At 68.3% G+C, this 55,975-nt stretch carries 52 protein-coding genes and 1 tRNA gene (2 of these 53 running past the window's edge); 18 read left to right on the top strand and 35 right to left on the bottom strand.

The window, feature by feature from the left end; translation table 11 throughout:
* The 3 genes from AC1RSK_RS05335 to AC1RSK_RS05325 all read right to left on the bottom strand — a co-directional run.
* Positions 1–271, bottom strand: partial view of a DUF3052 domain-containing protein gene (locus AC1RSK_RS05335; RefSeq protein WP_492906208.1) — the 5' portion only. The gene continues 323 nt to the left of window position 1, outside the view; only the first 271 of its 594 coding nucleotides appear in the window; its start codon is at positions 269–271; its stop codon lies off the left edge, out of view.
* Entirely contained in the window at positions 272–673 is a 402-nt protein-coding gene (locus AC1RSK_RS05330; RefSeq protein WP_492906206.1) for a hypothetical protein, read from the bottom strand.
* 129 nt (positions 674–802) lie between these two features.
* Positions 803–1,600: a crotonase/enoyl-CoA hydratase family protein gene (locus tag AC1RSK_RS05325; protein ID WP_492906204.1), complete on the bottom strand. Its 798-nt coding sequence runs from the start codon at positions 1,598–1,600 to the stop codon at positions 803–805.
* A 157-nt stretch (positions 1,601–1,757) separates the two neighbouring features.
* Between AC1RSK_RS05325 and glk the strand changes: the two genes are divergently transcribed.
* Positions 1,758–2,705 (top strand): glucokinase, encoded by a 948-nt coding sequence (glk, locus tag AC1RSK_RS05320; protein WP_492906202.1) that lies wholly within the window; start codon positions 1,758–1,760, stop codon positions 2,703–2,705.
* Positions 2,706–2,842: 137 nt separating this feature from the next.
* Here glk and AC1RSK_RS05315 read toward each other — a convergent pair.
* Positions 2,843–2,917: transfer RNA gene (locus tag AC1RSK_RS05315), tRNA-Lys, on the bottom strand.
* A gap of 103 nt (positions 2,918–3,020) precedes the next feature.
* Here AC1RSK_RS05315 and AC1RSK_RS05310 point away from each other — a divergent pair.
* The gene (locus tag AC1RSK_RS05310; protein ID WP_492906201.1) at positions 3,021–3,623 is read left to right on the top strand and encodes a hypothetical protein; all 603 of its coding nucleotides are present in this window, start codon (positions 3,021–3,023) and stop codon (positions 3,621–3,623) included.
* Positions 3,624–3,777: 154 nt separating this feature from the next.
* On the opposite strand, the gene tgt is transcribed toward AC1RSK_RS05310, so the two are convergent.
* Both tgt and queA read right to left on the bottom strand, forming a co-directional pair.
* The gene (gene tgt / locus AC1RSK_RS05305) at positions 3,778–4,893 is read right to left on the bottom strand and encodes a tRNA guanosine(34) transglycosylase Tgt (RefSeq protein WP_492906468.1); all 1,116 of its coding nucleotides are present in this window, start codon (positions 4,891–4,893) and stop codon (positions 3,778–3,780) included.
* Positions 4,890–5,981: a tRNA preQ1(34) S-adenosylmethionine ribosyltransferase-isomerase QueA gene (gene queA / locus AC1RSK_RS05300; protein WP_492906467.1), complete on the bottom strand. Its 1,092-nt coding sequence runs from the start codon at positions 5,979–5,981 to the stop codon at positions 4,890–4,892. Before queA ends, tgt begins: the two co-directional genes overlap by 4 nt.
* Positions 5,982–6,101: 120 nt before the next feature.
* Here queA and AC1RSK_RS05295 point away from each other — a divergent pair, with 120 nt between their 5' ends.
* From AC1RSK_RS05295 to AC1RSK_RS05285, 3 genes are read left to right on the top strand one after another with little or no spacing between them, the layout of a single operon-like run.
* Positions 6,102–6,716: a hypothetical protein gene (locus AC1RSK_RS05295; RefSeq protein ID WP_492906199.1), complete on the top strand. Its 615-nt coding sequence runs from the start codon at positions 6,102–6,104 to the stop codon at positions 6,714–6,716.
* A gap of 25 nt (positions 6,717–6,741) precedes the next feature.
* A complete protein-coding gene (locus AC1RSK_RS05290; RefSeq protein ID WP_492906197.1) occupies positions 6,742–7,404 on the top strand; it encodes a beta/gamma crystallin-related protein in 663 nt (220 codons plus the stop codon).
* Between the two features lie 36 nt (positions 7,405–7,440).
* Positions 7,441–8,424 carry an endonuclease/exonuclease/phosphatase family protein gene (locus AC1RSK_RS05285; RefSeq protein WP_492906195.1) on the top strand — a complete coding sequence of 328 codons (984 nt, stop codon included), beginning with the start codon at positions 7,441–7,443 and terminating at the stop codon, positions 8,422–8,424.
* Here AC1RSK_RS05285 and AC1RSK_RS05280 read toward each other — a convergent pair.
* The 3 genes from AC1RSK_RS05280 to AC1RSK_RS05270 form a co-directional block, all read right to left on the bottom strand.
* The gene (locus AC1RSK_RS05280; protein ID WP_492906193.1) at positions 8,421–8,981 is read right to left on the bottom strand and encodes an HD domain-containing protein; all 561 of its coding nucleotides are present in this window, start codon (positions 8,979–8,981) and stop codon (positions 8,421–8,423) included. The genes AC1RSK_RS05285 and AC1RSK_RS05280 overlap by 4 nt on opposite strands.
* Position 8,982: 1 nt before the next feature.
* Positions 8,983–9,450 carry a peptidylprolyl isomerase gene (locus tag AC1RSK_RS05275; RefSeq protein ID WP_492906191.1) on the bottom strand — a complete coding sequence of 156 codons (468 nt, stop codon included), beginning with the start codon at positions 9,448–9,450 and terminating at the stop codon, positions 8,983–8,985.
* Positions 9,451–9,541: 91 nt separating this feature from the next.
* Positions 9,542–9,850: an NIPSNAP family protein gene (locus AC1RSK_RS05270; RefSeq protein ID WP_492906189.1), complete on the bottom strand. Its 309-nt coding sequence runs from the start codon at positions 9,848–9,850 to the stop codon at positions 9,542–9,544.
* Positions 9,851–10,085: 235 nt separating this feature from the next.
* Here AC1RSK_RS05270 and AC1RSK_RS05265 point away from each other — a divergent pair, with 235 nt between their 5' ends.
* Positions 10,086–10,772 carry an ArsR/SmtB family transcription factor gene (locus AC1RSK_RS05265; protein ID WP_492906187.1) on the top strand — a complete coding sequence of 229 codons (687 nt, stop codon included), beginning with the start codon at positions 10,086–10,088 and terminating at the stop codon, positions 10,770–10,772.
* 32 nt (positions 10,773–10,804) lie between these two features.
* On the opposite strand, the gene AC1RSK_RS05260 is transcribed toward AC1RSK_RS05265, so the two are convergent.
* From AC1RSK_RS05260 to gyrA, 4 genes are all read right to left on the bottom strand, one after another.
* The gene (locus tag AC1RSK_RS05260; protein WP_492906186.1) at positions 10,805–11,653 is read right to left on the bottom strand and encodes a peptidylprolyl isomerase; all 849 of its coding nucleotides are present in this window, start codon (positions 11,651–11,653) and stop codon (positions 10,805–10,807) included.
* Positions 11,654–11,676: 23 nt separating this feature from the next.
* Positions 11,677–12,534: a peptidylprolyl isomerase gene (locus AC1RSK_RS05255; protein ID WP_492906185.1), complete on the bottom strand. Its 858-nt coding sequence runs from the start codon at positions 12,532–12,534 to the stop codon at positions 11,677–11,679.
* A gap of 424 nt (positions 12,535–12,958) precedes the next feature.
* On the bottom strand, positions 12,959–13,453 hold the full coding sequence (gene coaD / locus AC1RSK_RS05250) for a pantetheine-phosphate adenylyltransferase (RefSeq protein ID WP_492906183.1): 495 nt from the start codon (positions 13,451–13,453) through the stop codon (positions 12,959–12,961).
* Positions 13,454–13,512: 59 nt separating this feature from the next.
* On the bottom strand, positions 13,513–16,296 hold the full coding sequence (gene gyrA / locus AC1RSK_RS05245; RefSeq protein WP_492906181.1) for a DNA gyrase subunit A: 2,784 nt from the start codon (positions 16,294–16,296) through the stop codon (positions 13,513–13,515).
* Between the two features lie 124 nt (positions 16,297–16,420).
* Between gyrA and AC1RSK_RS05240 the strand changes: the two genes are divergently transcribed.
* Positions 16,421–16,942: a superoxide dismutase family protein gene (locus AC1RSK_RS05240; protein WP_492906180.1), complete on the top strand. Its 522-nt coding sequence runs from the start codon at positions 16,421–16,423 to the stop codon at positions 16,940–16,942.
* 53 nt (positions 16,943–16,995) lie between these two features.
* On the opposite strand, the gene AC1RSK_RS05235 is transcribed toward AC1RSK_RS05240, so the two are convergent.
* On the bottom strand, positions 16,996–17,898 hold the full coding sequence (locus tag AC1RSK_RS05235; RefSeq protein ID WP_492906178.1) for a DMT family transporter: 903 nt from the start codon (positions 17,896–17,898) through the stop codon (positions 16,996–16,998).
* A 47-nt stretch (positions 17,899–17,945) separates the two neighbouring features.
* Here AC1RSK_RS05235 and AC1RSK_RS05230 point away from each other — a divergent pair, with 47 nt between their 5' ends.
* Together AC1RSK_RS05230 and AC1RSK_RS05225 are read left to right on the top strand one after the other, a co-directional pair.
* A complete protein-coding gene (locus tag AC1RSK_RS05230; protein WP_492906176.1) occupies positions 17,946–18,221 on the top strand; it encodes a type II toxin-antitoxin system Phd/YefM family antitoxin in 276 nt (91 codons plus the stop codon).
* Between the two features lie 3 nt (positions 18,222–18,224).
* On the top strand, positions 18,225–18,599 hold the full coding sequence (locus AC1RSK_RS05225; protein ID WP_492906174.1) for a type II toxin-antitoxin system VapC family toxin: 375 nt from the start codon (positions 18,225–18,227) through the stop codon (positions 18,597–18,599).
* 4 nt (positions 18,600–18,603) lie between these two features.
* Here AC1RSK_RS05225 and AC1RSK_RS05220 read toward each other — a convergent pair whose 3' ends face one another.
* The 7 genes from AC1RSK_RS05220 to AC1RSK_RS05190 all read right to left on the bottom strand — a co-directional run bounded on the left by AC1RSK_RS05220 (position 18,604) and on the right by AC1RSK_RS05190 (position 26,815).
* On the bottom strand, positions 18,604–18,726 hold the full coding sequence (locus AC1RSK_RS05220; protein ID WP_492906172.1) for a DUF4253 domain-containing protein: 123 nt from the start codon (positions 18,724–18,726) through the stop codon (positions 18,604–18,606).
* Positions 18,727–18,885: 159 nt separating this feature from the next.
* Positions 18,886–19,395 carry a single-stranded DNA-binding protein gene (gene ssb, locus AC1RSK_RS05215; protein WP_492906170.1) on the bottom strand — a complete coding sequence of 170 codons (510 nt, stop codon included), beginning with the start codon at positions 19,393–19,395 and terminating at the stop codon, positions 18,886–18,888.
* 157 nt (positions 19,396–19,552) lie between these two features.
* On the bottom strand, positions 19,553–19,894 hold the full coding sequence (locus AC1RSK_RS05210) for a hypothetical protein (RefSeq protein ID WP_492906169.1): 342 nt from the start codon (positions 19,892–19,894) through the stop codon (positions 19,553–19,555).
* Positions 19,895–20,000: 106 nt separating this feature from the next.
* On the bottom strand, positions 20,001–20,684 hold the full coding sequence (locus AC1RSK_RS05205; protein WP_492906167.1) for a hypothetical protein: 684 nt from the start codon (positions 20,682–20,684) through the stop codon (positions 20,001–20,003).
* Between the two features lie 56 nt (positions 20,685–20,740).
* Positions 20,741–23,476: a hypothetical protein gene (locus tag AC1RSK_RS05200; RefSeq protein ID WP_492906165.1), complete on the bottom strand. Its 2,736-nt coding sequence runs from the start codon at positions 23,474–23,476 to the stop codon at positions 20,741–20,743.
* Positions 23,477–23,551: 75 nt separating this feature from the next.
* The gene (locus AC1RSK_RS05195) at positions 23,552–24,040 is read right to left on the bottom strand and encodes a RidA family protein (RefSeq protein WP_492906163.1); all 489 of its coding nucleotides are present in this window, start codon (positions 24,038–24,040) and stop codon (positions 23,552–23,554) included.
* Between the two features lie 153 nt (positions 24,041–24,193).
* A complete protein-coding gene (locus AC1RSK_RS05190; protein ID WP_492906161.1) occupies positions 24,194–26,815 on the bottom strand; it encodes a TonB-dependent receptor plug domain-containing protein in 2,622 nt (873 codons plus the stop codon).
* A 631-nt stretch (positions 26,816–27,446) separates the two neighbouring features.
* On the opposite strand from AC1RSK_RS05190, the gene AC1RSK_RS05185 reads away from it, so the two are divergent.
* Positions 27,447–29,036, top strand: coding sequence for a flavin monoamine oxidase family protein (locus tag AC1RSK_RS05185; protein ID WP_492906159.1), 1,590 nt, complete (start codon positions 27,447–27,449; stop codon positions 29,034–29,036).
* On the opposite strand, the gene AC1RSK_RS05180 is transcribed toward AC1RSK_RS05185, so the two are convergent.
* From AC1RSK_RS05180 to AC1RSK_RS05135, 10 genes are all read right to left on the bottom strand, one after another.
* A complete protein-coding gene (locus AC1RSK_RS05180) occupies positions 29,033–29,587 on the bottom strand; it encodes a GNAT family N-acetyltransferase (protein WP_492906157.1) in 555 nt (184 codons plus the stop codon). The two genes, AC1RSK_RS05185 and AC1RSK_RS05180, sit on opposite strands and share 4 nt — an antisense overlap.
* A 20-nt stretch (positions 29,588–29,607) precedes the next feature.
* Positions 29,608–30,444, bottom strand: a complete 837-nt coding sequence (locus AC1RSK_RS05175; RefSeq protein WP_492906155.1) for a flagellin — start codon at positions 30,442–30,444, stop codon at positions 29,608–29,610.
* A gap of 187 nt (positions 30,445–30,631) precedes the next feature.
* Entirely contained in the window at positions 30,632–30,916 is a 285-nt protein-coding gene (locus tag AC1RSK_RS05170) for a flagellar protein FlaG (protein WP_492906154.1), read from the bottom strand.
* Positions 30,917–31,041: 125 nt separating this feature from the next.
* Entirely contained in the window at positions 31,042–31,872 is an 831-nt protein-coding gene (locus AC1RSK_RS05165; RefSeq protein ID WP_492906153.1) for a flagellin, read from the bottom strand.
* Between the two features lie 235 nt (positions 31,873–32,107).
* Positions 32,108–33,298, bottom strand: a complete 1,191-nt coding sequence (locus AC1RSK_RS05160) for a VWA domain-containing protein (protein ID WP_492906152.1) — start codon at positions 33,296–33,298, stop codon at positions 32,108–32,110.
* Positions 33,291–35,525 carry a DUF5682 family protein gene (locus tag AC1RSK_RS05155; protein WP_492906151.1) on the bottom strand — a complete coding sequence of 745 codons (2,235 nt, stop codon included), beginning with the start codon at positions 35,523–35,525 and terminating at the stop codon, positions 33,291–33,293. Before AC1RSK_RS05155 ends, AC1RSK_RS05160 begins: the two co-directional genes overlap by 8 nt.
* Positions 35,526–35,528: 3 nt before the next feature.
* On the bottom strand, positions 35,529–36,608 hold the full coding sequence (locus AC1RSK_RS05150) for an ATP-binding protein (protein ID WP_492906149.1): 1,080 nt from the start codon (positions 36,606–36,608) through the stop codon (positions 35,529–35,531).
* Entirely contained in the window at positions 36,605–38,038 is a 1,434-nt protein-coding gene (locus AC1RSK_RS05145; protein WP_492906147.1) for a DUF5691 domain-containing protein, read from the bottom strand. The genes AC1RSK_RS05150 and AC1RSK_RS05145 overlap by 4 nt, the downstream gene beginning before the upstream one ends.
* Positions 38,031–39,404: an SWIM zinc finger family protein gene (locus tag AC1RSK_RS05140; protein ID WP_492906146.1), complete on the bottom strand. Its 1,374-nt coding sequence runs from the start codon at positions 39,402–39,404 to the stop codon at positions 38,031–38,033. Before AC1RSK_RS05140 ends, AC1RSK_RS05145 begins: the two co-directional genes overlap by 8 nt.
* Positions 39,405–39,512: 108 nt before the next feature.
* Positions 39,513–41,894, bottom strand: coding sequence for a TonB-dependent receptor (locus AC1RSK_RS05135; RefSeq protein ID WP_492906145.1), 2,382 nt, complete (start codon positions 41,892–41,894; stop codon positions 39,513–39,515).
* Positions 41,895–42,060: 166 nt separating this feature from the next.
* Between AC1RSK_RS05135 and AC1RSK_RS05130 the strand changes: the two genes are divergently transcribed.
* Entirely contained in the window at positions 42,061–43,773 is a 1,713-nt protein-coding gene (locus AC1RSK_RS05130; RefSeq protein WP_492906143.1) for an arylsulfatase, read from the top strand.
* A 53-nt stretch (positions 43,774–43,826) separates the two neighbouring features.
* Here AC1RSK_RS05130 and AC1RSK_RS05125 read toward each other — a convergent pair whose 3' ends face one another.
* The 4 genes from AC1RSK_RS05125 to AC1RSK_RS05110 all read right to left on the bottom strand — a co-directional run bounded on the left by AC1RSK_RS05125 (position 43,827) and on the right by AC1RSK_RS05110 (position 47,031).
* Positions 43,827–44,657 (bottom strand): flagellin, encoded by an 831-nt coding sequence (locus tag AC1RSK_RS05125; RefSeq protein ID WP_492906465.1) that lies wholly within the window; start codon positions 44,655–44,657, stop codon positions 43,827–43,829.
* A gap of 305 nt (positions 44,658–44,962) precedes the next feature.
* Complete coding sequence (locus AC1RSK_RS05120) at positions 44,963–45,379, bottom strand: NUDIX hydrolase (protein ID WP_492906141.1); 417 nt, start codon at positions 45,377–45,379, stop codon at positions 44,963–44,965.
* A complete protein-coding gene (locus tag AC1RSK_RS05115) occupies positions 45,376–46,377 on the bottom strand; it encodes an inorganic phosphate transporter (RefSeq protein WP_492906139.1) in 1,002 nt (333 codons plus the stop codon). The genes AC1RSK_RS05120 and AC1RSK_RS05115 overlap by 4 nt, the downstream gene beginning before the upstream one ends.
* 3 nt (positions 46,378–46,380) lie before the next feature.
* Positions 46,381–47,031 carry a DUF47 domain-containing protein gene (locus tag AC1RSK_RS05110; RefSeq protein ID WP_492906137.1) on the bottom strand — a complete coding sequence of 217 codons (651 nt, stop codon included), beginning with the start codon at positions 47,029–47,031 and terminating at the stop codon, positions 46,381–46,383.
* Between the two features lie 246 nt (positions 47,032–47,277).
* Between AC1RSK_RS05110 and yghU the strand changes: the two genes are divergently transcribed.
* The 7 genes from yghU to AC1RSK_RS05075 form a co-directional block, all read left to right on the top strand.
* Positions 47,278–48,195, top strand: coding sequence for a glutathione-dependent disulfide-bond oxidoreductase (gene yghU / locus AC1RSK_RS05105; protein ID WP_492906136.1), 918 nt, complete (start codon positions 47,278–47,280; stop codon positions 48,193–48,195).
* Positions 48,196–48,335: 140 nt separating this feature from the next.
* Positions 48,336–48,557 carry a type II toxin-antitoxin system VapB family antitoxin gene (vapB, locus tag AC1RSK_RS05100; RefSeq protein ID WP_492906134.1) on the top strand — a complete coding sequence of 74 codons (222 nt, stop codon included), beginning with the start codon at positions 48,336–48,338 and terminating at the stop codon, positions 48,555–48,557.
* The gene (gene vapC / locus AC1RSK_RS05095) at positions 48,557–48,967 is read left to right on the top strand and encodes a type II toxin-antitoxin system tRNA(fMet)-specific endonuclease VapC (protein ID WP_492906132.1); all 411 of its coding nucleotides are present in this window, start codon (positions 48,557–48,559) and stop codon (positions 48,965–48,967) included. The genes vapB and vapC overlap by 1 nt, the downstream gene beginning before the upstream one ends.
* A 400-nt stretch (positions 48,968–49,367) precedes the next feature.
* On the top strand, positions 49,368–50,954 hold the full coding sequence (locus tag AC1RSK_RS05090; RefSeq protein WP_492906130.1) for a type I restriction-modification system subunit M: 1,587 nt from the start codon (positions 49,368–49,370) through the stop codon (positions 50,952–50,954).
* Positions 50,951–52,165 (top strand): restriction endonuclease subunit S, encoded by a 1,215-nt coding sequence (locus AC1RSK_RS05085; RefSeq protein ID WP_492906129.1) that lies wholly within the window; start codon positions 50,951–50,953, stop codon positions 52,163–52,165. The genes AC1RSK_RS05090 and AC1RSK_RS05085 overlap by 4 nt, the downstream gene beginning before the upstream one ends.
* A complete protein-coding gene (locus AC1RSK_RS05080; protein WP_492906127.1) occupies positions 52,162–55,380 on the top strand; it encodes a type I restriction endonuclease subunit R in 3,219 nt (1,072 codons plus the stop codon). Before AC1RSK_RS05085 ends, AC1RSK_RS05080 begins: the two co-directional genes overlap by 4 nt.
* Positions 55,381–55,585: 205 nt before the next feature.
* Positions 55,586–55,975 carry the 5' portion of a terminase small subunit gene (locus AC1RSK_RS05075; protein WP_492906125.1) on the top strand. The gene runs 441 nt beyond the window's last position, so the window shows 390 of its 831 coding nt (coding positions 1–390); it begins with the start codon at positions 55,586–55,588; its stop codon lies beyond the right edge, outside the window.

Here is a 55,975-nt window from a genome sequence, read left to right as displayed (position 1 = left end):
TCCCCAGTTTGACGCCCAGCTTGTCGAGCCGTCCCGGCGGGTTGGTGATGGCCTGCGCCCAGCGGCCGGCGAAGGGTTCGCCCAGCGTGAACCGGCTGCCGTCGCTGAGCACCAGATCGCCGCCCTCGGCGCGAAGGCCGGCCAGGGCCGGGCCCTCGAACACCCGGCGAGACGCGCCCCGGAAGATCAGCCTGGGCGCTTCCCATTGCAGGCGGCCGGTGTCGGGGCCTTCCGGGAAGCGCGCGGCGATGTCCTGGACATCCTTGCCCATCTATTGGCTCACGTTGGAGGCGCAATACATCATCACGTCGCGAACCACGTCGTTGGCCTCCATCCAGAAGGGCTCCGGGTCGTCCGGCGGACCGATTTTCACCTGCAGGTTGGGGCGCTCGTCGGCGATCTGGAAGAACGGCGTCAGCAGGGTGACATCGGCGGCCCAACCGTCCTGCGTGACCTGGGTCCGACCTCGCGCGAAAGCGGCGACGGGACCGTTGCCCTCGCGCACCGCGATTTCCAGGAAGGCCGGCGCCTCGGCCGCCGGGACAGGATCGGCATAGATCAGAAGAGTCATGCGGTCGTCCCGGCAGGCGACCCGGTACTGGAGGTTGTCGGATTCCGAAGGCGAGTAGACCGCCGCCAACCCATCCTTGCTCAAATCCATGCGCCAGCGCATGTGCGGCCTCTCCGACGCGGAGGCTGGCCTAGCCTCAACGACCGCCGGCTCGGCCACGGCCGGCGCAGCCGGCTTGTCGCAGGCAGTCAGCGCCATCAGCGCCGCCAAGGGCAGGAAAAACCGCAACGCCTACTGGCCCTTGAACACCGCCGGCCGCTTTTCGAGCAGGGCGGTGACGCCTTCCATGTGGTCCTCGGTCAGGTGGCTGATGGCCTGGGCGGCGGCGCTCATCTCCATCAGGGTGTCATAGCTGGTCGACTGGCCGTGCTTCAGCAGGGACTTGCCGAGGCGCAGGGAATGCGGCGGCTGCTGGGCGATCTTCTCGGCCATGGCGATGGCCTCATCGAGCACCGTCTCGGCCGGCACGACGCGGCTGACCAGGCCCCAGCGCTCGGCGGTGGCGGCGTCGATGACGTCGCCGGTGAACAGCAGTTCGGCGGCCCGGCTCATGCCGATGGTGCGCGGCAGCAGCCAGGCGCCGCCGTCGCCGGGGATCAGACCGAGCTTCAGGAAGGTGACGCCGAACTTGGCGGTGTCGGCGGCGATGCGGATGTCGGTCATGCAGGCGACGTCGCAGCCCAGGCCGATGGCCGCCCCGTTGACGGCCGCGATCGAGGGCACTTCCAGGCCGTAGATCGAGCGGACGATGCGGTGGATGTTGTTGCGGTAGTTCTCGCGGATGGCCACGCCCGAGCCGCCGAACGCCCCTTCGCGGGACTTCATCGCCTTGACGTCGCCGCCGGCCGAGAAGGCCCGGCCCGCCCCGGTCAGCACCACGGCGCGGATGTTCTGGTCGGCGTTGATCGCCGCGCAGGCCGCCTGCACCTGATCGCCATCGCCGGCCGCGCCCAGCGCGTTCATCGAGTCCGGCCGGTTGAGGGTCAGGATGGCGATGTGGCCGCGCTTCTCGGTGGTGATCATGCTCATGGCGTTTTCCTTGCGGTGTATTTCTTGGGCGTTTCGCCTTCCATAGCGGCCATGCCGCGCGCCGTCACGCCACCCCTCTCGCCTTCGCCGGCCAATGCTCCTAAACGTCCCCGCAACCTGCCCGGCGTTGCGAGGCGGGAGCTGAGAGAGGATTTCCATGACCCTGCGCCTGGTGGGCGACGTCGGCGGCACCAACTGCCGCTTCGCCGTGGTCGATACTGCTCAAGAGGACGCGGATATCCTCGAGCCCAAGGCCTTCAAGGTCGCCGACTATCCGACCCTCGAGGCCGCCATCGACCACTACCTGCAGGGCGAGCGGCCGGAGCAGGCGGTGATCGCCGTGGCCGGGCCGGTGATCGACGGCAAGGCGGACCTGACCAACGCCAGCTGGGAAATGTCCAACGCCGGCCTGGTCAGCCACGGCTTCAAGGCCGCCCGGCTGATCAACGATTATGAGGCCCTGGCCCTGGCCGTGAAGCGGCTGAAGGACCGGGACCTGGCCGACATCGGCGAGGTCGCCGCCACACACCCGAACGGCACCGTGGCCATCATCGGGGCGGGCACGGGCCTGGGCGTCTCGGCCCTGGTGCGCGACGGCGTCGGCGAGGCGGTGGCGGTCACCGAGGGCGGCCACTCGGCCTTCGCCCCCACCGACCTGGTCGAGATCGAGATTCTGCGGTTCCTGACCCTGCGCCACGGCCGGGTCTCCCTGGAGCGGGTGCTGTCGGGACCTGGCCTGGCCGCCATCTACGAGGCGCTGGCCCACATCCATGGTCTGACGGTCCCCCCCCTCAAGCCGGAGGAGATCGAGGACCGCGCCGACAAGGGCGACGCCCTGGCCGCCGAGGCCCTGCAACGATTCTGCCGCATCTACGGGGCGACGGCCGGCGACTTCGCCCTGTCGTTCGGGGCGGTGGGCGGCGTCTACCTGGGCGGCGGCATCGGGCCAAAGATCCTGGACGCCCTGCGGGCCGGCGGCTTCCGCGAGGCCTTCAAGGACAAGGGCCGGTTCGAGGGCTACTGCGCGGCCATCCCGACCAAGGTCATCCTGCACCCCTACGCCGCCCTGCTGGGCGCGGCGGCGGCGCCTTTGGCGTCGCACTGAGGGTCAGGGAAAGTTGGGCGGTCCCTGACCGCCCTTCTTCGCCAAGGCTACGAAGGGCATCCTGCTTCGCTTCCGCGCGTGAAATTTCAGGACTTGTCCTGCGAAGCTCGTGCGCAACGCGCATGAGCGAAGCAGGATGGTAGGCCGGGTGGGGGTCGAACCCACGACCATTCGATTAAAAGTCGAATGCTCTACCACTGAGCTACCGGCCCGCTTGAAGACCTTAGGGGGTCCGAAGCGGCGCGGACCATAGTGGCGCCCGCCGCAGGGAGCAAGCGCTTGCGGGCGGGTTTCATCGCGATATGAAATGGCGCCATGCGCGCCCTTCTCACCCTGCCCCTGATCGCCCTCTTGGCCGCCTGCGCCACCGCCCCGCCGCCGGCCCCCGGACGGGTGCGAACCACCGACCAGGTCAACAAGGGCAGCCTGGTCGGGGCGGCCTCCTCGCCGCTGCGCGACATCAACATGCTGCGCACCAAGATCCCGCAGGTGCTGCTCGATTCGCTGGCCGATCCCTACGCCAAGCCCTACCCGATGAGCTGCAAGGAGATCGCCGCCGTCATCGCCCCGCTCGACGAGGCCCTGGGCCCCGACATGGACCAGCCCAAGCCGAGCAAGGCCGACCAGGGGCTGATCGCAGACAGCCGCGACTTCGTCGGCGAGGAAGCAATGAAGGAGATCGTCGGCGCGGCGCAGGACATCATCCCCTACCGCGGCTGGGTGCGGCGGCTGACCGGGGCGGAGCGGCACGACAAGCTGGTCCGCTCGGCGATCACCGCCGGCGGCATCCGGCGCGGCTATCTGAAGGGCATCGGCCTGGCCAAGGGCTGCAAGCCGCCGGCCGCGCCGACGCCCTACAACGGTCCGCCGATCAAGCTCCTCGATCCCTCAACGCCGAAGTATCCGATCAGGCGGTAGTGGGGACTGGATCGCCGCGCAGGGTTGGCGGTCAGGGAGAACAGACGCCTGGGGCGGCGTTCCTGTCCCCGATCGGCGCTGATCGGGGACAGGAACGCCGCTTCAGGCGTAGGGGCGCAGTCGTCACCGCCCCTGCGCGGCGATCCGGTCCCCCCTACCTCTGCGATTGCCGGGCGGCGAAGTCGCGGCGGAACTGGTCCAGGCGGCCTTCGGCGATGGCGGCGCGCAGGGCGTCGGTCAGGGTCTGGAAGAAGGCGATGTTGTGCCAGCTCAGCAGTACCTGGCCGAGAATCTCGTTGGCCTTCACCAGGTGGTGCAGATAGGCCCGCGAATAGGAGGTCCCGGCCGGGCCGGCGATGTCCGGATCGATGGGGTTGTCGTCCTCGGCGAAGCGGGCGTTCTTCAGGTTGATGGGGCCGTCCCAGGTCCAGGCCTGGCCGTGGCGGCCCGAGCGGGTCGGCAGGACGCAGTCGAACATGTCCACCCCGCGCGCCACCGCCTCGACGATGTCGATCGGCTTGCCGACGCCCATCAGGTAGCGCGGCCGGTCGGCGGGCAGCAGGCCGGGCGCGTAGTCGAGCACCTCGCACATGGCGGCATGGCCCTCGCCGACCGCCAGGCCGCCGATGGCGTAGCCGTCGAAGCCAGTCTCGATCAGCCGCTCGGAGGATTCGCGGCGCAGGGCCTCGAAGGTCGAGCCCTGCTGGATGCCGAACAGGGCCTGGGCATCACGGGTACCGAAGGCGGCCTTGCTGCGCTGGCCCCAGCGGGCGGACAGCTGCATGGCGGCGCGGGCGCGATCCTCCTCGGCCGGCCAGCTGACGCATTCGTCCAGCTGCATGACGATGTCCGAGCCAAGCAGGTCGGCCTGGATCTCGATGGAGCGCTCCGGCGACAGGACGTGCTTGGAGCCGTCGATGTGGCTGGCGAAGGTGACGGCGTCCTCCTTCACCTTGGCGATGTTGGAGAGGCTCATCACCTGGAAGCCGCCGCTGTCGGTGAGGATGGGTTTGTCCCAGCGCATGAATTTGTGCAGGCCGCCCAGCCGCCGCACCCGCTCCGCCGTCGGCCGCAGCATCAGGTGGTAGGTGTTGCCGAGGATGATGTCGGCGCCCGACTCCTTCACCTGGTCGACGGTCAGGGCCTTGACCGTGGCGGCGGTGCCGACCGGCATGAAGGCGGGGGTGCGGATATCGCCGCGCGGGGTCTTGAGCACGCCGGTGCGGGCCGCGCCGTCGGTGGCGCTGATCTCGAAGGGGAAGGTCATCAGGCGGCGCGCATTAGCAGGGATGAGTCGCCGTAGGAATAGAAGCGGTAACCGGTCTCGATGGCGTGGGCGTAGGCGGCCTTCATCGTCTCCTGGCCGGCAAAGGCGCTGACCAGCATGAACAGGGTCGATCTGGGCAGGTGGAAGTTGGTCATCAGCACGTCAGCGGCGCGGAAGCGGTAGCCGGGGGTGATGAAGATGGCGGTCTCGTCGGCGAAGGGGTGCAACACGCCGTCCTCGGTCGCGGCGCTTTCCAGCAGGCGCAGGCTGGTCGTGCCGACGCAGACGATGCGGCCGCCGGCCGCTCGGACGGCATTGAGGGCGGCGGCGACCTCGGCGGGCACGACGCCGAACTCCGGATGCATGCGGTGCTCGGCCACCACCTCGGTCTTGACCGGCAGGAAGGTGCCGGCCCCGACGTGCAGGGTGACGAAGTGGCTGGAGACGCCGCGGGCGGTGATGGCGGCCATCAGCTCGGGGGTGAAGTGCAGGCCCGCCGTCGGGGCGGCGACGGAGCCGTCCTCGCGGGCGTAGACGGTCTGGTAGTCGCGGCGGTCCTGCTCGTCCTCGGGGCGTTTGGCGGCGATGTAGGGCGGCAGTGGCATCTCGCCGACGCCGGCCACGGCGAGGTCCAGATCAACGCCGCTGAGCTCAAAGTCCAGGGTCAGTTCGCCGCCCTCGCCCTTCTCGACGACGTCGGCGGCCAGGGTAGTCAGGGCGCACGCCCGGTCATGCTTCTCGCCGAACAGGATGCGGTCGCCGACCTTCAGCCGCTTGCCGGGGCGGGCGAAGGCGGTCCAGCGATCGGGGGCGAGGCGGCGGTGCAGGATGGCCTCGACGCGGACCTCGGTCTCGTCGCGGCGGCGGACGCCGAAAAGCCGGGCCGGGATCACCCGGGTGTCGTTGAACACCAGGGCGTCGCCCGGCTGCAGCAAGAACGGCAGGTCGCCGACGGTGAGGTCTTCCAGGCCGCCGGCCCTTTCTTGTCGATTGGGCCGGACGACCAGCAGCCTGGCCGATTCGCGCGGGCTGGCCGGCCGCAGGGCGATGCGGTCTTCCGGCAGGTCGAAGTCGAAGTCGCTGACGAGCATGGCGCGGCGGATGCGGCTTTGGGCTTCCCGCGTCAAGTCTCGCCGATGGGGATCGCGGTGGACACCGCCGGGTTCGCCAGCGCATGATCCCTTATCGGGCTGGGCTTTGCGAGAGTATCGATGCGCATCATCACTCTGGCGCTGTGCGCCGCGTCGGCCGCCCTGGTCCTGAGCGGCTGCAACCGCCAGGACAGCAAGCCGGCTCCCGCGCCGGCCCCGGTCCCCGCGCCAGCCCCCGCCCCCTCACCGGCCGCCAGCACGGCCAAGCCGCCGGTCACCGGCTTTGCCCACACCGGCAATTTCGACAACGCCGGCTACTACATGCCGACCCGCGACATCCGGGTGGGGCCCTGGCAGCTGAAGACCATCGGCGTCGGGGCGATCAGCGACTTCTCGGCCTGGGAACAGGGCGACCGCACCTCGACCTTCGGGCCCATCCTGCTGGAGTTCGACGACACCACCAGCCCGCTGAAGCCCAACGAGATGGGCGGCGAGGCCCGGGAGGTCAGCGTCCGGGTGCTGCCCAGCGGCTATTCCACCGACGGCAAGACCCTGCGCTTTGCCGGGGTCGATCCCAAGCTCGGGCCGGTGACCTTCGAGGGCGCCTTCGATACCGCCGCCATGGCCGAGGCCAAGGCCCAGGGGGCCAGCGACGCGGCCGTCCTGAAGGGCACGCTGCAAGTCGGCGACACGACGATCCAGAACGCCAGCTTCACCTTCTTCGCCGGCGAATGACTTTCAACAGGGGAGCCACAGTCCAATGAAGATCACCCATGTTGCGGCGGCCGCCGCCCTGGTTCTCGGCCTCGGCGGGGCCGGCGCGTTCGCCCAGTCGGGAGGCGGCTGGAACGGCGGCGGCGGCGAGTTCGATCCGGTGCCGGACGGCAGCTACCAGCGCAGCTGCCGCGACATCACCGTGCAGTACGGCCGGCTCACTGCCCGCTGCCGCGACCGCTACCGCGGCTTCACCACCACCGAGATCGACGTGCGCAGCTGCGGCAACGGCCGGATCGAGAACGTCGACGGCCGCCTGCGCTGTAGCGGCTGGGGCGGCGGTGGCGGCGGTGGCCCTGGAGGTCCGGGCGGCGGCGGTGGCTGGCCAGGCGGTCCCGGCGGCGGTGGTGGTGGTGGTGGTGGCGGTGGCGGCGGCTGGAACGGCGGCGGCAATGGCCCGGTCGGCCTGATCGTCTTCGAGAACCCCGACTACAAGGGCTCCAGCCTGCAGATCCGCGGCTCCGTCCCGGACATGTACGGTTCGGGCCTCGACGACATGATCACCTCGGTCCGCGTCGTCTCCGGCCGTTGGGAACTGTGTTCGGCGCCGAATTTCGGCGGCGACTGCAAGGTGGTCACCGCCGATACGCCACGATTGAACATCTACAATCTCAATGACCGGGTCAGCTCGATCCGCAAACTGCGTTAATTCCGAAACAGGGGGCGCGATGCTATCGGCCAGACCATGACCGCACTGCTTCGCGCCCTCGCCTTCCTCGTTCGTCTGGCCGGCTTCGGCCTCGCCGCCGGCGCCGCCCTGGCTGTCGCCCTGGCGCAGGGCGGACGGTTCAGCGACCGGCTGGACATCCTCACCCATTTCGCGCCGATCTGGCTGATGCTGGGCATCGCCGGGCTGGTCGTCTGGGTGGTCGGCGGCGGGCGCAGCCTGCTGCGGCTGACCCCGCTCGCGGCGGCCGTGGCGGTGCTGGGCGCCGGTGCCCTGATGCTGCCGGAACTGACCCGCGCCAAGGGCGAGAAGGCCCCGGCCGAGGGCGAGACCCTCAAGCTGGTTCAGTTCAACCTATGGGAAAACAACAGTGATCCGGAGGGCTCGGCCCGCTGGGTGCTGCAGGAAGACCCGGACGTCATCACCATCGTCGAGGGCTATGAGATCACCGGCGGCGTCGCCCGCCTGCTGCGCGAACGCTACCCCTACGCCGTGACCTGCGCCGACCCGCAGCCCTGTTCGACGATGATCCTGTCGAAGAAGGCGCCGGTCTGGCGCCACGGCCTGAGCACGGCCGTCTCCCCGGCCCATCTGTCGGCGGCGCAGGCGCGGTTCGCTGGGGCCAAGGGGCCGTTCGACGTCATCGCCGTCCACTACACCTGGCCCATCCCGGCCGGGCCACAGCAGCAGCAGGGCAAGCGCCTCTTGAAGGTGCTGGAGCTCCTCGACCGCGACAACGCCATCATTGGCGGCGACTTCAACTCGACGCCCTGGTCGTTCAGCCTGCAGCGGCAGGACGCGGCCTTCGGCATGGAGCGCCGCACGCGCGGCCAGGCCACCTGGCCGGCGGCGGCGATCACCCGCTACCAGATCCGCCCGCCCTTCCCGCTGCTGGCCATCGACCATGTCTATGCCGGCAAGGCGTGGAAGACGGTCAGCGTCAAGCGCGGGCCGAGACTGGGCTCGGACCACTATCCGGTCGTCGTGGTCCTGAAGCGCTAGGCCTCGAGGCCGGCGATCTCGCGGGCGATGTTGGCGCGGGCCTTGGCTTCCAGGCGAGCGCGGAAAGCCGGCTCGGCGTAGAGCACCGGCGCCTCAAGGAAGTGGCGCATCACCCGGGCGCGGCCGGCCCGGAAGGCGGGCTCGGGCACATGGGCGTACTCATGGCGCACGCCGGCGGCGTAGGCGTCGTAGGCGGCGGGGTCGCCGCCCAGCACCGACAGGTCGATCGACACCATCAGGGCGCCCAGCCGGTCGCCGGGCTCGACGCTGTGGCCCTTGGTCAGCAGGACCAGGCGGGCGACCTCCTCGACCTCGTCCGGCGCGGCGCCGAGGGCGGGCAGGTCGCGGCGGGCCAGCTGCGCGCTGGCCTCCTCGTTGTCGGCGCGGGTCGGGTCGTAGATGGCGTCATGCCACCACAGGGCCCAGGTGAGCAGGCGGCGGTCGCGGTCGCTGAGGTCCGGGACCGCCGCCAGCTCGTTGAGACAGGCCTCGATATGGGCGCGGCTGTGATAGCGCCGGTGCGGCTCGGCGTAAGCCGCCTCGAGGGCCGGGGTCACTTTAGCCGTCGGCGCCGACGCGGGCGGTGACGATCTTGCCGGGCGTGCGCGGCGGCTCGCCCTTGGGCAGGGCGTCGACCGCGTCCATGCCGTCGATGACTTCACCCCAGACGGTGTACTGGCCGTCGAGGAAGGTGGCGTCGTCGAAGCAGATGAAGAACTGGCTGTTGGCCGAGTTGGGGTTGGAGGAGCGGGCCATCGAGCAGACGCCGCGCACGTGCGGGGCCTTGCTGAACTCGGCCTTCAGGTCGGGCTTCTCGGAGCCGCCCATGCCGGTGCCGGTCGGGTCGCCGCCCTGGGCCATGAAGCCGGGGATGACGCGGTGGAAGACGACGCCGTCGTAGAAGCCCTCGCCGGCCAGTTCCTTGATCCGTTCGACGTGGCCGGGGGCCAGGTCGGGCCGCAGGCGGATGGTCACCTTGCCGGTGTCGAGGGTCAGGACCAGGGTGTTTTCGGCGTCATCGGCCATCGGAGGCTCCTTCTGAGTTTGGGGCCTTCTAGAGCGTCAGGGCCGGCCCGGCTAGCCTTGCCGGCAACGGGTATTGGCGGGGGCGGTTCCGTCACGCCTCGACCTGGCGCAGGAAGGTGCGCTCCTCGGAGAGGATGAAGCGCTGGTCGAGCGCCGTCTGGAAGTTGGCGGCGCCGGCCGGATCGGTCTTGAGGCGGGCGCGGTAGGCCTCGTAGGACGCCAGACTGTCGAAGCGGATCAGGGCCAGGGCGATGCTGTTCGTGCCCTCGTGCGGCATGAAGTAGCCGATGAGGTCGCCGCCGCAGGCCGGAATGATCTCCAGCCAGTTTCGCGAATAGGCCTCGAAGGCGGAGGCCTGGAAGGGGTCGATGACGTAGCGGATGCAGCAGACGATGGACATTGAGCTTTCCTCTTTTCTTCCGCTCATCCCGGCGAAGGCCGGGATCCAGCCGCCTGAGCGCCAGCCTTGCTGATTGGCCGCCTTCAAGCTTCGAGGGCCCTGATCAGCGCCTTTCCGGAAACATCGAGATCACGCGGATGGGTCCCGGCCTTCGCCGGGATGAGCGGTAGTGGGGGTAGTGATCTGGCTTTCATACCCCGTTGATCCACCGCGACGTTACGATTACGGTCGAACTATGAAAGTCGGCCCCGACATCGCCCGCGTCGCCGCCCTGCTCGGCGATCCGGCCCGCGCCAACATGCTGACCGCCCTGCTGGCCGGGCCGGCGCTGACCGCCGGCGAGCTGGCGCGGCATGCCGGGGTGACGCCGCAGACGGCCAGTTCGCACCTGGCCAAGCTGCAGGAGGGCGGCCTGACCAAAACCCACAAACAGGGCCGCCACGGCTACCATGCCCTCTCCGGCCCCGACGTGGCCCAGGTGCTGGAGGGGCTGATGGGCCTGGCCAGCCGGGCCGGGCACCAGCGGATCCGCACCGGCCCCCGCGAGCCGGCCCTGCGGTCGGCGCGGGTCTGTTACGACCACCTGGCCGGCGACATGGGCGTGGCCATGCTGGAGGCGATGATCGCTGACGGCCGCATCGCCGAGGACGGCGACGACCTGGCCCTGACCTGGACCGGCGCCGGGTTCGCCGAGGACCTGGGCGTCGACCCGGCGGCGCTGAAGCCCGGCCGGCGACCGGTCTGCAAGGCCTGCCTGGACTGGAGCGTCCGGCGGCGGCACCTAGCCGGCGGGCTGGGGGCGGGACTGCTGGAGCGGTTCTATGCGCTGGGCTGGGCGCGGCGAGAGGACGACAGCCGGGTGGTGACGTTTACGGCCTCCGGGCTGGCGGGGTTTCGGGAGGCGTTTGGGATCTCCGTGTAGTTCCTTCTCCCGCTTGTCGGGAGAAGGGATCGTTAGTTCACTTCCACCGGCAGCTCGACGTCACAGACCGAGAAATCCGCCCCCTTCCGCTTGCGCATCCGCTTCACTTCGTCGGCAAACCAGCGGCCCCTGGGGTCGATGATCTTCACCTTCGGGCGTTCGGCTTCGGGGATGTCGGCCAGCACCCGGACCTTCTGCATGACGTCCTGCGGGGCCTCGACCGGCTCGCCCGCCTTGATGGCGCGGATGACGTCCAGGCCGCTGATCACCCGGCCGAAGGCGGTATAGCGCTTGTCCAGCGAGGGGTAGGCGTAGCGCATCATGAAGAACTGGCTGTTGGCGCTGTCGGGGTTCTCGTCGCGGGCCATGCCGACCACGCCCGGGCAGTAGGTGCCCCAGGCGGCGACCTTCTTGTCGCCGGTCATCGTGGTGTAGCTGATGTCCTGGCTGACCACCGGCAGGGACAGCAAAAAGCCGGTCTGCGTCCCCTGCGGCGCGTTGACGGCGACGAAGCCGCTGTCGGCGGCGCGGCGGTAGGTGAACTCGGCCTTGAGGTTGGCCAGGCCCTCGACCGAGCCCTCGCCGGTATTCAGGGGATCGCCGGTCTGGGCCATGAAGCGGTCGATGACCCGGAAGAAGGTGCGGCCGTCGTAGGTCCCCTTGCGGGCCAGCTCGGTCAGGCGGGCGACGTGGCCGGGGGCGACCTCGGGGACCAGCTCGACGACGACGCGGCCCTTGTTGGTGTCGATGACCAGCACATTCTGCGGATCCGGCGTGCGCCAGTCGGCGGCCTTGGGCTTGGACGCGGCGGCGGCAGCGGTGGCGGCCCCTGCAGCAAGAATGGCGGCAGCCACGGCGGTCAGAACGATCAGGCGGCGCATGGCCCCTCCCCCGGGTTTGTTTATCAGCCGACCTTAACCGGAATCTCGACGTCGCAAATGGTCAGCGGCGCCCCGCTGGCCGCCTTCTGGGCCTCGACCAGGGCCTTAAAGCCCGGCGAGCGGGTGTCGACGATCTGGATCTTCGGCCGGTCCTTCTCGGGCATGTCGGACAGCAGGCGGACGGTCTTCATGGTGTCGCGCGGCGGCGGCACCTGGCCCTCCTCCGCCCCTGCCTTGATCTTCAGCACCACGTCCTGGCCGCTGATCACCCGGCCCCAGGCGGTGTAGTTGCTGTTCAGGTCCGGATAGGTGGCGCGCATCAGGTAGAACTGGCTGTTGGCGCTGTCGGGGTCGCCGGCCCGGGCGGCGCCGACCGCGCCTTTGCAGAACAGGCCCCAGCCGGTGACCTTGCCGTCCTTGGAGGCGATCATCTGCAGGGCCGGCGCGGTGCGCACCGCCATGGCGCCGTAAAAGCCGACCTCGGTGACCCCCGTGCCGCCGCCGGCCGGCAGGCGTTCGTAGAGCACGAAGGGGTCTTTCGCCCCACGCCGGAACTCGAACTCGGCCTTCATGTCGGGCAGCTCCGAGCCGCCGGTGCCGTCGTTCTTGGGATCGCCGGTCTGGGCCATGAAGCCGTTGATGACGCGGAAGAACTCCAGGCCGTCGTAGAAGTGGCGGCGGGCCAGCTCACGCATCCGCTCGACGTGGCCGGGCGCCAGCTGCGGCGACATCTCAACGATGACCCGGCCCTGGCTGGTGTCGATGACCAGGATGTCGTCGGGATTGGGCGTGCGCCAGTCGGTGGGGGCGAGCGCCGGCGTCGCGGCGAGCGCGGCGGCGGGCGTCAGGGTCAGCAGGGCGGCGATCAGGGCTGATTTCATGGAACCGGCGGTAGCGGGGGGTTGAGGCAATCGCAAGGCGGAAATGACGCGCCTTATCGAAGCGGCCAACCATTGTAGCGCGGGGGCGGCGGGAGGTCCCGGGCGACAAAAAACGCGGCGTCGTTCTCAAGGGGAGGCGAAAACGCTGAAACTCCCGCAATCCGTGGGTTCTGGCGTGGGCCTGGCCTTCGCGATCGTGGCCCCGCGCGTGGGTCGGTCCGTTGGTCGGAACGCAGCGAATGTAGGTCTGCCGTGCCTGGCATCGACCTACGCTCATCTGGTCCGCGGGCATGTCGGCGGAAAATGGCCCCGAATATGTCTAGACATATTCGAAATCTGATTATTTTTCAGGAGGTTACGCCCCTCCAGTCATGAGGCAGCGCGTCGACAGGGCGAGGCGATCAGTCCCCGAGACCCGCCGCGATCAGCCCCGGCCGACCTTGGCCAGCAGTTCCTTCTCGATGCCGGGCGGCACGAAGTTCTTGATGTCGCCGCCGAGCTTGGCGATTTCCTTGACCAGGCGGCTGGCGACGGCCTGGTGGCGGGGGTCGGCCATCAGGAAGACGGTCTCGATCTCGCGGTCGAGCTGCTGGTTCATCGCCGTCATCTGGAATTCGTATTCGAAGTCGGCGACGGCGCGCAGGCCGCGAATGATGATGCCGGCCCCGACCTCGCGCGCGAAATGCATGAGCAGGCCCTCGAAGGGGCGAATCTCGATCTCGGCGAACTGTTTGAGGTGTTCGGTCTCGCGGCGGACGGTGGCGACCCGCTCCTCAAGCGTGAACATCGGCCCCTTGGAGAGGTTGATGGCGACGCCGATGACCAGCTTGTCCACCAACTTCACGGCCCGGCCCATGATGTCCAGATGACCGTTGGTCATCGGGTCGAAGGTTCCCGGATAGAGTCCGACTCTCGCCAACACCCACCCCCATCTTGCGCTAGTCCCTGGCCCTTGTTGAGCCAGGGTTTTAACGCTCTTTACTCGGCGACGGGGCCTTCGTCGCCCCCGATTTCACCATCTTCCAAATCTTCGTCGCCGCCGGCTTCCGCCAGCCGCTCGACGCCGACGACATGTTCGTCCTTGCCGGTGCGGAAGACGATGACGCCCTGGGTGTTGCGGGCGGCGATGCGGATCTGGGCGACCGGGCAGCGGATCAGCTGGCCCTGGTCGGTGACCAGCAGGATCTCGTCCGACTGCTCGACCGGGAAGGCGGCGACCAGGCGGCCGCCCTTGCGGGTCAGGTCCTGGGCCATCAGGCCCTGGCCGCCCCGGCCGGTGCGGCGGAAGTCGTAAGCGCTGGAGCGCTTGCCGATGCCTTCCGTCGACATGGTCAGGATGGTCTCCTCGGCCGCGCCGAGCTCAATGAAGCGCTCCTGCGACAGCTGGGTGTCGCCGGCGACCTCTTCCTCGTCGGCCGGCGCCTCGACCGCCTCATCGCCCTCTTCGCCGGTCTGGGCCCGCAGCAGAGCCCGCGACTGCTTGAGGTAGGCAACCCGCTCGTCGGGCGTGGCCGGGACGTTGCGCAGGATGGCCATGGAGATGACCACGTCGTCGCCGAGCAGGCGGATGCCGCGCACGCCCATGGAATCGCGGCTGGAGAAGACGCGGACGTCGTCGGCCTCGAAGCGGATGGCGCGGCCATTGGCGGTGGTCAGCAGCACGTCGCTGTCGCTGGTGCAGAGGCCGACACCGACGATGGCGTCGGCGCCGCCGAGCGACTCGGGGTCCAGCTTCATGGCGATCTTGCCGTTGCGGTTGATCTGCACGAAGTCGCTGAGCTTGTTGCGGCGGACGGTGCCGCTGCGGGTGGCAAACATCACGTCCAGCCGATCCCAGGTCGCCTCGTCCTCGGGCAGGGTGAGGATGGAGGTGATGGTTTCGCCCTGCTCGATGGGCAGCAGGTTGACGAAGGCCTTGCCGCGCGACGTCGGCGTGCCGAGCGGCAGCCTCCAGACCTTGAGCTTGTAGACCTTGCCGCCCGAGCTGAAGAACAGCATCGGGGCGTGGGTCGAGGCGGAGAAGACGCGGGTGACGGCGTCTTCGTCCTTGGTCGCCATGCCGCTGCGGCCCTTGCCGCCATGCTTCTGCGAGCGATAGGTCGAGAGCGGGGTGCGCTTCACATAGCCGCCGTGGGTGACGGTGATGACCATCTCCTCCCGGGGGATGAGGTCCTCGTCCTCGATCTCGCCGTCGCCCTCGATGATGGTGGTGCGGCGGGGAACGGCGAACTTCTCGCGGATCTCGACCAGCTCCTCGCGGACGACGCGCATGATGTTGCGGCGGTCCGACAGCAGTTCGAGCAGCTCGGCGATGGTCTTGGAGAGGTTGGTCGCCTCGTTGAAGATTTCGTCGCGGCCAAGACCCGTCAGGCGCGACAGGGTCAAGGCGAGGATGCCGCGCGCCTGTTCGTCGGTCAGGCGGATGGTGTCGCCCTCGACCTTGGTGCGCGGGTCCTGGATCAGATCGACCAGGGGCATCATGTCGCCGGTCGGCCAGAGCTTGGCGACCAGGCGTTCGCGGGCCTCGGCCGGATCGACCGAGCTGCGGATGATGGCGATGACCTCGTCGATGTTGGCCACGGCGATGGCCAGGCCGACCAGGGTGTGGCCGCGGTCGCGGGCCTTGCCGAGCTCGAACTTGGCGCGGCGGACGACGACTTCCTCACGGAACTCGACGAAGCAGACCAAGAGCTCGCGCAGGCCCATCTGTTGCGGCCGGCCGCGGTTGAGGGCCAGCATGTTGACGCCGAAGCTGGTCTGCACCGAGGTGAAGCGGTGCAGCTGGTTCAGCACCACGTCGGGGGTGGCGTCGCGCTTCAGCTCGATGACGACGCGCAGGCCCTGGCGGTCGCTCTCGTCGCGCATCTCGCCGATGCCTTCGATGCGCTTGTCGCGGACCATCTCGGCGATGCGTTCGATCAGGGCGGCCTTGTTCACCTGGTAGGGCAGCGAGGTGAAGATGATCGCCTCGCGGTCCTTACGGATGGTCTCGATGGTCGACTGGCCGCGCATGATGACGCTGCCGCGGCCGGTCATCAGCGCCTGGCGGGCGCCGGAGCGGCCGACGATCTCGCCGCCGGTCGGAAAGTCTGGGCCGGGGACGATCTCGAGCAGGGTCTCCATCGACACGTCCGGGTCGTCGATCATCGCCAGGCAGGCGTCGACGATTTCACCCAGGTTGTGCGGCGGGATGTTGGTGGCCATGCCGACGGCGATGCCGCCCGAGCCGTTGACCAGCAGATTGGGGATGCGCGAGGGCAGGACGACGGGCTCTTTTTCCTTGCCGTCGTAGTTGTCCTTGAAGTCGACCGTGTCCTTGTCGAGGTCGGCGAGGATGGCCTCGGCCGCCCGCGTCATGCGGCACTCGGTGTAGCGCATCTGGGCTGGCGGATCGTTGTCGACCGAGCCGAAGTTGCCCTGGCCGTCGATCAGCATCAGCCCCATGGAGAAGGGCTGGGCCAGGCGCACCAGGGCGTCATAGATCGATTGGTCGCCATGCGGGTGGTACTTGCCCATGACGTCGCCGACCACGCGGGCGCACTTCACATAGGGCTTGTCGTGGGTGTGGCCCTGCTCGCTCATGCTGAACAGCACGCGGCGGTGCACCGGTTTGAGGCCATCGCGCGCGTCCGGCAGGGCGCGGCTGACGATCACGCTCATGGCGTAATCGAGGTAGGATTTTCTCAGTTCGTCCTCGATGGCGATGGGGCTGACTGCGCCCCGCCGGCTGTCATCGGGCGGCGTGTGGTTTTCGTCGGTCAAGGAGAGGGGTAATCCGTTGGAAACGGCCGGAGGAATCGGCTCGGAACGTGTGACAGTTAGTTAGCATTTGATGACTGGCGGCGCCACCCGCGCGGGCCGGTTTCACCTCATCGGAGTCCTGAAAATGCGTGGTTTTCTGATCGTTTGCGCCGGATTGGCGATGGCCGGGGCGGCTGTGGCGCAACCGGCGTCGGTGGCGGTGGCGTTGAAGGGGCCCAAGGGCGAGGATCTGGGCAAGGCGACCCTGACCGAGGCGCCCAAGGGGGTGGTGCTGAGGATCGAGGCCAAGGGCCTGGCGCCGGGCTGGCACGGGCTGCATTTCCACGAGAAGGGCGATTGTTCGAGCGCCGATTTCAAGTCGGCCGGCGGCCATGTGCACGGCGGAACGACGATGGTGCACGGGCTGCTGAACGTCGACGCCAACGAGGCGGGGGACCTGCCGAACCTGTACGTCGGGGCCGACGGGACGGGGGCGGCCGAGGTGTTCAGCCCGTGGACGTCGCTGACCCGCTCTGGCCAGCGGATGGCCCTGCGGGACGCCGACGGGTCGGCGGTGGTGATCCACGCCAAGCCGGACGACCACACGAGCCAGCCGATCGGCGGGGCTGGGGATCGGGTGGCGTGCGGGGTGATCGCGGGCCTGTAAGAGCAAACGGGGACACATTGAATTCTTCGAATTCAATGTGTCCCCTCTTCCGCTCAGGTGGCGCTTGACGCCTGCTGCGCCGCCCGCCGTTCCGACAGCGCCACCAGGGCCACCCCCACCATCGTCGCCAGGCCGCCGCCGATCAGCTGCGGCGTCACGGTGTCGCCCATGAAGCCGACGCCGATGGTGCAGCTGACCAGGGGGGTCAGCAGGAACCAGGGGGTCACCCGCCCGGCCTCGCGGCGCTGGACCAGCCAGAACAGCAGGGCCGTGGCCCCGACCGTCGAGGCGACGGCGGCGTAGACGACCAGCGACCAGACGAAGGGCGTGGCGGCGGCGGCCTTCTCCACCACGTTCGGCTCGAAGGCGAAGGAGGCGGCCAGCAACACCGGGGCGGCGGCCAGGGAGGTCAGGCCCTGCATCTTCAGCGGCCGCACGCCGGGCGCCTTGCGCATCAGCACCGTGGCGACGGCCCAGAGGGCGCTGGCCAGAACGCCGATGGCCAGGCCCGGCAGGTCGGCGGCGCCGTGCGGGTCGAGGCTCATCCAGACCACGCCGGCGAAGGCGATCAGCATGCCGGCGATGGCGGCGCGGGCCATGGTCTCCTTGAGGATCACCCAGGCGAACAGGGCCGTCATCGGAATCCAAAGCTGCAGCGCCACGACGATGGGGCTGAGGTTATCGACCATGGCGAAGGCGATGTAGATGAGCCCGAAGTGCAGCGGCCCGGCCAGCAGCACCAGCGGCAGAAGCTGGCGCCACGGCGGCCACGGCGGCTTGAGGAAGGGGATCAGCAGGATCAGGGCGATCAGGAACCGCATGCCGCCCATGAACAGCGGCGGCAGCGCCTCGGTGGCGATCTTGGCGGCGGCGTTGTTGAGCCCCCAGACCAGGATGATGCCGAAAATCGCCGCCCATTCGGCGCCGGTAAAGGGGGTGCGGGGGGAACTGGTCACGAGGCCTCTGCCTTGACATGTACATGTGGCGGGGTCAACATGTACATATGCCGAAGATCACCCTGACCGAGCTGCGCAAGGACCTGTTCCGGCTGGCCGACAAGGCGCTGGAGACGGGCGAACCGGTGGTCATCGAGCGTAACGGCCGGACCATGGTTTTGATGGAGGCGGGCAAACCGTTCGAACATGCGCCGGCGCAGAGCCATGCCGAGCGGGTCCGGGCGTTCCTGGCTTCGCCGTCGCCGTTTCCACCAATGGATCTGTCGTTGGAGGAGATGGAGGGCGGTGGCGGGTACGACTGGTCCCCGGACGACAACGTCTGACCCGTGTTTCATCTCGACACCAACGTCGTCGTCTGGCTTTCGGGGCGGGAGACTCATCGGCTCTCCCGCGCATGCCTCGCGGCCATCGAGGCCGGTCCCGTTCGCATTTCTCCCATGGTCATGCTCGAACTGCAGTACCTCCGCGACATCGATCGGTTGCCGGCCGAACCGGACGACATTCTTCTGCACCTGGAGGGGCGGATCGGATTGGCGCACAGCGAGACGCCCTTCTCGGCCGTGGTCGCTCACGCCAGGCGGATCGATTGGACACGTGATCCGTTCGACCGTCTGATCGCGGGGGCTGCGCTGGCGGAAGGCGTGCCCCTGATCAGTGCTGACAGGCTCATTCGGCGGCATCTGCCGGGCGCCATCTGGTAGGCGCTCAGTCCCACCAGAAGGTCCACCAGTCGCTGGCCATCAGGGCGGCGGCGAACCGGGACAGGGTCTCGTGGCCCTGGTCGACGGAGTCGGCGCAATAGACGTGGAGATCGCCGCGCAGTCCCATTTGCCTCCCTCCCCTTCATGGGGAGGGACAGGCGGCGAAGCCGCCAGGGTGGGGAATACGACAACCCCTCAGCAGGTGGGGGTGGGTCCGACAACCCCACCCGTCACGCTACGCGTGACACCCTCCCCATAAAGGGGAGGGAGTGCGCGGCTCCGCGGCCTAGAACGGGATCTCGTCGTCCAGGTCGGCGCTGAAGTCTTCGCGCGGGCCGGACGGCTGGTTGCGTTGGCCGCCGCCGAAGCCGCCGCCGCTGCTGGAGCCGCCGCCGGAGTAGCCGCTGTCGCCGTAGTCGCGGTCGCCGCTGGCGCCGCCGCCGTCGCGGCCGCCGAGCATGGTCAGTTCACCGCGGAACTTCTGCAGCACGATCTCGGTCGAGTACTTCTCGGCGCCCTGGGCGTCGGTCCATTTGCGGGTCTGCAGCGAGCCCTCGACGTAAACGCTGGAGCCCTTCTTGAGGTACTGCTCGGCCACCTTGACGATGTTGTCGTTGAAGATGACGACGCGGTGCCACTCGGTCTTTTCCTTCTTCTCGCCGCTCTGGCGGTCGCGCCAGGACTCCGAGGTGGCGATGGTCAGGTTACAGACCCGGTCGCCGGAATTGAGGGTGCGGATTTCCGGGTCCTTGCCCAGATTGCCGATCAGAATGACCTTGTTGACGCTGCCCGCCATGGGGGTTTCTCCATTCGCCCGGCGACCATACGCGCCGGAATCTGGGCGGGACCCTAGACCGCGTTAACGATTGGGGCAAGAACAAAGTTCTCTCTTTGTTCTGATTTGGCCGGGGTTGTCCACAGCAGACTTCCGCCCGCCGTTCTCCGACCTTGGATTAATCGCTGGGCATGGCCCCCGGCTGGGCCAGGCGGCCGTCGCCGGTGCGTTCGAGCAGCAGGAACTGGCCGCCGTTCCACTTGGCGCGGCGGAAGATGCCGCGCGGATTGACGATCAGGAAGCTGCCCTGGTAGGCGCCGATCAGCTCGCGGTTGGTCCCGCCCAGGCGCAGGAAGCGGACCCGCATGCCTTCCAGTTCGGCCGCGCAGTACTCGATCTGCGGCACGTTGGTCTTGACCACGTTGTACTTGAACGTCTTGCCGTCCTTGGTCACCGCGTGGAAGCAGACGCCCTTGTCGTAGGGGGCCTCCGGCTCCTTGTCGCAGGCGGCGAGGCCCAAGGCGGCGGTCAGAAGAGCGGCGCCAATAACAAGGAAGCGGGGGAGAGCGGGCTTTGACATATTTAAATTCTTATCCCGCCATCGGGTCCGGTCAAGTCCGCGCCGGTCAACCCGCCGGCTCGATGTTGCAGCTGCGGTCCTGGCGGGCCAGGGTGCGGAAGCGGCGGTTGTCGTCGCTGATCTCCACCTTGCCGGGCACCAGGCGCAGGGTCTGCTGGCCCCAGCGGCCGTAGGTGGCGCGGCCGGGACGCTCGCACTGGCCGGCGTAGAGGCGTTGGACGCAGGCGTTCAGGCTCATGCTTTCCAGCTTGGTCCAGGTCGCGTCGGCATAACGCCAGCAGGCGCCGCCGTCGGCGACCGGGGTCGGGGCGGGCGTCGGGGCCGGGCCGCTGGTCGGCGGCGGGGCCTGGGCGACGACGGGCGGGCCGAGGTCGCTGGGCGGCAGGGGGGCGACGATGGCGCCGGTCTGGCCGGAGGCGGCCAGGGCGCCGGTCTCGTCGACGCCGACGTCGAGGGCGCCGGTGGCCACGCCGTTGCGCTTGGCGCATTCGGCAAGCGTGATCTCGCCGACGAACTGGCCCTCGACGAAGCAGCGGATGGGCCGGGCGGCGTCGAGCTTGGTGTCGTCGTCGCGGCCGTTCTCGACCACCAGGCCGCCTTGCGAGGCGGGCGGCGGTTCGTCGGGGGCCTTGGAGCCCTTGGCGATGCCGAAGGCGATCAGCGCGCCCAGCACGATGGCGAGCACGGCCCCGATGGCGATGACGACGCGGCGATCCTTGAGAAATTCCATGGTCGAAGCGCTATCGCGTCATTGCGACGGTTTCAAGCGCAACGCCATTCAAGGGCTCAACCGCCGCCGGTAAGCCGGTTCAGGGCCGCCTGGTAGTTGGAGATCTGGTTCGACAGGTAGGCCGGCACCGGCCCGCTGGCCGAGGGATTGCTCACCGAGGCCGGCTTGGCGGCGTTCTCCAGGTCCTTGTAGGCGCTGCGGATGGCGCTCATCGCCTTGGACAGCACCAGCTGGGCGTTGCGGATGGCGTCCTCGTCCTTGAGGCTGATGTCACCCGCCAGGGCCAGACCGTAGATGTTGCCCTTGCCATCGGCGGCGACGCTCTTGCCGTCCTTCATCACCGTGGTGCGGACCACGCCCTCGGCCAGGCCGAGCGCTTCCAGCATGTTCTTGCCGCCCTTGCCGGGCAGCACCTCGACGGTGTGCTGGTCGTTGGCCGGGACGATCTTGATGCGTCGGAAGTCGCCGTCGGAGACGACCGTGACCTTGGCGCGGTAGCCCCCTGCCCGGCTGATCTTGGCGGCCAGGGTTTCCAGGGTGTCGTCGGCCGCCAGGGTGACGGTGCTGAGCGCCCCGCCCTCGCGCGTGCGGATCTGGAAGGTGTCGCCGGCCCGGGCCGAGGTGGCCGAGGTGATCTTCTGGCTGTCGGTGAAGGTCAGCGCGCCACGCGGCAGGCCAAAGGTGTCGAGCACCGAAGCGCCCGAGGCGTCGACGGCGATCGAGGTGGGGGTGACGTAGCCGTCCTTGCCGGTGATCCGCTGGGCCGAGCTGGCCTGGCCGGTCAGCGGGTCGAGTTCGACGATGTAGCCGTCCTTGCTGGCGATCGGCGTCGAGCCGCCGGGCAGGTTGTCGCCGGCGACGCCGGTCAGCCAGACCTTGCCATTGGCCACCGCCATGCCGGTCACCGTGTCATCCTTGGTGCCCCCGTAGTAGGCGAGGCTGTCGGCGGCGGTGCTGGAGAGGTCGGTCGACAGGCGGGCGGCGAAGCCGTCCATGCCGCCGGCGTGGGCGCTGGCCGGGGTTCCCAGGGCCAGAGCGGCGTTCCGGGTCGAGCCGCCGAGGTAAAGCTGGCCGCCGTCGAGCTTGATGCCGGCCAGCGAGCCGCCCTGCAGGTCGCCGAGATCGCGGGTCGCGCCGGCCGTGACCACGCCGCCGGTGACGTCGAAGCTGCGCAGGACGGCGTGCTTGTCTTCCAGGCCGGCGACGATGACCTGATTGCCGTTGACCACCAGGCCCTCGACCGCTTCGTCGGTGGTCGTCCCGAACTGCTGGGTGAACAGCGTCGAGGGGACGCCCTTGGCGCTGGTGGTGATGGCCGTCAGGTAGCCGTCCCAGCCGCCGCCGGCGCTGGCCGTGCCCGGCATGTTCGACTTGGTCTTGCCGCCGACATAGACCGTGCCATCGGCCCCGAAAGCCACGGCGGCGGCCTCGTCGGCCTGCAGGGCGCCCCGGCGCTGGGTCCAGGTCTCATCGCCCTTGGCGTCGTAGAGGGTGACGAAGCTGTCGCTCAGGGTCGAGGTGGGGCCGGAGTTGATCGGGCCGTTGACCGTGCCCTCCATCTGGCCGGTGATCGAGCCGGCGATGGCCACCTTGCCGTCGGCCGAGACGGTCAGGGCGTTGGCCTTGACGGTTCCGACCGCACCGAGGGTGCGGGTGTAGAGCAGCTGGCCCTGGGAGTCGTACTTGAGGAGGGCGATGTCGCCCGTCCCCTTGATCGCCTGGCCGTCGATGTCGCCGCTGACCTCGGCCAGCATGTAGACCGAGCCGTCGGCCCCGACCTGGCTGTCCTTGACGCCGGTGACGGTCTTTTCCAGGCCGTTGGCGAACACCCGGGAGCCGACACCGCCGGGGGTGGTGGCGGCGGCCGTCTTGATCATGCTGGAGGCGTAGACGGCGTCGTCGGTGGTCTTGTCCTTGTCCGGGTCCGGGTTGCCGGCCGTGGTCGCGACGTAGACCGCCGGGGTGGCGGCGGGCGCACTGAAGGTCACCGCCTCGGCACTGTCGCCGGAGACCTTGAAGGCGAACTTGTCGCCGGTGGCCGGCAGGGTGACCTTGGTGTTGCCGGTGGTGACCACCTTGGGCTCGCCGGCGGTGCGGCTGATGCTGAAGCGGGTGATGACGCCGGCCGCGGACAGCTTGGAATTGATGAAGCTGGCGACGGTGCTCATCGAGCGCGTGCCGGTCATCTCGCTGAGGTCGATGTTGATGTTCTGCGTGCCGCTGAGTTTCTTGACCGTGATGGTGAAGTTGGCGGCGCCGGCGAACTGGGCCACGGCCTCGGACGAGGTCCCCTCGTGGACGGTGGCGGTGGTGTAGCTGTATTTGGCGCGCGGCACGCCAACCTTGGTCTTGTCGCTGAGCATGGCCTCGCCGCGCGTCAGGCGGATGTCCTCCATCTTGACGCTGTCGGCGTAGGCGACGGTTTCGGTGAGGCCCTTGGTGAAGAGCTTCTCGATCTTGGTCTTCTCGGCGTCGGTGACGCCGCGGACGTTCATCCGTTCGGCCAGGCCGGTCAAGGCGTTGAGCCCCTGGAACAGCGAGAACAGCTTCTTGTAGTCGGCGCTGGCCCCCGGCAGGTCGAGAACGGCGGCGTTCTCGTCGATGAACCGCCGCCCCTGCATCACCGACTCGACCAGGGCGCTGGCCCGGGGAGCGACGGAGTTGGTCGCCCAGGGGGCGGTGGGGGCGTACTTGGTCTTGGTCGTGCCGGTAGCGCCCGTCGCCAGACTGGAGGTCTGGCCGGTTCGCGCCTGGTAGAAGCCCAGGAGAAGCGACGAGTCGATGCTGGTCACGGTTGGCCTCGGACGTGCGGATACACGTCTTCGGCGTGAGTATCGCCCAGTCGGGGTTTACAGGATGTTAGGTCCTCAGGGCTTTTTGGCCGCCTGGACCTCGATCTCGGCGAGCATGCCCGGCGCGACCAGGCCGGCGACCTGCATGGTCACCCGCGCCGGCTTGTTGGGCTGTTCGGCCGTGCCAAAGAAAGTGCGGTAGGCTTCCATCATGCCGGCGAAGTCCATCGCGCCGCCCTTGGCCGGGTCGCCGACCAGATAGACCCGCATCATGACCACGTCGCCGAAGTCGTAGCCCTGGGCCTTCAAGGCCGCTTCCAGCCGTTTGAACACGCCCAATGCCTGGGTCTTGGTGTCGCCAAAGCGGGCGGTCGAGCCGGCCGGGGCGGTCTCGTCGATGACCGGCGGAGTCATGCCGCTGACGTAGATGGTGTCGTAGCCGGCCGGCACGGTGACGCTGACGGCGATAGGCGACTTGGGATCGCCCGCGCGGGTGATCTCGGCGCTGGCGGCGCCGGTGGCGAGCGCCAGGGTCAGGGCAAGGGTGGCGGCAAGCAGTTTCATGGTGGTCTCCCGGTCAGGTGGTGACAGCTAAACCCGCCCAGCGCCCGCCTGTCCCGCGCTTTCCGCCGACGGGGCGCGGGCTGCGTCGAATGCCGCCTGAGCAGGCGCCGTGGATGGAAAAGGGGCGACCCCGACGGGCCGCCCCTCCCCGGCTTAGAACACGGCGGTCAGCTTGGCGAAGTAGTAGCCGCCCTGCCAGTCGATCAGGGAGTCCGAGCGATAGATGCGCCCGTTAGTGGTCGACTCGCCGATCTTGTCCGGGTCGGGATAGTTGTCAAAGATGTTCCGGCCGCCGACCGTCAGCTTGTAGGTCTCGTCGATCTGGTAGCTGAATTCGAGGTCGACAAGGACCTCCGGATCGAACTTCTGGATCACCGGGTTGGCGACACTGAACTGGTTCTCGTAGGGCCCCCAGATGTTGGCCCGGACCAGGGCCGAGAAGGCGCCGATGGTGTGGCTGGCCGACAGGATGCTGCGCCAGCGCGGGGTGGCGTCGGCATAGTCCTTGATGAACTCGGCGTCGAAATAGACCCGGGTGACGCCGGTAGCGTCGACGAAAGGCTTTACCGAATCCACCTCGGGCTTGTTGTAGTTGAAGCTGGCCGACAGCATCGACTGGCCGCCGTCCCAGTCGAAGGCATAGGTGGCGACGACATCGACGCCCTGGATGGTGGCGTCGAAGGCGTTCTGGAAGAAGACCACGGCGCCGATGGAATCGGCTCCCGGCACACCAGCCGCGGTCATCGCCGCGGCGATGGCCGGGGTGACGGTGATCTGAGGGGTGGCGAAGAACATGTCGCTGACCTTGATGTGATAGTAGTCGGCGGAGATGCTCAGGCCCGAGATCGGCGAGGCGGTGAGGCCAAGGGAGAAGTTCTCCGACCGCTCGGGTTTCAGCGGCTTGCCGCCGAGGTACTGGGCCACCGGGTTGGTGGCCGGGAACAGGCCCTGAGCGACAGGGATGCCGTTGTTGACCACGGTCGAGACCACGGTGGTGAACAGCTGGCCCGGCGTCGGGGCGCGGAAGCCGGTGCCGACCGAGCCGCGGACAGCGAAGCCGTCGACGAACTCGTAGCGGGCGGCGACCTTGTAGTCGACGGTGCCGCCGAAGTCGGAGAAGTCCTCGGCCCGCAGCGCCACCTCGACGAACAGCTCGTCGGTGATGTCGCTGGAGATGTCGACATACCCGGCGTAGGAATCGCGCGACAGCTCGCCTGAATAGAGCGGCGGATAGCCCGGGAAGCCGTTCGAGCCGGCCCCCATGGTCTGGTAGACCGGGTCGGCGCTGCTGGCGCAGTTGATCGCCTGGCCGGTGGCGACGCCCGCCGCCGTCATTGTGCGCAGGGCGACGGTCGATTCATTGGTGCAGAAGTCCCAGGGGTCGGCGACCGCGTAGGGGCCGACGATGTAGGAGGCCTCGTCGCCCTTGACGATCTCGTAGCCCTCCTGGCGCGCCTCGGCGCCGAAAGCGACATCGACGCCATTCGACAGGAAGGACGGAGTCCATTCGTAGACGAAGTCGGCGTTGACGGCGATTTCGTCGGAGATCAGGTCGCCCGGGTGGAACTCGTTGGGCGAGGCCCGGCCCAGCGAATAGTTCAGCGTGTTCTTCATGACATAGGCGATCTTGTCGCGGCCGTAGCGAGCGCTGAGGTCGTACTTCACTGGCCCCAGGGCGCCGGTCAGGCCCGAGACCAGGCTGTAGTCGGTGACGTCACCGAAGAACTTGGGGGTGAAGCCGAGCGGGAAGCGCTGGTTGACCGTCCAGGTCGTGCCGTCCTGCAGCCGGATAGGGTTGTCGTTCGGCGTGTTGGCCGTGTTCATGTCGATGGGCGGGCGGTAGTTGAAGTCCTGCCGCGCATGGCTCTTGGAATAGTTGGCGAAGGCGTACCACTTGAGGTCGCCGAAATCGTAGCCGGCGTTGACGAAGGTGCGGAAAGCCTCGGTCTCGGGCACGCCCCAGTGCTGGGCCGGATCGCCGATCTGGTTCTGGTAGTCGGTCAGGGTGGCGTAGGCGGCGATGCGTGGCACCGGGCTGCTGGTGGTCAGGCTGGCGACGCAGAAGCCGGCCGCCTGGTTGGCGACGCCGACATTGCAGACCTGCTTGCCGCGCGAGGTCGGCTGCAGGCTGACGTACTCGAAGGAGAAGTTGAGGAAACCGGCGTCGCCGAGGGCGAAACCCTTGTTGCCGCCGATGACGATCTCGTCGCCATCGCCCTCGAAGTACTGGCCGGCCTGGATCGACAGCATGCCGCCGTCGGGGGCTTCCTTGAGGATGAAGTTGATCACCCCGGCGATGGCGTCCGACCCGTACTGGGCCCCGGCCCCGTCGCGCAGCACCTCGACCGATTTCAGCGCCGAGGCCGGAATCTGGGCGGCGTCGGCCGGCTGGGCCCCGTCGCCGCCGGTGGACACCAGGGCGCCGCGATGGCGGCGCTTGGAGTTGACCAGCAGCAAGGTCTTGTCGGTCGACAGGCCGCGCAGGGAGGCCGGACGGATGAAGGTGGCCCCGTCGGCGATCGGCAGGCGCGGCAGGGTGTAGGACGGCACCAGCACCTTCAGGATATCCTGGGTGTCGCCGTAGGACACCGCCTCAAGGTCATCGCTGTTGTAGGCGTCGACCGGCACGGCCGAGTCCAGGGCCACCCGCGGCCTGCCCAGGCTGCCGGTGACCACCACCTCGTCGACCGTCGGATCCTCGGCGTCGCCGTCCTCGGCCGCGAGCGCCGTCCCGACCCCGAGGGTCAGGAAGGCGGCGATGGATATGCCAGCCATCAGCGTCCCGCGGCGTGGACGGCGATTATCGGTTTTCGTCATTGGTCAGAACCCCTTGTTGACCAGAGCGCCGCGCGGATGTCCGCCGGCAGGAAGACCCGGCGCCCGACGCCGAAATGGCGCGGGCGAGGCTTGTCAGGGGAGTCGGGAAGGCCACCGCTGGGCCGAGTCGTGGCGATAGCGCACGAAGTCATAGTCAACCGATCCCCAAAAATTGCCTGGGCCCGGCCTGGATTCCCTCAGTTTATCAGTCGCTTCTTCTTGATTTCTTCCAGATAGATAAAACAAGCTGACGCGCACTAATCTGACGTCGATGCACAAAACCCATTATGGGTCCGACCTGAACTCGACATCTGATGGTTCTTTACCCGCCACGAGCTTCGCCGCCCGTGTGAGATCATTGCATGGGCCAAGCCGACGCGGCGTCAATCCGGCCGGTCGGTAGCGCAACCGGCCGGGCCAGCGACGGCGGAAGATTCGGCGCCCGGCGGGTCATGGCGCCTTTGGTTTGACCACTGACGGCCTCGTTACCCACCCTCGCCCGCCAACCGCCCGGCCGCCGCTTGCAAAACCGCGGGCCCGGATCGGTCCTGAAAAGGCAGCGGCAATTTCTGATCAGGAGTGACGGGTCATGGCGGTGAGCAGACGTCTTCTTCTTCAACGTATCGGCGCGGTGGGCGGCTATGGCGCGGCCTACGCGGCCATGCAGACCCTGGGTCTGACACCCACGGCCGCGGCGGCGGCCGAGCCTCCCGTCCTGCCCTCGTCCCTCGGCGCCGGGCGGCGGGTGGTCGTGCTGGGGGCCGGCATCGCCGGGCTGGTGACCGCCTATGAGCTGGAGCGGGCCGGCTATCAGGTCGTCGTGCTGGAGGCTCGCGACCGGGTCGGCGGGCGCAACTGGACCCTGCGCGGCGGCGACAAGGTGGAGATGGTCGGCGAGGCCACCCAGACGGTGGCCTTCGAGCGGGGTGTCTATATGAACGCCGGGCCGGCCCGCATCCCCAGTCACCACCAGGGCCTGATCGGCTATTGCCGCCGGCTGGGCGTGGCCCTGGAGGTGGAGATCAACTCCAGCCGCAGCGCCTATATCGCCCCGCCAACCGCCGGCCGCACGCCGGTCCAGATGCGCCAGGGGGTCAACGACACCCGCGGCCACATCGCCGAACTGCTGGCCAAGGCGGTCAACAAGGGGGCTCTGGACGCCGAGCTGACGGCCGAGGACCGCGAGCGGCTGGTGCCCTTTCTGCGATTCTATGGCGACCTCGACGAAGGCCTGGCCTTCAAGGGCACCGAACGGTCGGGATACAGCGCCCTGCCCGGAGCCGCCGACCAGGTCGGCGTGCATCGCGAGCCCCTGCCGTTCCGCGAACTGCTGGCCAACGAACTGCTGCCGATGACCCTGTTCGAGGACTTCATCGACATGCAGGCGACGATGTTCCAGCCGGTCGGCGGCATGGACCGCATCCCGGCCGCCTTCGCCAAGGCCATCCGCAGCCCGATCATCAAGGGCGCGGAGGTGACCAAGGTCACCAGCCAGGGCGCCCCGGCGGTGGTCTACAAGGATCGTCGCAGCGGCAAGGAGACGCGGCTGGCCGCCGACCATGTGGTCATCACCATCCCTCTGGCCCTGTTGGCCGGGATCGACACCGACTTCGCCCCCGAGGTGAAGGCTGCCGTGGCCAGCGTGCCCAACGACTTTTCCAACAAGATCGGCTTCGAGGCCCCGCGGTTCTGGGAGAAGCAGCAGGTCTACGGCGGCATCTCCTTCGTCGGCGGCGACACCAGCCTGATCTGGTATCCCAGCGGCGGCCTGCACAGCGAGACCGGCATGCTGCTGGCCTGCTACGGCTCCGGGCCCTCGGCCGAGACCTTCGCGGCCCGGCCTCTGGCCGAACAGGTCGCCGTCGCCAAGGCCGCCGTCGCCCGGGTGCATCCCGGCGACGAGGCGTCGCTGCGCAAGCCGGTGGTGGTCAACTGGAGCAAGATTCCCTTCAATCTGGGACCCTGGCCGCGCTGGCGCCCCGCCGGCGGACAGCGCACCGAGCGGAGCAACGATCTGCCGGCCTACAACCTGCTGAACCAGCCGCATGGGCCGGTGCACTTCACCGGGGCGCACTTAAGCCAGATGCCGGGTTGGCAGGAGGGGGCGATCATGTCGGCCCACCGCACCATCGCGGCGATCGCCGCCCAGACGAAGGAGGCGGTCCTGACGGCGGCCTAGGCCGGGATCATCCGGCCGTCGACCAGCGCCGCCCTGGCCTTTTCGCGGCGGGCCTGCCAGTCAGCGGCGAGAATGCCCAGCAGCACGACGTCGCGGCGCTGGCCGTTCTTGAGGACGTGGCCGCGCAGGTAGCCCTCGCGGACGAAGCCGGCGGCGGTCTGCAGTTTCAGGGCGCCGTCGTTGTCGGCCATGACCTCGGCCCAGACCTTGTCCAGGCCCATCTCGCAGAAGGCCTTATCGAGGCCCAGCACCTGGGCGGCGCGGCCGATGCCCCTGCCCCGGCTCTCGGCGTCGCCGACGAACCAGTTCCAGCTGGCGCGCTGGTGGTGGCTGGCCAAGCCCGTGAGGGTCATGATGCCGGCCGGCTTGCCGTCGCGGGTGATCATCCAGCCGCGGCCGTCGTGACCGGCCAGCAGCTCGACGAACCAGCGCTGGTGGGCGCCGCGGTCAGGCACGGCGGCGTCGGACATCCAGCGGTCGACCTCCGGCTCCTGGCGCCAGCGGTACAGCTGCTCCTCGTCGCCGGGCTCCAGGTCGCGTAGATCGATCATGCGGCCCGTCTAGCTGAGGTTTAGCCGCCCTGGAACAGGCTGAGCACGATCTGCGGCGCCTGGTTGGCGATCGACAGGGCCTGGGCGCCCAGCTGCTGCTGGACCTGCAGGGCCTGCAGGCGGGCCGATTCCTTGGCCAGATCCGCGTCGACCAGGTTGCCGATGCCGCTGTTGAGCACGTCGGTCAGCTTGGAGATGAAGCTGTTGTGGGCTTCGATCTGCTTGGCCTGGGCGCCGATGTCCCCGAGCGCCTGGTTGACGTTGGTGATCGAGGTGTTGAGCTGGGCCAGAATGCCCGTCGCCAGGGTGGCGGTGGTGATCGAGGCGCCGGCCGCGACCGACAGGATCGAGCCGCCCAGCGACAGGTTCTTCACCGACAGGGTGATGTAGGCGTTGGCGTCGGCGTTGGCCAGGAAACGAATGTTGCTGGTCAGCGAGCCGTTGAGCAGGTTGGCGCCGTCGAAGGTGGCGTTGTTCAAGGCCTGGGTGATCTGCTTCAGGGTCGCCTTGAAGTCGGCGTCCAGCGCCTGGCGCGAGGTGGTGTCGATGGAGGGATCCATCGCCGCCACGACCTTTTCCTTCAGGGTGTTGAGCAGGTCGGAGACCGTCTCGCCGGCGGTCAGCGCCACGTCGGACACCGAAGTGGCCCGGTCGAGGCTCATCTTGACCGCCGACAGGGCGCCGATGTCGGCCCGCTGGGCCTGGGCGATGCCCCAGACCGAGGCGTTGTCCTTGGCCCCCTGGACCTTCAGGCCGGTACTGATCCGGCCCTGGACGCCCTCGAGGTTGTCGTTGGTCTTGTTCAGGTTCTGAAGGGCAATCAGGGCCGCCTGATTGGTGTGCACGCCGATGGTCATGGACCGTCTCCAGGTGCGCCGTCCGGCGCTGGCGGTCGCCGATTCGGCCGCCTGTTCCCGTTCAGGCTAGCGGGATAACGGTGAGCGTATGGTTAACGCCGCAGAAACCATGATCGCCGCCGTCGCGGTGCGACGTCGGTGAGAAGGAGCGGCCCGGCCAGCAAGAAGCCGGGTGAGGAAGTCTTCGTCAGTCCCGCGTGTCGACCACCAGGCCCGGACTGTAGTCCTCGGAGCTCATCGCCTTGAGGACGCTTTCGCGGGGCAGCTGCTGGACCACTTCGCCGGTGCGGCGGTCGAGGGTCTTGTAGACGAAGGCGCCGGAGGCCTCGTCTTCCTCGATCACCAGACGGAGGTCGGCGGTCTGACCCTTGAGGATCGGAGTCGCGGCCTCGGCGACGGGTTGAACCGGTTGGGCGATCATCGCCGCGACGGGTTCGGGGACGTTTCGGATGGGTGCTATGCTGTTGCTCATGTCTCCCACAGCGCCGGGGCTTCTCGCGCCGGCGTCTCCTGCCAAGGACCCCACGCCGGGAGGCGGGGGCGAACGCGCGTGAGAAGGGGCGGACGCTGTCGCGCCCGCCCCCAGTCACTGTGCCGTTAGCGGAACAGACCCAGCAGCGACGACGAGGAGGAGTTCGCGATCGACAGGGCCTGCACACCGAGCTGTTGCTTGGTTTGCAGCGCTTGCAGTCGGGCGCTTTCCTTCGCGAGGTCGGCGTCGACGAGGTTACCCACGCCGGCGTCCAGGCTGTCCTGCAGCTTTCCAACGAAGCCGAGGTGCGTTTCCAGCGCCTTCGAACCGGTGCCCAGCTTGGCCAGGGCGGACGAGGTGTTGGTGATCGAGGCAGTGACCAGAGCCAGAGCCGCGGCGGCAGTGGTCGCGGTGGAGAACGACGTGGTCGCCGTCACCGTGACGTTGGCGCCGCCGAGCGCCAGGGACTGGGCCGCGACCGTCAGCTTCGAAGAGCCGTCGGAGTTGGCGAGCGCGGCGATGGTGGTGCCGCTGGCCTTGATCATATTGGCGCCGTTGAAGTCGGCGTTCGTGACGGCCTTGGAGATCTGGTCACGAAGCGACTTGAAGTCTTCGTTCAGAGCAGTGCGGCTCGCGGTATCCAGCGAGGTGTCCGCAGCAGCCAGGGCCTTTTCCTTCATCTGGGTGAGCAGGTCGTTGACCGACTCGCCGCCCGCGATCGCCACGTCGACGACCGAGATCCCGCGTTGCAGCGAGTCCTTGACGGCGTTCAGCGATTGGGAGGTGGCCTTTTGGCTCTGGGCGATGGCGTAGATGGCGCCATTGTCCTTGGCCGAGGAGACCTTCTTACCGGTGTTGATCCGGGTTTGAACTTCGCCCAACTCGCGGTTGGTGTTGTTCAGGTTCTGCAGGGCGACCATTGCGCCCGTATTCGTGTTCACGCTGTTCAGCGCCATGACGTAGTTCCTATTCAAGGTGTCCGGCGTCATTTTGACAACCGGGAGCATTTTGCTCGGAGACCTCCGGTGCAATTGGCGGGCCAGACCGGCAGGAATGACCATAGGCCTCAAGTCTTTGAATTCATGGCGTTATATGTCTGTTAGGCATGGTCCTGACCGGCAGCTTCTGCCGAGCCGGGGGCCGTATCGGCAAAAACTGCCGGGCGGCGGGGCGGCAAAATTGGACCGGTGATCAGTCCTCGGCCCGGATGGTCCTGATATCGAGCGCCGCGGCCCAGGCGTTGAGATCTTCCCGCTTCAGAGCGGCGGCCATCAGGTCCGGAAACTGGTCCGGCGTGCAGGCGAAGACCGGGATGCCCAGGGCCGCGACCTTGGCCGACAGCTGCGGATCGTAGGCCGGACGGCCCTCGTCGCTGAGCGCCAGCAAGCAGATGACATTGACCCCCATGCCCACCAGACGGGCGAAGCGGGCCAGGAGGGCCTGCGCGTTGCCGCCCTCGTAGAGGTCGGAGATGACGATCAGATGGGACTTGGCCGGCCGCTCGATCTTGCCCTGGCAGTAGGCGACGGCCTGGTTGATGTCGGTGCCGCCGCCCAACTGGACGCCGAACAGCACCTCGACCGGGTCGGCCAGTTCCTCGGTCAGATCGAGGATGGCGGTGTCGAAGCAGATGAGCTTGGTCTTCACCGTCGGCAGCGAGGCCATGACGGCCGCGAAGATCGAGGCGTAGACCACCGAAGGGGCCATCGAGCCGGACTGGTCGACGCAGAGCACCACCTCGTCCAGGTCGACCAGCCGGCGCTGCTTGCGCATGAAGCCGACCAGCCGCTCGGGGACGATCGATTTATGCTCGGGCTGATAGTGCTGCAGGTTGGCGCGGATGGTGCGCGGCCAGTCGATGTCGTTGAAGCGCGGGCGGTTGGTGCGGCGCTGGCGGTCGACGGCGCCGCGCAGGGCCTCGGCGGTGCGCCGCTCCAGCCGCTCCATCAGGGCCTCGACCACCTTGCCGATCACTTCGCGGGCAATGGCCTTGGTCTTGGCCGGCATGACGCCGCGCAGGCTGACCAGGGTGGCGACCAGGTTCACGTCGGCCTCGACGGCGGCGAGGAACTCCGGCTCGAGCAGCATCTGCTGCAGGCCGAGACGGTCGAAGGCGTCCTTCTGGACGACCTGAACCACCGGCGCGGGGAAGAACTGGCGCAGGTCGCCGAGCCACTTGGCCACCGACGGGGCGGACCGGCCGAGGCCCCCGCGGCCCTTGCCGCCGGGCGCCGCGGCCGGCTGGTTGTAGAGGGCGCTCAAGGCCGCCGACATGCGCTGGTCGGTCGAGGACAGGGACTCGTCCTCGCCGCCGACGGCCAGGCGCCAGCGGCGTTCGCGTTCCAGGTCGTCGCCCTCGTGGTTATTGGGCGCGTCAGTCATCGGCGGGGCTCGCGGTGAGGATGTCGCTCAGGCGGGCCAGATGCAGCGGCCAGACGGTTTCGGCGTCGGGGGCCAGGCGGCGGCCGGTCAGTCCCTCGGCCTGGCGGCCGAACAGGGCGTCGAGCAGGCGGCGGCGCTGCATGCTGTCGAGGTTAGAGAAGGATCGGCGGAACAGCGGCAGGAAGCTGGTGAACTGCTCGGCCTCCAGGGTCTGCAGCCAGGCATCGACGCCGGCCCGCAGGGCCCGGTCGTGGATCAGCCGCTCCCCGGCCCCGTCGAAGAATCCCTCGAAGAAGCCGGCTGCATCAGCCACCGGGCGGCCGGGCGACAGCATGCGGCCAAGCAGGACGGCGGCGGCCTCGGGACCCATGACCTCGGCCTCGTAGAGCAGCCGGGCGGCGGTTCCGGCCACCAGGGGCGTGGCCTGGGTGTCGGCGACCAGGGCGCCGAGCGCCTCGCGCCAGGCGGTCAGCTCGGGATCGGCCACCTCGGCCAGGGTGATGGCGGCGTCGGCGGCGAGGATGGCGGCGCGCAGGGCCGCGCCCGCCTCGGCGTCGAGGCCGCGGGCGGCGTAGGGCAGCGCCAGGGCGGCCTGGACCAGGATGCGCAGGAACAGGGCCGACAGCGCGTCGGCGTCGGTACGGCGGGCCTGGCCGTAGCGGACCACCTCGCCCAGCGGCGGCAGAGCGGCCAGCAGTTCGCCGCAGTCGCTGGTCTGGGCCGCCCGCTGCTGGATGCGTTCGACGCCGGTGTGGGCGGCCTCGGGCAGCTGGGCGGTCAGGGCGGCGAGGGTCAGGTCGCAGAGGGGTTTCAGGGCATTGGCGTCGGCCAGCCTGGCCGTCATGCGGCCGGCGGCGGCCTTGGCGATGGTCGGGCCGTAGACCAGGTTCTCGACCAGCTGGACGGCGAACTCGGGCTCCCAGCGCAGCATCCAGCGCTCGCGGAAGGTGCCCCGGCTTCGGCCGGCGTCGGTCAGCCGGCCCCAGGGGACCTCGAGGATCGACAGGCGATGCAGCAGGGTCGAGCGGTCGAGGCCGGCCTCGCTGCGCAGGTCCAGCGCCAGTTCGCGGTCGAGGGCCTCGGGCTTGAGGCGGGTGCGGCGCTGCTCGCGCTGCAGGTCGTCGAGCAGCGGGGCCAGCGGCACATTGGGCGGGGTCTGGCCGACGCCGTCGCCGAGCAGCAGCCCCGGCGCGACGGTCTCCCAGACCAGCGGCTCGCCGAAGCAGAGGACGGCGATGGCCGCCTCGCGCAGTTCCTCGAAGCCAGGCGATGGGCGTTCGCGCATCGCCGCCAGGGCGATGGACAGCCGCTGGGCCTCGATCAGGTTGGCGGTGGAGACGATGTGGCCGCCTTCACGCAGGGCGGCGGCGATGCGGCCCAGCCAGCGGACGGTCTGCTGCTGCGCCGGCGTCTCCCACAGGTGGGCGCACCAGCCGGGCGCGGCCACCCCGGCCCCATAGCCGCTGTGGAAAGCCAGGCGCGGCGAGGTCCAGGGGGCCCAGGTGGCGGCGACCTTCTGCCTGGGCGCGTTCTTGAGGAGCTCGCGGTCGGCGACGGCGGAAACCTTGGCGCGCAGGGCCGGCTCGTGCCAGGCGCCGCAGACGACGGCGATCTCGCCGTCGCTCTCCTTGGCGGCGCGGGCGATCTCCAGCCGCATGTGGGCCTCGCGGGCGGCTTCGCGGCCGCGCACCGGGCTGGCGGCCTCGCGCAGGGCGGCCATGGCGTCGGCCACCGCCTCGAAGACCTTTTCGGAGTGGGGGTTCTCCTCGATGACGTCGCGCCACCAGCTTTCGCCGTCCTCATAGCCGCCGGCCTCGGCCAGGATGCCGATCGGGTCGCGCTCGAGCCGCAGGGCCATGGGATCGGGCGGCGCTTCGCCCTCCCCTTCCACCTCTTCGCCACGCTCGGCCAGGGTCCAGCTGGCCGGCAGGTCGATGAAGCGCACGGCCGCCCCGTTGCGCACCGCCCAGCAGGCGGCCTGGTACTCCGGCGACCAGCTGGCGAAGGGCCAGAAGACGGCGCGGGACGGGTCGTCGGCGGCGTAGGCCAGCAGGGCGACGGGCGGGACCATGCCGGGCTCGGCCAGCAGGGGGATGAGGTCGGAGACGTCGGACGGCCCCTCGATCAGCACCGTCGTGGGGGCAAGCGCCTCCAGGGCCTCGAGCAGGCGCCGGGCCGATCCCGGCCCATGGTGGCGAATGCCGAAGATGTGGACGCCGCCGGCCAAGGGTCAGACCAGGTCGATCAGGGCGCGATAGTAGCGGGCGTAGTCGGGGCGCTTCTTGAGCACCGTCTCCAGGTATTCCTCCAGCACCACCTTGTCCTGCACCGGGTCCTTGACGATGGCCCCCAGCAGGTTGGGGGCGAGTCCCTCGGCGCTGAGCTTGCCGTCGTCGAACCAGGCGGCCTGGCTGAGGCCGCCGACGGTGACGGCGATGGCCTCGGCGGTGGACAGGGAGCCCGAGGGGGTCTTGAGCGTGACCTTGCCGTCCAGGGTCGCCCCGCCGCGCAGCTCGCGGAAGATGGCGACCACCCGGGCCACCTCCTCGGCGACGTTCTTGGGGGCCGGCAGGTCGAGGCTCTGGGCCATCTCGCCGACCCGCTTGGTGACGATGTCGATCTCTTCCTGCATGTCGCCCGGCAGCGGCAGGACGACGACGTTGAACCGCCGCTTCAGCGCCGAGGACAGCTCGTTGACGCCCTTGTCGCGATTGTTGGCGGTGGCGATGATGTTGAAGCCGCGCTTGGCGTAGATGCTCTCGTTCAGTTCCGGCACCGGCATCATCTTCTCGGACAGCACGGTGATCAGGGTGTCCTGCACGTCAGAGCCCATGCGGGTCAGCTCTTCCAGCCGGCACAGCTTGCCGGTCTCCATGGCCCGCATCAGCGGGGTGGGCACCAGGGCCTGGCGCGAGGGGCCGTGGGCCAGCAGCTGGGCGTAGTTCCAGCCGTAGCGGATCTGGTTCTCGTCGGTGCCGGACGTGCATTGCACGACCAGGGTGGAGTCGCCGCAGATGGCCGCCGACAGGTGCTCGCTGACCCAGGACTTGGCGGTGCCGGGGACGCCCAGCAGCAAGAGGGCGCGGTCGGTGGCCAGGGTGGCGATGGCGGTCTCGATCAGGCGGCGGTCGCCGACGTACTTGGCGGTGATCACCGTGCCGTCGGCCGACTTGCCGCCGAGCAGGTAGGTGACGGCGGCGCGCGGCGAGAGGAACCAGCCCTGCGGCTTGGGGGCGGTATCGCCCTTGGCCAGGGCGGCCAGCTCGGCGGCGTAGGTCGTTTCCGCGGGAAGGCGCAGGATGTCGGTCACGGCATTCGCTCCGGCTTGAGAGCCACATTGAGGTGAAGGGTGTCGAGGCGGGGATCGGCCGGCGACAGGCCGGCCTGGGCGCAGGCGTCGATGAGGGCCTGGGCGCCCGAAACGTCGAGCAGCAGGCCGAGGGTGGAGAGGCCTGCGCCGGCCTGGCTGCGGGCATGGTTGCCTGCGTAGCCTTCGGCTGCCCGACCCTCATGGATAAAGCCGAACAGGGCGCGCTGGCCGGCGCCGCCGCTGATGGTCTTGAACGGCAGGGCGCCGAGCGCTTCGCCGGCGAAGACCAGGCTGTGGCTGAAGACGCCGGATGTGTCGCGGGCGGCGATGCGGGCCAGGCCCGCCTGGCGTTCGGCCGGATCGGCGCGCTGGGCCAGCGGTGTGATCAGGCCGATGGGGAGGCCGTCGTCCTCCAGCATCCGCTCCAGCAGGGCCCGCCGTGCGGCGTCCGAGCCGGTGTCGGCGACCATGCCGGCGAAGGCCAGGAGGGCGGTCGCATCACCGGTCGGGGCGGTCTCGACCAGGGCCATCTCCTCGGTCCCCAGCGCCTTGGCGAGGCCGGCAAGCGTGACGAGGCCGAAGAGGTCGCGGCGGCGGTTCTGCTGGGCGGCGGTCTTGAGGTTTGGCAGGCGCAGCTGCGGCTTGCGGCGCAACAGCCCGACCTTGCCGAGCTCGACCATCTGGGCCAGCTCGGCGGCCAGTTCCCCATCGGCGGCGCCGTGGCCGAGGCGGGCGAGCAGATGTTTGACCAGGGCCTGGACGCGGTCGGAGCGGTCGCCCTGCAGGCTGGTCAGCAGCGGGATGTCGGCCGGGCCGAGGCCCTCGGTCAGCAGTTCCAGCAGTTTCAGGCGTTTCTCGGCCGGCTCGCCGGGCGCCCGGGCGGCCAACAGGGCGGCGGCGGCGGCCGGATCGCGGCGGCGCAGGGCGGCCAGCGCCACGCGGCGCTCGGTCCAGGGCCAGTCGTTCCAGGTCTCGGCGGTCAGTTCGTCGTGCGGGACCGCCGTGCGCTCGGCCCCCGCCCAGCCGATCCAGGGGGCGTAGAGGTCCGGGGCCCAGTCGTCGCCCGCACCCGGCGTCCAGTCGGCGGGGTGGGCGGCGTAGCCCCGGGCGGCCAGCAGGGCGATCAGCGGCCGCACCCCGCCGGCCTCGGCCTTGCGCCCCGCCAGCGCCCGGCGGAAGCGGGCCCGGGCGGCCGGCGTCGGGGTCGGGGCGGACAGGCGCGGCAGCAGCGGGCGGGGTTGCAGGCCCTCGGGGCCTACAGGGCGGAACACCGCCTGCAGCGCCTGGCCGGCCAGAGCGGCCAGGGCCGCTTCCGCCGCCGGGCCCTCGCCCAGCAGGGCGCGCCAGTCCGGCGGGCAATGCTCCTGGGCCGAACGGCCGGCGATCCAGGCGCCGCGCATGCGGGCCAGGCTGTCCTCCAGCTCAGCCATCGAAGGCCAGCCTTCCCCAGTCGGTGCGGGCCGACAGCAGGGCCAGACGCGCGCCGTTCCAGACCCCGACGGCGGCCTCGATGTCGGCCCCCAGCGCCAGGGCCGGGGCGGCGCCATCGAGCGGCAGGGCGGCGTCGCTGGCCAGCCACCAGGCGCGGCCGGCGGCGTCCTCGGCGATGCGGCCGGGGGGCAGCAGGATCGGCGCCTCCAGCCGCCAGGGCGCGGTCAGCAGGGCGTCGGACCAAGAGGCCAGGGGATCGGCCGGCGGCCGCTCGGGCCAGGCGATGTCGTGCGCTTCGCCGGCCTCATGGCGCTCGGCGACCATGGCGCGCAGCGGCTCGCGGGCGGGGTAGAAGACCAGCTCGGCGCGGACCAGCTGGCCGGGCTCGAAGGCGCCGCTGCGGCGGCCGGCCGAGGCCGGGAAGTAGTCGAGCAGCAGGGCGAACCGCGGCCCCTCCCCCAGATTCAGGAGCCAGGTGGCGACACTGACCAGGCCGTCGCGGCGGGTGGCGATACGCTCGCCCAGCACCTCCCAGTCGGCGGTGACGCGCAGGGCGCCGGGGGCGGCGAGCAGATCCTCGCGGGACTCGGCCGTCGTCACCTCGCGGCGCAGCTCGGCGTCGTCAGGAGTCGCGCGCCAGGCCCGGGCCAGCAGGGCCAGCTTGCCGAACTCGGCGATGGCCGCATCGATCCGCTCCTCGGCCGGCAGGGCCAGCAGCCGCGAGGGCATCTCGTCCAGGCGGCTGGCCAGGGCCCCGGCCTTGGCGTCGACCAGCCGGGCGGCGATGCGCCGGCAGCGATCGGTGAGCTCGGCCAGGAAGCCCTGCAGCCCGGTGCGCAACTGGTCGGCGATCCACAGGTCGAGGTCATCCAGGCCGGCGCGGACCTGGCGGCGGGTGTCGCTTGCCCGCTTCTCGGCGGCCGCCTGGCGGCGGGCCTCCGCGGCGGGGTCCGGCGCGGCTTCCGGTTCGGCCAGCGTGGCGGCGGCGAGACTTACGCCCTCGCCGGCCGGTTTGGCGGCCGCCGGCGCGCCGCCGGTCTTGCGCCGACGGCCCATCCAGTCGAGCACCCATTCGGGCGTCTCGCTCGCCTTGAAGGCGCTCTCGTCCTCGACGAACAGCCACATCAGCGCCAGGGCGTGCTTGCAGGGAAACTTGCGCGAGGGGCAGGTGCATTTGGAGCCGGTGTCGACGGTGTCGGCCATCACCCGGTAGGGGTTGGAGCCGGAGCCCTGGCATTCGCCCCAGATGAGCGGGCCGGAGCGGGCCATCAGCGGCCACTTGCCAGGCTTGAGCAGGCCGGCGGCGGCCTTCAACGCGCTCTGATCCGGCGCCATCGCCTCGATCGACCCGCGCGTCAGCGCCATCTACGCCCCCCGAACTTGACGGCTCTGGTGTAGCGGGCGAGTCGGGCGTCTCACAAGCTTGGCGGGAAGAAAATGGGCGGCCCCTGAACGAGGCCGCCCGATCCGCCGTCAAGGGCGAACGCGGAGGGTGACGCCGAAGGTTCGAGGATCGCCCAGCGTGCCGGTGATCGCCCCGGTGTTGGCGGCGCTGAGGGTCAGATAGTAGAGCTCGTCGCCAAGGTTGCGGCCCCAGGCCTGGACGTCCCAGCGGCCGTCGGCGGCGCGGAAGCCGGCGCGCAGGTTGACGAGGTCGTACTCGGGGATCCGCGAATAGCTGGACAGCGAGGCGGTGGTGTAGAAGTTCGAGCGGTAGCTGTAGTCGGCGCCGACATAGAACTCCGCCGCGTCGCCGGCGATCTGGCCGGCCGTCCAGTGGGCCTCGCCCCCGGCCGAGACGGCCCACAGGGAGACACCCGGCAGGCGGCGGTCCGACAGATCGCAGACCGTGCGCAGGTGGATCTCGATCGGGCAGGCCGCCTGCCTGTAGGAGACATAGTCGGCGGCGTTGTAGGTGGCCGAGGCGTAGAGCGAGAGCCACTCGGCCGGGGCCGCCTGCAGGTCGAGCTCGACGCCGCGGCTGCGCACCTTGCCGGCGTTGGTCAGGGAGCTGACGTTGTTGATCAGGTTGACCTGGGTGGTCTGGTAGTTGTCGTCCTCGGTCCAGAACAGGGCCAGGTTGGCGACCAGGCGGCGGTCGAACCAGCTGGACTTCAGGCCGGCCTCCCAGGCGTCGATGGTCTCAGGCCCGACGACCGGATCGACGGCGTTGGCCCCGGCGGTGTTGATGTTGGAGAGGTTGATGCCGCCGGCCTTGTAGCCCCGCGAATAGGTGACATAGCCCAGCAGGCCTTCGCGGAAGGTCCAGGAGGCGGTGATCTGGCCGGTCAGGGCGGTGTCGGAGGTCTCCGCCTCGAAGGCGTTGGCGACGCCGAAGCGGGCGCGCAGGGCCTGGGCGGTGGCGCGGTCGGCGGCCGAGAGGCCTGAAAGGTCACGGCCCGTGGCGGTCTGGTCGAAGTAGCCGGTGATCTCCTCCCAGGTGTAGCGCAGGCCGACGGTCAGCTCGAACCGCTCGATCGGCCGCCAGGAACCCTGGGCGAAGATGGCGGCGCTCTTGGTCTCGGGGCTGGAGTGGCTGACGATCAGATAGTCGTTGAGCGCCGCTGAGCGTGCGGCGGCCGAGCCGGCGGCCGGGGCCAGGAACCAGTCGGCGCCATAAGGGCCGTAGCGGTTGATGGCCTCCGCCTCGATGTCCTGCCAGAACCAGTGCAGGCCGACGACATAGTCGAAATCGCGCTCCCCGGCCGAGGCCAGGCGCAGTTCCTGGCTGAACTGCTGCTGCTCGTTCTCCTGGTGGAAGTCGATGGCGGCCGGGCGGGTCGTGCCGTCGGCGTCGTTGTGCGGATACCAGTTCCAGAAGCGGTAGCTGGTCACCGAGGTCAGTACATGGCCGGGCATCTGCCAGTCGGCGATGGCGGCGAGGCCGCCGTGGTATTCGAAGTAGTTGTTCTTGGTATCGGTCGAGACCCGGCGGGCCTGCGGATTGATCGGCAGCGGCGTGAAGCCGATGCGGGCGGCGCGGGCCAGGTAGCCGTTGGGATAGGCGGCGCCGTCGTCGGCATAGTTGGTGAACAGGCCGGTCAGCACCGAGGCGCTGGTGTTGGAATACTGCTGGCCGTAGTCGGCGATGACGCGCACCGACAGGGCGTCGGTGGGGACGGCCTGCAGCTGAATGCGGCCGCCGAAGTCGTGGTAGTCCTGGGTTCGCTCGCCGTCGAAGACGTTGCGCATGAAGCCGGTGCGCTGGGTGTTGGCCAGGGAGATGCGGGCCGCCAGCTTGTCGTCGATGAGGACGGCGTTGGCGGTGGCGTGGGCCTGGAAGTACTCGTAGTTGCCGCCGCTGACGTCGGCGGTGAAGCTGTTCTCCCAGCCCGGCGCGCGCGTGCCGATGACCACCGCCCCGGCCGAGGTGTTCTTGCCGAACAGCGTGCCCTGCGGTCCGCGCAGCACCTGGACGCCGTCGAGGTCGCCGAGGTCGAACACCGCCTGGCCCGGCCGGCCCAGGTAGACCTGGTCGAGGTAGACCCCGACGGCCGGCTGCAGGCCGTCGTTGTAGACCGAGACGTTGTTGCCCAGGCCCCGGATGTTGATGCTGGTGTTGCGGGGGTTGGTGACGGTGACCACCAGGCTGGGGGCCAGCTGCTGCAGGTCGCGAACGTTGGTCGCCCGGCGCTGCTCGAGGGACTCGCCGGAATAGGCCGAGATGGCCACCGGCACCGACTGGGCGCTCTCCTCGCGGCGGCGGGCGGTGACGATCAGCTCCTCGACCTCGGCGTCGGCGGCGTCTCCCTCCCCTTCCGCCGCCCAGGCGGCGGCCGGAACGGACGACAGGGCGGTGGCCGCCAGCAGGGCCGCGAGCCTGCGGCGGCGGAATGTCGGGTCGGTCTGGAACATGGGAAGCCCCCTCTTGGTTGGATGAATCGAGGGGTGACCGTTTATTCCTATTAATTCAGTGGGAAATATAGAATTGCGGAAATCGCCTGTAGTTTTTTGGGAAGGCCCGTCGCCACGACCTCCGCGTAGACAGGCGATTGAAAACAAAATTGGCGGAGTTTTTCTAATGACGAGCTGGACACGGTGGGTGGGTGCGGGAGTCGCCGTCACACTGGCGCTTGGGCCGGCGTCGCCGCCGGCCACCAGCCAGACGGCCAGGCCGGCGGGCCGCCCCAACTTCCTGGTCATCGTCGCCGACGATCTGGGCTTCTCGGACCTCGGGGCCTTCGGCGGCGAGATTTCCACCCCCAACCTCGACGCTCTGGCGGCGCGGGGGGTGCGGATGACCGGCTTCCACACCGCCCCGACCTGCTCGCCGACCCGCTCGATGCTGATGTCGGGGATCGACAACCACCGGGCCGGCCTGGGCTCGATGGCCGAGACCGTCACCGAGGTTCAGAAGGGCGCGCCCGGCTATGAGGGCTATCTGAGCCACGATGTGGCCAGCCTGCCCGAGGTGCTGCACGACAACGGCTATCGCACGGTGATGTCCGGCAAGTGGCACCTGGGCCGCGAGGAGGACCAGTCGCCGGCGGCGCGCGGTTTCGACCGCTCCTTCGCCCTGCTGCAGGGGCTGTCCAACCATTTCGGGGCCGACCAGAACGCCACCTGGGCGGCGGTCGACCAAGCCCCGACCTATCGCGACGGCCGCAAGCTGGTGCGCTATCCGGACGGCGCCTATTCCAGCGACGTCTTCGCCGACCGGCTGATCGGTTTCCTCAAGGAGGACGCTGGCCAGCGGCCCTTCTTCGCCTACCTGACCTTCACCGCCCCGCACTGGCCGCTGCAGGCCCCGCCGGAGCTGATCGCCAAGTATAAAGGCCGCTACGACGCCGGCCCCGAGGCCCTGCGAGAGGAACGGCTGGCGAAGCTGAAATCGCTGGGCCTGGTCCCAGCCGACGCCGTGCCCCACCCGATGGTCGGGGTCCCGGCCTGGTCCAGCCTGAAGCCGGAGGAACGGGCCTTCGAGGCCCGCAAGATGGAGGTCTATGCGGCCATGGTCGAGCAGCTCGACCGCAATGTCGGCCGGGTGGTCCAGGCGCTGAAGGACACCGGGGCCTACGACAACACCGTCATCGTCTTCATGTCCGACAACGGCACGGAGGCGACGGCCTTCACCGCCCCGCGCCTGGTCGATCCGGAGAAGGCCAAGACCCTCGGGATCGACAACAGCCTCGCCAACGTCGGAAGCAAGGATTCCTATGTCGGGTATGGCCCAGGTTGGGCCCAGGCTGGCTCGGCGCCCGGCCGGCTGCACAAGGGCTATGTCACCGAGGGCGGCATCCGCGCCCCGGCCATCGTCGCCGGGCCGGGGATCGCCGGGCCGCGCATCGTCGGCGCCTTCCTGCATGTGAAAGACATCCTGCCGACCCTGCTGGAACTGGCCGGCCTGACGCCGCCGTCCGAGCGCGGCGGCAAGCCGGTGAAGCCGGTCGAGGGCCGTTCCTGGAAGGCGGTTCTGGCCGGCGGTTCGGATCCGGTCTGGGGGCCTGAGGCGCCCGTCGGCTGGGAGCTGTTCTACCGCCGGGCCCTGCGCAAGGGCGATTGGAAGGTGGTCTATCTGCCCAAATCGCCGGACGGCCTGCCCTACTCCAGGGAGAACCCGCTGCCGGCCGACTGGGAGCTGTACAATCTGGCGACCGACCCCGGCGAGACGACGAACCTGGCCGCCCGGGAACCGGAGAAGCTGCGTGAGCTGGTCGCCGACTGGGACCGTTATGCGCGGGATGTGGGGGTGGTCATTCCGCCGCCCGGGAAGCCGAAACCGGCCGGCGGCTAGGAAAAGGTCTGCCGGGCGGTCCCATTAAGCGGAACCGCCCGGCGTCGCGACTTTTAACCGCGGAACAGCGACATGATGGTCTGCGGGGTCTGGTTGGCGATGGAGAGAGCCTGGACGCCCAGCTGCTGCTTCGTCTGCAGAGCCTGGAGCTTGGCGCTTTCCTTGGCCAGATCCGCATCGACCATATTGCCAATACCCGCATCGAGGCTGTCTTGCAGCTTGCCGATGAAGGTGGTGTGCATCTCGTAGGCCTTGGCTTTGGTGCCCAGGCGCGCGAGCGCGGCGCTGACGTTGGCGATGGAGTTGGTCACCGTCGTGATCATCGCGGCCGCCGTGGTCACCGTACCGATGGTGCCCGTGGTGGCGACAGTGACGATCGAACCGCTCAGGGCCATGATTTCGGCCCCGACGGTCAGCTTCGACGTTCCGTCCGCGTTGGCGAGGGCGGCAATCGGCACCGCGCCGGTCTTCAGCAGGTTGACCCCGTTGAAATCGGCGTTGGCCACGGCCTTGGTGATCTGGTCACGCAGGGCCTTGAAGTCCTCGTTCATCGCGGTGCGGCTGGCGGTGTCGAGACTGGTGTCCGACGCCGCGAGGGCTTTCTCCTTCATCTGCGTGAGCAGGTCAGCAACCGATTCACCACCGGCCATGGCCACGTCGATCGCGGAGGTGCCGCGGTTGAGCGAGTCCTTGACGGCATTGAGGGCCTGGGACGTCGCGCGCTGCCCCTGGGCGATAGCCCAGATGGCGCCGTTGTCCTTGGCGCTCGAAACCTTCTTGCCGGTGTTGATGCGGTTCTGGGTCTGACCGAGCTCCGAGTTGGTCGCGTTCAGGTTTTGCAGCGCAATCATGGCGCCGACATTTGTGTTCACCGACAGAGACATCGGTAGTCCTTCCATTCTGGTCGGGTTGCCCGGCGAATTTTTTTCACCGGTGAGCCTTCTGGCCCGCGCGAAGCGTCGCAAAACGCAGGCCAGGACCGGCGAACGCCGGTCGCCTCGAAGGCCGTTGTATTTCAAGGTGAAATTCGCCTGTACCCAGGCCGGGTATAGAGCCGCGACTGCTGGCCGGCAGATTCTGCCGGGTCGATTTGTCGGGGTGCAGGGTGAAGGCGCCAGTAACCCTATAGGAGGGGCGCGACCGACTTCGCCACCATAGCGTGAAAGGGTTAAAGGGCGATCAACGCTGTTCAGGCCGGGTCGAAGGCCAGGAGCAGGGCGGCCAGTTCCGGCTCGGCGACCAGGGCGGCGGCCTCGGCCGGCGAGAGCCACTGGCGATCGCGCTCGGCGGCTTCGGGCCAGTCGGGGCGGTCGGTAGTGACCTCCAGGGGGTAGAGCTTGACCCGGCAGGGGCGCTCGCTGCCGTCCTTCATCCGCTTGACGTAGCTGAAGCCGCCGATCGGCGCGGGGGCGACCAGGCCCTTCACGCCGGCCTCTTCCCAGGCCTCGATGGCGGCCGCCTCGGGGTCGGACTTGCCGACCATCGGCCAGCCCTTGGGGACCACCCAGCGGCGGGTCTCGCGGCTGGTGACCAGCAGGATCTCGAGGGCGCCGCTGAACCGCCGCCGCCAGGGCAAGGCCCCGACCTGATGCGCCTCGCCGGTCACTTCAGGAACAGCCCCCCCAGCAGGCAGGCGGCGGCGCCCATGGCGGCGGAGGCGGGCATGGTGATGAACCAGGCGGTGACGATGCCCCGCGCCACGTTCCAGCGCACGGCCGAGGCCCGCCTCGCCGCCCCGACCCCGACGATGGCGCCGGTGATGGTGTGGGTGGTGGAGACGGGGATGCCCATGCCGGTGGCCAGGAACAGGGTGATGGCCCCGCCGGTCTCGGCGCAGAAGCCCTGCTGAGGCGACAGACGGGTGATCTTCGAGCCCATGGTGTGGACGATACGCCAGCCGCCGAACAGGGTTCCGAGCGCGATCGCCGCCTGGCAGGTGATGACCACCCAGAAGGGCACGTGGAACTCGCCCCCCAGCAGGCCGCGCGAGTAGAGCAGCACGGCGATGATGCCCATGGTCTTCTGGGCGTCGTTGCCGCCATGGCCGAGGCTGTAGGCGCTGGCCGAGACGAACTGCAGGGCCCGGAACACCCGGTCGGCGAAATGCGGGTTGGCCTTGACGAACAGCCAGCTGACGATCAGCACCAGCAGCAACGCCAACACGAACCCGACGGCCGGCGACAGGAAGATGGCGAACACTGTCTTGGTCACCCCCGAGACGACCACGGCGCTGAACCCCGCCTTGGCGATCCCGGCCCCCAGCAGGCCGCCGACCAGGGCGTGCGAACTGGACGAGGGAATGCCGCGCAGCCAGGTGATGACGTTCCAGGCGATGGCCCCGACCAGCGCCCCGAAGATCACCTTGTCGCTGATCACATCGGCCGAGATGATCCCCTTGCCGATGGTGCCGGCCACATGCAGGCCGAAGAACAGGAAGGCGATGAAGTTGAAGAAGGCCGCCCAGCCGACCGCGTAGATCGGCGGCAGCACCCGGGTGGCGACGATGGTGGCGATCGAATTGGCGCTGTCGTGCAGCCCGTTCAGGAAGTCGAACAGCAGGGCGACGCCGATCAGGAAGACCAGGACGATGAGGGCGGCGTCCATGATCTACAGATGCTCGACGAGAACGCCGTTGATATGGTTGGCGACGTCCTCGAAGCGGTCGACGACCTTTTCCAGGTGGTCGTAGATCTCCGCCCCGATGATGAAGCCGAGCGCATTGCCGCCATCACCCTTATGCGCCTGGTACAGCGCCTTCATGCCGGCGTCGTAGAGGTCGTCGCTGTGGCTCTCCAGCTTGGCGATCTGCTCGGTCAGGGCGTTGAGCCGCAGCCGCTCGCGGGTCATCTCCGGCAACAGGCCGACGGCCTCGACGGTCAGGGCCGCGGCCTGCACGGCCACGTCGCCCAGCTCGCGCATATGGGGGGCGAAGTCGCGCACCTCATAGAGGGTGACGGCCTTGGCGGTCTTCTGCATCTGGTCGACGGCGTCGTCGAGGCTGTTGGTCAGCCGCCGGATGTCGGAGCGGTCGAAGGGGGTGATGAAGCTGCGCCGCACGGCGACCAGCACCTGGCGGGCGACATCGTCGGCCGCGTGCTCGGCGTCGACGATGTCGGCGCAGGCGGCCTCTGTCCCCTCGCCGCCGTCGAGCATCCGGCGCAGGGCGGCGGCCCCGGTCACCAGGGTGTCGGCATGGGCGGCGAACAGGCGGAAGAAATTATCTTCCTTAGGGAGCAGGGCCTGGAACCAGCGGAGCATCGATTAGCCTCGGGAGATGGATGGGGCCGTTTAGCCGGTTTTGACGGATTCGTCCGGGTTCGGAGGAAAAATGCGCGGGGACATGTTCGGCCTGCAAGGCCGTACGTGTCCCCTCTTCCGCCGCCGCAAAGAGGGGACACGTTGATTCTCAACATGTCCCCAACCACGATTTGAGGCGATGCGCCCCTGGCGCCGCCATGCTTAGTCTCCCAGTTAACGAACACCGCCCCTGCCCAGGAGTTCCCCATGGCCGACGACGCCACCCCGACCCCGCCCGCCAACCATCCGGCGGACTACGTCCCGGCCAAGGTCTGGACCTGGAACAAGGCCAGCGGCGGCCGCTTCGCCGCCATCAACCGCCCCATCGCCGGCCCCACCCACGACAAGGAGCTGCCGGTCGGCAGGCACCCGCTGCAGCTCTATTCCCTGGCCACGCCCAACGGGGTGAAGGTGACGGTGATGCTGGAGGAGCTGCTGGCGCTCGGCCACACGGGCGCCGAGTACGACGCCTGGCTGATCAAGATCGGCGACGGCGACCAGTTCGGCAGCGGCTTCGTGGCCGCCAACCCCAACTCCAAGATCCCGGCCCTGGTCGACCACAGCGACGCCGCCAACCCCATCCGGGTGTTCGAGAGCGGCGCCATCCTCCTGCACCTGGCCGAGAAGTTCGGCGAGTTCCTGCCTGACGCCAAAGTGGGGGGCGGCGCGGCCCGGGCCGAGACCCTCAGCTGGCTGATGTGGCAGATGGGCAGCGCCCCCTACCTGGGCGGCGGCTTTGGCCACTTCTACGCCTATGCGCCGTTCAAGATCGAATACGCCATCGACCGCTTCGCCATGGAGGTGAAGCGCCAGCTGGACGTGCTGGACCGCCGCCTGGCCGAGGCCGAGTACCTGGCGGGCGACCAGTACACCATCGCCGACATGGCCGTCTGGCCCTGGTACGGGGCCCTGGCCAAGGGGCTGGTCTATGAGAGCGGCGAGTTCCTGTCGGTGGCCGAGTACAAGAACGTGCAGCGCTGGACGAGCGCGATTGGCCAGCGGCCGGCGGTGAAGCGCGGGCGGATGGTCAACCGCGTGATGGGGGAGCCGTCGAGCCAGCTGTGGGAGCGGCATGACGCGGGGGATTTCGAGACGAAGACGGCGGATAAGCTGGCGGCCCAATAGGGGCGCGAGCCGGCGTCATCCTCGGCGACGCGGAGATTTCCGCGGCGCGCCGGGCCGAGCCGTCATCGAAACCGGAGACGTATATCCCATTGACATATCCCGTCGTGCTCTCCATGTTTCCGGACTGAAGGAGCCCGGCCATGGTCCGCACCACGGTTTTCCAATCCAACCGCTCGCAGGCCGTGCGCCTGCCCAAGGATGTCGCCTTCCCCGAAGGGGTCAAGGAGGTGCGGGTGCTGCGTGAGGGGAAGCGGCGGGTGATCGTGCCGGCGGGGGCGGTCTGGGACGACTTCTTCGACGCCCCGGGCGTCGACCTGGGGCCGCGAGAGCAGCCGGCGGCGCAGGCGCGCGAAGACTTCTGATGCTGCGCTATCTGCTGGACACGAACCTCTGCATCCGCGTGCTCAGGGATCGCCCGGCCGGTTTGCGTGACCGTTTCAACAGCGACGCCGACAGCCTGTGCATCTCGACAGTCGTCCTGACGGAATTGCTGCATGGGGCGGCGAAGTCGGCGCGGCCGGAGCACAACCGCCGCGAAGTCGAGAATTTCGCGGCGCGGATTGACGTCCTGCCCTTCGACGCCGCCGCCGCCGCCCACGCCGCCGACATCCGGGCGGGCCTGGAGCGGCAGGGGCTGATGATCGGGGGCTACGACCTGCTGATCGCCGGCCACGCGCGCAGCCGCGGCCTGATCGTCGTGACCGGCAACCTCGGCGAATTCGGCCGCGTCGAGGGTTTGAGATGCGAAGACTGGCTGGGGGGCGACGTCTGAGCCTGCGTGCGCTTTGGCGGCCACGCTGATGGCGGACGACGCCTGCGTCCTTGACGGCGGCGCCTTGGCCAAGGGGCTGGTCTGTGAGTCCGGGGCGTTCCTGTCAGTGGCCGGGTACAGACAGGTGCAGCGGTGGACGGGCGTGATCGGCGCGCGACAGGCGGTGAAGCGCGGGCGGAGCGGGTGATGGGGGTGCCATCGAGCCAGCTGTGGGAGTGGCACGACGCGGGGGATTTCGAGACGAAGACGGCGGATAAGCTCGCCAAGCCGGACTGATTGACCCGAACCGTCACCCCCTTGTTCAATAGGCGTTGAAAAGCGCGGCGCTGTCAGCGCATTCACGCGCGAAACCGGGCCGCTCTGTGCGGAGACGCGGAGCGATGAACTTAAAGGGTGTGGTGTGGCGAGTAGCCTGAGTGAAATCGAACAAAAGCTCTTCAAGTCGGCTGATCAGCTCCGTGCCAATTCCGGATTGAAGCCATCGGAATACAGCCGCCCAGTGCTCGGCCTCCTGTTCCTGCGCTACGCCGAGGGGCAGTTCGCGCGCGTCGAACAGACCCTCGCACCTCGGCCGGGTTCGCGCGTCAAGCCGGGGCCTGACGACTATAAGGCCCAGGGCGTAATCTACCTCTCGCCGGAGGCGCGGTTCCCCTACCTGATCAACCTGCCGGAAGACGCCGATGTCGGCCGCGCGCTCAACAACGCCATGCGGGACATCGAGCGCGACAATCCCGAGCTGGACGACGTCCTGCCCAAGAACTTCAACGAAATTCCGAAGGAGACGCTGATCGAACTGATCCGCCTGCTTCAGCCGGTGACGATCCAGGGCGACGCCTTCGGCCACGTCTACGAATACTTCATGGGCGCCTTCGCCCACCAAGAGATGCAGAAGGGCGGCGAGTTCTACACCCCCAGCTCCATCGTCCGCCTGATCGTCGAAATCCTCGAGCCGTTCCACGGCCGCATCCTCGATCCCGCCTGCGGATCGGCTGGCATGTTCGTCCACTCGGCCGATTTCGTGAAACGCCATCAGCGGGCGCCGGACCGAGAAATCAGCCTGTTCGGCATGGAAAAAACCAAAGAGACCATCCGCCTCGCCAAGATGAACCTGGCCGTCCACGGCCTGTCGGGGACCATCGCCGACACCAACAGCTACTACGAGGACGCCCCGGAGGCCTTCAAAGGCGTGCCCTTGGTTGGTGGGTTCGACTTCGTCATGGCCAATCCGCCATTCAACGTGTCCGGCATCGACAAGGCCAAGCTGAAGACAGCGACCGACAACGGAGCGGAGGTGGCCAAACCCCGGTTTCCCTTCGGGCTGCCGAGCACCGACAACGGCAACTACGTCTGGATCAGCCAATTCTATGCTGCCTTGAACGACTGTGGACGTGCCGGTTTCGTAATGGCCAACAGCGCAGCTGACGCCCGCGGTAGCGAGGCGGACATCCGGCGCAGGCTGATCGAGGCCGGCGTGGTAGACGTGATCGTTTCGGTTGGCCCCAACTTCTTCCTGACCGTGACCCTGCCCTGCACCCTCTGGTTCCTCGACCGAGCCAAAACGCGCGGTAAGCGCGCAGACGAGGTCTTGTTCATCGACGCGCGCCATATCTTTCACCAAGTGGATCGGGCCCACCGTGATTTCCGCGACGAGCAGATTGAGTTCATCGCCAACATTGTGCGTCTATGGCGGGGTGTCGAAGTCGAGTTGACGCTTGGTTCGGAGCCTCTGTTGCGCGAGCGCCTAGGCGGAGTGGACCAGTATGTCGACGTGCCCGGCCTGTGCCGCGCGGCCTCATGTGAGGAAATCGAGGAACGAGGGTGGTCGCTCAGCCCTGGTCGCTACGTTGGCGTCATCGAAGGCGAAGCAGAAGACGAAGATTTTGAGGAGCGGCTGGAGGCGTTGCAGGAGGAGTTCGAGCGCCTCAATGGCGAGGCGTCAGAACTGCAAACGCGGATTGCAACCAATGTTGCGGAGTTGCTGGCGTGAGTTGGCAAACAGTCACTCTAGGCGAAACGGTCGAATTGGTCCCCGGCTTCGCTTTCAAAAGCGGGCAGTTCACCGACAAGCCTGAAGACATCCGTCTGCTCCGCGGCGACAACATCGGTCAGGGCGCCACGAGGTGGGACGGCGCAAAGCGTTGGCCCGTTTCTGCTTCGTCGGGCTTTGACAAGTATTGGCTTCAGAGAAACGACATCGTTCTCGCCATGGACCGGCCATGGATTGAAGCCGGCCTGAAGTACGCGTCCATCAGAGATTCCGACCTTCCGGCCCTCCTTGTTCAGCGAGTCGCCCGGTTAAGAGCTACAGAGGCATTGGACCAGCGATTTCTACGATACGTCCTCGGTGCGAAAGCATTCACTGACCACGTCAAGGCCATCATCACTGGGGCGAACGTCCCGCACATCTCCGGCCGAGATATCTTAGCCTACCCTTACAAGCTGCCGCCGATCCCCAGCCAACGTCGTATCTCAGATATCCTGTCCACCTATGATGACCTAGTTGAAAACAACTTGCGACGCGTTGCCATTCTCGAAGAGATGGCGCGACGGTTGTTTGACCAGCGTTTTGGGCAGGGTGCTGAAGTCAGATACTCGCGCCTGATCCGGCTAGATGAGGTCGTTGATTTCGATCCAAGGACCAAAATTCCGAAGATTGGAACCAAGAAATTCGTTCCGATGACGTACGTTCAGACGAATTCTATGGTCGTGTCAGATTTCGAGGAGCGTGAAGGAAGCGCGGGCTCCAAATTTTTGAACGGAGACACGCTTCTGGCAAGAATTACACCGTGCCTCGAAAACGGAAAGACGGCCTTCGTCGACTTTTTGAGAGATGGAGAGGCTGGCTTCGGTTCGACGGAGTTTATCGTGATGCGAGGACGATCTGTGCCACCGGAGTTCGTCTATTGCCTCGCACGATCCGAAGCCTTTCGTAGTCATGCAATAAAAAGCATGAGCGGCGCTACCGGTCGACAACGAGTAAGTAGTGCGGCCGTAGCACAGTTTGAAATCCTTGAGCCCGTCACGGATCAACTTGAGGGGTTCGTCAAAGCGGCCCGTCCGATGTTCGAAATGGTTCGCTCCCTAGCTGACGCCAACAAGAGCCTTCGGACCGCGCGTGACCTTCTTCTGCCAAGGCTGATGTCGGGCGAAATCGAAGTTCGCGCGGCCGAAGAAGTCACGGAGACGGCCGCCGTATGACGGAAGGCGAAACCCCTAACGATCAAAGCGGCTACCAAAGCCGCGAAGAGTCGTTCGACCAAATCCTAATTGGCTTTGGTGAAGGGCAACTCGTCGAGGGTGCCGCGGTCACCCGACTGTTCGAACTCGGCTGGCGTCACGAGAACCTCTACACCGAAAACCCCACACCCCTCGCGCCCGACCCGCGCACCGGTCGCACCAGCCCTAGACAGGCCATGCTGCCCGGTCCGCTGCGCGCGGCCGTCGTCCGGCTGAACCCTGACCTCGACCCCGACGCGGTCGAGGCCGTCATCGACGAGCTGACGCGCAGCCGCGACGACATGAACCCGGTCGCCGCCAACCGCGAGGTCATGGGCTTGCTGCGCGACGGCATCGAAGTCCGCACCAGCCTGCCCAACGGCACGAACGAGACGCGCGTGGCCCGCGTTATCGACTGGCGCGATCCGTCAGCCAATGACCTGCTCATCGCCCAGCAGGTCTGGTTCGCCAGTGAAATCCACAAGCGCCGCGCCGACTTGGTCGGCTTCGTCAACGGCGTGCCGCTGCTGTTCATCGAGCTCAAGGCCAGCCACCGTAACGCCCAGGCGGCTTACGACCAGAACTTGCGCGACTATCGGGACGCCGTGCCGCACATCTTCTGGGGCAACGGCATTGTCCTGCTGTCCAACGGCGGTGACGCCCGCATCGGCGCCCCCTACGCCGGCTGGGACCATTTCAAGGAATGGAAGCGGATCGACGACGAGGGGTCAAAGGGCGTCGTCAGCCTCGACACTGTCCTCACCGCCGCCTGTGCGCCGGCCCGCCTGCTAGACATCGTCGAGAACTTCGTCGTCTTCGAGGAAACCCGCGACGGCCTGATCAAGAAGATCGCCCAGAACCACCAGTACCTGGGGGTCAACAAGGCTGTGGCCGAGATCGGCAAGGCCAAGGGCGGGCGCCTCGGCGTCTTCTGGCACACCCAGGGGTCGGGCAAGTCGCTCTCCATGCTCGCCTTCACCCAGAAGGTGCTGCGCACCCGGCCCGGGGGCTGGACCTTCCTGATCGTCACCGACCGCCAGGAGTTGGATGACCAGATCGCAGAATTCTTCCAGGCCTGCGGCGCCTTCTCGCTCCCGCTGAAGGAAGTGCAGGCCCAGAGCCGAACGCATCTTCGCCAGTTGCTGGCCGGGAACGCCCGCTTCGTCTTCACCCTCATCCAAAAGTTCGGAACCGACCTCGGCGAGACCTATCCGGAACTCTCCCAACGCGACGACATCATCGTCGTCACCGACGAAGCGCACCGGAGCCAGTACGACGTACTCGCCGCCAACATGCGCCGCGCCCTGCCCAACGCCGCCTTTATCGGCTTCACCGGAACGCCCCTTATGGCGGGCGAGGAAAAGACCCGCGAGGTCTTCGGCGACTATGTTTCGGTCTACAACTTCAGCCAGTCGGTCGAGGACGGGGCGACGGTCCCGCTCTATTACGAGAACCGGATCCCGGAACTGCAGCTGGCCGAGGGCGACCTCGACGAAGCGGCCGAGGCGATCAAGGACGCAGCCGGCCTCGACGACGAGGAAGAGCGGTTGGTGGAGCGAAAGGTCGCCCGCCAGATCGCTCTGATCAAGCGCGACGACCGGCTGGACAAGATCGCGGACGATGTCGTCCGCCACTTCATGGGACGCGGCTATCGGGGCAAGGCGATGTTTATCGCCATCGATAAGGAGACCGCCGTGCGCATGCACGGCAAGGTCCGGCTCGCCTGGGACAAGGCGGTCGCGGAGAAGGCGAGGTCGATCCAGGCCTTGTCGGGCGCGGCGCGGAACGCGGCCCAGGCCGAGCTTGAATGGCTGCACCAGACCGACATGGCAGTGGTGGTCAGCCAGGGGCAGAACGAGATCGCCGACATGGCCGCCAAGGGCCTCGACATCCGTCCTCACCGGGCGCGGATGGTGAAGGAAGATCTCGACGAGAAGTTCAAAGCGCCCGCCGATCCCCTGCGGCTGGTCTTCGTCTGCGCCATGTGGATTACCGGCTTCGACGTGCCGACCTGCTCGACGGTCTATCTCGACAAGCCGATGAAGAACCACAGCCTGATGCAGACCATCGCACGGGCCAACCGCACAGCACCGGGAAAGTCAGCCGGCCTCATCGTCGACTATGTGGGCGTGTTCCGGAACCTGCAAAAGGCCCTGGCGATATACGCCCAACCATCCACTGAAGGGGCCGAACCGATCGAGGACAAGGCCGCCCTGGTCGGGCGGTTGAAGGCCGCCGCGGAGGAGGCGATGGAGTTCTGCGCCCGCCGCGAGGTCGATCCGCACGTCATCATCCGCGCCCAGGGCTTCGAGCGGATTGCCGCCCTTTCCGACGCGGTCGAAGCCGTGATGGGCTCCGACAGCGAGCAACAGGCCTTCCTCCGCCTGGCCGGCAACGTCTGGACGCTGTTCAAGGCTGTGCTGCCGGATCGCGCGGCCGATCAGTGGCGGGTCGAAGCAGCCGTCCTGCATGTGATGGCCAAGAAGATCCGCGCGCTGCGGGAAGACCCGGCGAGCAAGGCCAGGGTCCAGCGGGTCGTTGACGAGATCGAGGCGCTGCTGGACGAAGCCATCCTCGGCGTCGAGATCACCGCGCCGGTTCGCTCAGGCGATGACACGGAAGGCTTGTTCGATCTTTCCCAGATCGACTTCGACAAGCTGCGCGAGCGCTTCGCCAGCGGGCAAAAGCGCACCCAGACCCAACGTCTGCGCACGGCGGTCGAGCGCAAGCTGGAAGAACTCGCCGCCTTGAACCCGACGCGGTCGTCCCTCGTCGAGCGGTTTCACGAACTGATCGCCGAATACAACGCCGGCAGCCTGAACGTGGAACGCCTGTTCGAGGCGCTGCTCGAGTTCGTCCTCAGCCTCGATGAGGAAGAAGGTCGGGCGATCCGGGAAGGGCTGACTGAGGAAGAACTGGCTATCGTCGACATTCTCACCAAGCCGGAGCCCCAGCTGACTGGCGATGAACTCGCCCTAGTCAAGCAGGTCGCCAGGGCAATGCTGGAGACGCTCAAGCGAGAAAAGCTGATCCTGGACTGGAGGATGAAGGAGAGGGCCAAAGCGGCCGTGCGAAGTGCAATCCAGCATGCGCTCGACGAGCTCCCGCCAGCCTATGACGACAGTCTCTGGCAACAGAAGGTCTCAGCGACCTATGAATGGCTTTTCGACCACTATCCGGGCGATGTTCGACAATAGGAGATCGGTTGGGCGAGGCGGCCAAGGCCGGCGCTGCCCTTGTATCTGGCGGTTGGCATTGAAGCAGGGTGGCTCATCCGACCCGCTTCGCGGGCCACCTTCTCCCGGCGAGCAGGAGAAGGATTGCGGCTGCCGAAAATGCGATAATGGTCAGCCGCTTCGATAAGCGGCGTCTGCCCCTCCCCTCGCCACGGAGCCTCCCCGCATGCCCAAAGGCCAACCCACCCATGCGCCGCCCGGCAAGCCGCTGAACCTGCGTCAGCAGCGGTTCGTGCAGGAGTATCTGGTCGATGGGATCGCCGCCGCGGCGGCGCGGCGGGCGGGGTATTCGGTGAAGTCTTCGCTGTATTCGGGCCATCAGCTGACGAAGAACCCCCAGGTCCTGGCCGCCATCGCGGCGGAGAAGGCGGCGCGGGCGGCGCCGTTGACGCGGGAGGCGGCGGTTGAGGCGTTGCGCAGGATCGCCTCGGCCAACGTGCTGGATTACGCCCGGCCGGGGGCGGACGGGGCGCTGGAGCTGGATCTGTGGCGGCTGGAGCGGGATCGGGCCGGGGCGGTGCGGGAGCTGACGGTGACCGAGCGAACGGATCCGAAG

The organism is Caulobacter sp. GW821-FHT11A05 (assembly GCF_058809015.1).
Note: the sequence above shows the minus strand (reverse complement) of the source record. Positions and strands in the feature narration are given on the sequence as shown.

Bases quoted from the DNA above. Each gene is read 5' to 3' on its own strand.
- AC1RSK_RS05125 (WP_492906465.1), bottom strand. From the start codon at position 44,657: ATGTCTCTGTCGGTGAACACAAATGTCGGCGCCATGATTGCGCTGCAA.
- AC1RSK_RS05260 (WP_492906186.1), bottom strand. From the start codon at position 11,653: ATGCGCCGCCTGATCGTTCTGACCGCCGTGGCTGCCGCCATTCTTGCT.
- AC1RSK_RS05180 (WP_492906157.1), bottom strand. From the start codon at position 29,587: ATGATCGATCTACGCGACCTGGAGCCCGGCGACGAGGAGCAGCTGTAC.
- vapC (WP_492906132.1), top strand. From the start codon at position 48,557: ATGCTGCGCTATCTGCTGGACACGAACCTCTGCATCCGCGTGCTCAGG.
- queA (WP_492906467.1), bottom strand. From the start codon at position 5,981: ATGCTCGTCAGCGACTTCGACTTCGACCTGCCGGAAGACCGCATCGCC.
- AC1RSK_RS05230 (WP_492906176.1), top strand. From the start codon at position 17,946: ATGCCGAAGATCACCCTGACCGAGCTGCGCAAGGACCTGTTCCGGCTG.
- AC1RSK_RS05205 (WP_492906167.1), bottom strand. From the start codon at position 20,684: ATGGAATTTCTCAAGGATCGCCGCGTCGTCATCGCCATCGGGGCCGTG.
- vapB (WP_492906134.1), top strand. From the start codon at position 48,336: ATGGTCCGCACCACGGTTTTCCAATCCAACCGCTCGCAGGCCGTGCGC.
- AC1RSK_RS05080 (WP_492906127.1), top strand. From the start codon at position 52,162: ATGACGGAAGGCGAAACCCCTAACGATCAAAGCGGCTACCAAAGCCGC.
- AC1RSK_RS05275 (WP_492906191.1), bottom strand. From the start codon at position 9,450: ATGGCCGATGACGCCGAAAACACCCTGGTCCTGACCCTCGACACCGGC.
- AC1RSK_RS05175 (WP_492906155.1), bottom strand. From the start codon at position 30,444: ATGACCATCGGCGTGCACACCAATCAGGCGGCCCTGATTGCCCTTCAG.
- AC1RSK_RS05295 (WP_492906199.1), top strand. From the start codon at position 6,102: ATGCGCATCATCACTCTGGCGCTGTGCGCCGCGTCGGCCGCCCTGGTC.
- ssb (WP_492906170.1), bottom strand. From the start codon at position 19,395: ATGGCGGGCAGCGTCAACAAGGTCATTCTGATCGGCAATCTGGGCAAG.
- AC1RSK_RS05310 (WP_492906201.1), top strand. From the start codon at position 3,021: ATGCGCGCCCTTCTCACCCTGCCCCTGATCGCCCTCTTGGCCGCCTGC.
- AC1RSK_RS05220 (WP_492906172.1), bottom strand. From the start codon at position 18,726: ATGGGACTGCGCGGCGATCTCCACGTCTATTGCGCCGACTCCGTCGAC.
- AC1RSK_RS05325 (WP_492906204.1), bottom strand. From the start codon at position 1,600: ATGAGCATGATCACCACCGAGAAGCGCGGCCACATCGCCATCCTGACC.
- AC1RSK_RS05130 (WP_492906143.1), top strand. From the start codon at position 42,061: ATGACGAGCTGGACACGGTGGGTGGGTGCGGGAGTCGCCGTCACACTG.
- AC1RSK_RS05195 (WP_492906163.1), bottom strand. From the start codon at position 24,040: ATGAAACTGCTTGCCGCCACCCTTGCCCTGACCCTGGCGCTCGCCACC.
- AC1RSK_RS05160 (WP_492906152.1), bottom strand. From the start codon at position 33,298: ATGACTGACGCGCCCAATAACCACGAGGGCGACGACCTGGAACGCGAA.
- AC1RSK_RS05165 (WP_492906153.1), bottom strand. From the start codon at position 31,872: ATGGCGCTGAACAGCGTGAACACGAATACGGGCGCAATGGTCGCCCTG.
- AC1RSK_RS05290 (WP_492906197.1), top strand. From the start codon at position 6,742: ATGAAGATCACCCATGTTGCGGCGGCCGCCGCCCTGGTTCTCGGCCTC.
- AC1RSK_RS05240 (WP_492906180.1), top strand. From the start codon at position 16,421: ATGCGTGGTTTTCTGATCGTTTGCGCCGGATTGGCGATGGCCGGGGCG.
- AC1RSK_RS05145 (WP_492906147.1), bottom strand. From the start codon at position 38,038: ATGGCTGAGCTGGAGGACAGCCTGGCCCGCATGCGCGGCGCCTGGATC.
- AC1RSK_RS05110 (WP_492906137.1), bottom strand. From the start codon at position 47,031: ATGCTCCGCTGGTTCCAGGCCCTGCTCCCTAAGGAAGATAATTTCTTC.
- glk (WP_492906202.1), top strand. From the start codon at position 1,758: ATGACCCTGCGCCTGGTGGGCGACGTCGGCGGCACCAACTGCCGCTTC.
- AC1RSK_RS05115 (WP_492906139.1), bottom strand. From the start codon at position 46,377: ATGGACGCCGCCCTCATCGTCCTGGTCTTCCTGATCGGCGTCGCCCTG.
- AC1RSK_RS05255 (WP_492906185.1), bottom strand. From the start codon at position 12,534: ATGAAATCAGCCCTGATCGCCGCCCTGCTGACCCTGACGCCCGCCGCC.
- AC1RSK_RS05265 (WP_492906187.1), top strand. From the start codon at position 10,086: ATGAAAGTCGGCCCCGACATCGCCCGCGTCGCCGCCCTGCTCGGCGAT.
- yghU (WP_492906136.1), top strand. From the start codon at position 47,278: ATGGCCGACGACGCCACCCCGACCCCGCCCGCCAACCATCCGGCGGAC.
- AC1RSK_RS05330 (WP_492906206.1), bottom strand. From the start codon at position 673: ATGCGCTGGCGCATGGATTTGAGCAAGGATGGGTTGGCGGCGGTCTAC.
- AC1RSK_RS05140 (WP_492906146.1), bottom strand. From the start codon at position 39,404: ATGGCGCTGACGCGCGGGTCGATCGAGGCGATGGCGCCGGATCAGAGC.
- AC1RSK_RS05185 (WP_492906159.1), top strand. From the start codon at position 27,447: ATGGCGGTGAGCAGACGTCTTCTTCTTCAACGTATCGGCGCGGTGGGC.
- AC1RSK_RS05135 (WP_492906145.1), bottom strand. From the start codon at position 41,894: ATGTTCCAGACCGACCCGACATTCCGCCGCCGCAGGCTCGCGGCCCTG.
- AC1RSK_RS05285 (WP_492906195.1), top strand. From the start codon at position 7,441: ATGACCGCACTGCTTCGCGCCCTCGCCTTCCTCGTTCGTCTGGCCGGC.
- AC1RSK_RS05190 (WP_492906161.1), bottom strand. From the start codon at position 26,815: ATGGCTGGCATATCCATCGCCGCCTTCCTGACCCTCGGGGTCGGGACG.
- AC1RSK_RS05270 (WP_492906189.1), bottom strand. From the start codon at position 9,850: ATGTCCATCGTCTGCTGCATCCGCTACGTCATCGACCCCTTCCAGGCC.
- AC1RSK_RS05170 (WP_492906154.1), bottom strand. From the start codon at position 30,916: ATGAGCAACAGCATAGCACCCATCCGAAACGTCCCCGAACCCGTCGCG.